Source organism: Nocardioides sp. (assembly GCF_041393715.1).
GTDB lineage: Bacteria > Actinomycetota > Actinomycetes > Propionibacteriales > Nocardioidaceae > Nocardioides.
On sequence record NZ_JAWKJQ010000001.1, the window covers coordinates 55,038 to 109,752 of the forward strand.

Sequence of the window (54,715 nt, forward strand, 5' to 3'; positions counted from 1 at the left end):
GGTCGGCGACGCCGACCTCCTCCTGGTGGGCGGAGAACGCTCCCGCCTGGTGGAGCATCGCGTCGACCAGCGTGGTCTTGCCGTGGTCGACGTGGGCCACGATGGCGACGTTGCGCAGGTCGGTGCGGGTCGTGGGCATGGGTGTCCTTGCTCGTGCGGAGGTGACGCCGGGTGCGCGGCGTACGACGGGTGGTGGCGCGCCGCGGGGATCGCTCCGCGCCGCGGCGGCTCGAGTCTATCCGCGCGGGGTGTCGCCGCCCGAATCCGCCGGGAGCGGGAGAAACTCGCCGGCGTCGGGCAACCAAAGGCTCGGGGGCTGCGTGTCAGGGGACATGGAGAAGCACACGGGGGCGAGCGCCGGCGGAGCTGCGCTGGCCGCGGTCGACCCGCTGGTCGACTTCGAGGCCTACGTGCGGGCCAGCGAGCGCAAGCACCAGCGGCTGGCGTTCCTGCTGACCGGCGACCTGGCAGCGGCCGAGGACCTGGTGCAGTCGGCGTACGCGAGGCTCTATCCGCGCTGGGACAAGGTCCGGACCTACGACGCCCCTGACGCCTACCTGCGCAAGGTGATGGTCTCGGTGCGCACCTCCTGGTGGCGGCGGCACAAGAACCGGGAGTGGGCGACCGACGAGCTCCCCGAGCTCAGCGGCGCGGCCGACCACGGGGCGGACGTGGTGGAGAGCCAGGCGTTGCTCGGGGCCTTGCGGTCGCTGCCCGACCGGCAGCGGGCAGCGGTGGTGCTGCGGCACTGGTGTGACCTGTCCGAAGCGGAGACGGCGTCGATCATGGGCTGTTCGCTCGGGACGGTGAAGAGCAACACGAGCAAGGGCCTCGCCCACCTGCGCGCCGCGCTGGGGCAGGCCGAAGGGGAGGCGTCATGAGTGGCGCGGATCGCGACCCGATCTTCGAGGGCCTGGACCGGCTGGCCGGACTCGCCGACCGCGAGGTCGCCGGCGACCGGATGCCCGACATCCGGCGGCGGGTGCGGGTGGCCCGGCAGCGCCGCGTGGCCGCCATCGGCGTGGCGGCCGTGGCGGCGGTGGCCGTCGGCCTCGGCGTGTGGCGGGTGCTGCCCGTCGACGACAAGCCACAGCCGGCGCCCCAGCCTCCGGCAGGGATCTCGCAGACGGTCCATCCGCAGGTGACCTCGGTGGCGCCCGGGGTGCTCGACATCCGAGTCACCATCACCGGCAGGTCGTCGGCCTACACCGACGCCTCCGGGCGCCCGGTCGCGGCGGGCCCCGCGGTGGTCCGCCTCAGCGTGGACGGCCAGGAGGTCGCGGGGATCCCGGCCTCGAAGGACGCCTCCTGCGAACCGGGCGGAGAGGTGTCGACGTACGTAGCGCGCTTCCCCACTGGCAGTGCCTCGTCGGTCTTCGCGGTTCCGGTGGAGGGTGCCGGGGAGCACCGCGTGGAGGTGCGGGCGTCCTACTGTGCCGACGGCGAGGTGTTCGAGTCGGTGGCCACGGTGCTGGCCACGACCGACACGGCCTTCGACGTCGTCGACGAGACCCGGGCCGACCTCGACGGTGACGGGGCGGACGAGTCGATCCAGCTGCTGATGCCGCCGGCGGGGACCGACGCCGACCAGCAGGTGCGCGTCACCTGGGCCGACGGGGTGGCGCAGGACGAGCCGCTGCCGAACACCATGCTGAATGGGGCCTCGAGCCGCGGTCCGCGACCTCGACGGCGACGGGCGCGGAGGTCGTCGTGTCGAAGGGAGCGGCGGTGAGACGGCGCTGTCGAGTCTATCGCGTACGCGCCGAGGGCACACGCCGCTGCCGGACCCAGAACGGCTCAGTCGGGGCCGACGAGCCACTGGCTCGCGGCCAGCGAGGCCTGCCGACGAGAGGCGCATCGCTCTGGTCGACGGTCAGGGCTTCGTGTCGTACCGGACGCTCGAGCCGTTCCCGTCCCCGTCCACCCTCGAGGTGCGGCTCTGGGTGATCGACGGCTCGGACCTGGTGCTGCAGGACGCCAGACCGAGCCCGGCTGCTGGCAGGACCTCTCCGATCACGCTCGGCCCCTGCTGACCCTCCCGCTCCGCGACATGCCGAAATGGTCGCCCGACCGATGGTCGCCCGACGTGTCGGGAGACATGGTCGCCCGAGGTGTCGGGAATGGTCGCGCGAGATGCGGGAACTGGTCGGCCGACATGTCGGGAATGGTCGCCCGAGATGCGGGAACGGGCCGGCCGACGTGTCGGAAGTGCCGTTTCGGCTGGCAGCACTGCCGTCTCGCGGGACACCGGCGCCGTTTCGGGGAGCACCGGTTCGGGGTGCTGGGCGTCTCATGCTTCGGCGCGGCGCCAGGCTTCGAGGTGGTCGTGCGCGACAATTGGAACGATCAAATTCTTCGGAGGGAGTGCCGATGATCAAGCAGCAGAGCAAGGCCGGGAACGCCGATGTGACCTTCGTCCTGTCCGATGCCGAGCCCGCGGGCAGGGTGTCGGTCGTGGGCGACTTCAACGACTGGACGCCGGGCGTCCACACGCTGGTACGCCGCAGCAACGGCACCCGCAGCGTGAAGGTCGCGCTGCCCGCGGGAGGGGCCTTCCGGTTCCGCTACCTGGGCGAGGGTGGCGCATGGTTCGACGACCCGCAGGTCGAGCATCACGACTGGCAGGACGGCCTGATCCTCACCTGAGCATTTCCCGCATCTCGGGGAGCCGTTTCCGGCATGTCGGCGGGCCATTTCCGGCATGTCGCGCTCGGGGCGGCGAGGCGCGCGGCGTCGCATGGGGTGGCGCCGCGCGCCATGATGGCCGCATGACCCCTGCCGAGAGCATGAGGACCGTCCGTGACCAGGTGGTGAGCCTGCGCGAGGACTACCCGCGGGCGATGACCGAGTTCGGGTGGCCGGACGTGGGCGACGCCTTCAACTTCGCCCACGACTGGTTCGACACCTGGGCGCGCGGCAACGACGCACCCGGGCTGGTGATCGTCGAGGAGGGCGGTGACCGGGCGTCGTACACCTTCGGCGAGCTGGTCGACCGTTCCGACCAGGTCGCCCGCTGGCTCGGCGTCAACGGAGTGACGCGGGGCGACAGCGTCATCGTGATGCTGGGCAACCAGGTCGAGCTGTGGGTCTCGATGCTGGCGCTGCTCAAGCTCGGCGCGGTGATCATGCCGACCACGACCGCGGTCGGCACCACCGAGCTGCTCGACCGGATGGAGCGCGGCGAGGCCCGCGCGGTGATCGCCAACCCGGCCGACACCGAGAAGTTCGCCGGGGTGCCCGGTGACTACCTCAAGGTGAGCGTCGGGGAGGCCGACGGCTGGCTCGACCTCGCGGCGGCCTACGACGCCGAGCCGGCGCCGGTCCCGCACCCGGGCAATGCCAGCACCGACCGGCTGCTGCTCTACTTCACCTCCGGCACGACCAGCCGACCCAAGCTGGTCGAGCACACCCACCGGTCCTACCCCGTCGGGCACCTGTCGACGGTCTACTGGCTGGGGCTGCAACCCGGCGACGTCCACCTCAACATCTCCTCGCCAGGCTGGGCCAAGCACGCGTGGTCCAACTTCTTCGCGCCCTGGCTGGCCGAGGCCACGGTGTTCGTCTACAACTACTCGCGGTTCGATGCCGCCGCCCTGCTGGGTCAGCTGCACGACGAGCACGTCACCACGTTCTGCGCTCCTCCGACGGTGTGGCGGATGCTGATCAACGCCGACCTCTCGGCCGGGCGCGGCAGCCTGCGCGAGGCGATCGCCGCGGGCGAGCCGCTCAACCCCGAGGTGATCAGCCAGGTCGAGAAGCACTGGGGGCTGACGATCCGTGACGGCTTCGGCCAGACCGAGACCACCGCCTCCATCGCCAACCCGCCCGGCCAGACCGTCAAGGCCGGCTCGATGGGCCGGCCGCTGCCGGGGGTCCCCGTCGTGTTGGTCGACCCGGTCTCCGGCGAGCTCGTCGACGGCGTCGGAGAGGGCGAGATCTGCCTCGACCTGGCCGCCGAGCCGTTGACGCTGATGACCGGCTACCAGGGCGACGACGCGCGCAACGCCGACGCGATGGCCGGCGGCTTCTACCACACGGGCGACATCGCCAGCCGCGACGCCGACGGCTACATCACCTACGTCGGCCGCACCGACGACGTCTTCAAGGCCTCCGACTACAAGGTGAGCCCGTTCGAGCTCGAGAGCGTGCTGATCGAGCATCCGGCCGTGGCCGAGGCCGCGGTGGTGCCGGCCCCCGACCCGGTCCGCCTCGCGGTCCCCAAGGCCTACGTCGTGCTCGCGCCCGGCCACGAGCCGACCGCCGAGACGGCCCGCGACATCCTGGGCTACGCCCGGGAGCACCTGCCGCCGTACCTCCGGGTCCGCCGGCTGGAGTTCGCCGAGCTGCCGAAGACGATCTCGGGCAAGATCCGCCGGGTCGAGCTCCGCGGCCGCGAGGACACAGCCTCCGGTCGGATCGCCGGCGAGTGGCGCGACGAGGACTTCCCGGAGATCAAGGGATGACCGGTTGGCGGCAGTCGGTCCAGGCGTACGCCGACGCTGCGGCGTGGTTCCTGGAGACGGCCGGCGAGGTCGGCGACCGCTGGGAGCAGCCGGGGCTCGGGGAGTGGGACATCCGGGCGCTGGTCGGTCACACCAGCCGGTCGTTCGTGACCGTGGAGTCCTACCTGGCGCAGACGCCCGACCGGGTGGAGATCGACAGCGCCGCCAGCTACTACCTGGTGGCCCGCGAGGTCGCCGGCCCGAGCGTGGCCCATCGCGGCATCGAGGCGGGGCGGGCGCTCGGCGACGACCCGGTCGCGGCGCTGCACGAGATGGCCGACCGGGTGCTGACGCTGGTGGACGGGTGCAGCGGCGAGGAGCTGCTGACCAGCATCGTGGGTGGGATGCGGCTGGCCGACTATCTGCCGACGCGGACCTTCGAGATCGCCGTGCACACCACCGACCTGGCCGCGGCGCTGGGATGCCCGGCCGAGGTTCCCGCGTCCGCGGCGGCCGAGACGCTGGCCGTCCTCGGCCAGGTGGCCGCCGCCGACGGCACGGCCGGCGACGTCCTGCTCGCCCTCACCGGGAGACGGCCGTTGCCCGACCGCTTCTCGCTGCTCTGACTCAGCGTGCCCACTCGAGCATCGCGGGCTCCGGCGACACCGCTCGACGGCGACCTTGACGAAGCGCTGGTCGAGGGCCACGGTGGGCCACATGGGCGACGACGCCTGGGTGGCGGGCGACCGCTACGACCCCTACATGGGCCGCTGGAGCAGGGCGGTGGCCCCCCTGTTCGTCGCGTGGCTCGACCTTCCGGCCGGGCTGCGCTGGGTCGACATCGGCTGCGGCACCGGCGCCCTCGCCTCCACGATCCTCGGCACCGCCGCGCCCGCGTCGGTGCGGGGTGTCGACCCTGCTGAGGGGTTCGTCGGCTGGGCCACCGCCCAGGTCACGGACCCGCGGGCGAGCTTCGAGGTGGGCGACGCGGGCGGACTGGAGCAGGGCTGTGCCGACGCCGTGGTGTCGGGCCTGGTGGTGAACTTCCTCCCCGACCCCGTCCCGGCGGTGGCGGCGATGGCCCGGGCAGCGGCGGGCGGAACCGTGGCGGCGTACGTCTGGGACTACGCCGGCGGCATGGGACTGCTGCACCACTTCTGGACCGCGGCCGTCGCCGTCGACGCGCCGGCGGCCGGGCGCGACGAGGCTCTCCGCTTCCCGGACGCGGCGGCTGGACCGCTCGCCGAGCTGTGGCGGTCGGCGGGGCTGACCCGGGTCGAGACGAGCGAGCTCGTCGCCGAGCAGACGTACGCCGACTTCGACGAGCTGTGGACGCCGTTCCTCGGCGGCACCGGCCCGGCTCCGGGCTATCTGGCCGGACTCGCGTCCGAGGTGCGCGACGCGCTGCGCGAACGGCTCCGCGCTGACCTGCCGGCCGACCCCGACGGCTCGATCACGCTGAGCGCGCGGGCGCACGCGGTGCGGGGCGACGGCTGATTGCGCCGTCGGGCGAAACCACGGTGCGGGCGGTGCCGCGATCGTGCTGCAATGACGCGATGGAGCGACTCCGAGCGGTGCGACCGGGCGACCGGGTTGCGGTGCTGTCGCCGTCGTGGCCGGCGCCGGCGTACTTCCCGGACGTGCACGAGCGCGCCCTGGAGCGGATCCGCGACGAGCTCGGGCTGGTGCCCGTGGAGTACGCCACCACCCGGCGCGACGCGACCCCGGAGGATCGCGCCGCTGACCTGCACCGCGCGTTCGGCGACCCATCGATCCGGGCGGTCTTCGCGACCATCGGGGGCGACGACCAGATCACCGTGCTGCGCCACCTCGATCCGGCGGTGATGACCGCCGACCCCAAGCCGTTCTTCGGCTACAGCGACAACACCAACCTGCTCACCTGGCTGTCGTTCCACGGGGTCGAGGCGGTGCACGGGGGCTCGACGCAGGTGCACCTCGGACCTGGCCCGGCGGTGGACCACGAGCAGATGACCTCGTTGCGGGCGGCGCTCTTCGGCGGCGACGTGGAGCTGGCGCCGGTGGCCGGCACCTGGGACAACGGGGTCCCCTGGGACAGTCCGGAGGTGTTCACCGCCCGGCCCGCCGTCGAGCCCGCCGAGCCGTGGACCTGGGCAGGGCCGTCGCGGGTCGTGACCGGCCCGACCTGGGGCGGCAACATCGAGATCCTGCAGTGGACGCTGTCGGTCTCGCGCTACGTCCGCCCCGTCGAGGAGTACGCCGGCCACGTGCTGCTGCTCGAGGCGAGCGAGGAGCGGCCGTCTGCCGCCGAGGTGTTCTACATCCTCCGAAGCCTGGGGGAGCGCGGCATCCTCGCGGAGTGCCCGGCGCTGCTCTGGGCGCGCCCGCACGCCGGCGACCGCGAGCCGCGCCCGTCCGCGGCCGACGCCGCAAGGGTCCGCGCCGAGCAGCGCGAGGCGGTGCTGCGTGCCGTGTCGGCGTACCACCCGGAGATGGTGGTGGTCCTCGACGTGGACTTCGGGCACACCTGCCCCCAGTGGCTGCTGCCCTACGGCGGCCGGGTCACCGTCGACGCCGTCGACCGGCGGATCGTGGCCCACTTCGACCGGGGGTGAGGGGTCGGAGGTTCACCATGTTCAGTGGGTGAACACTCACTTCCCACGGTGAGCTCACCGTGGGAAGTGACAACTCACCTGCTTCACATGATGAACCTCCACCACGACAAGCCCCACCCTCACCCATGGTGGAGCGTCGGCCCCGGGTGGTAGACCAGCAGCCATGGGTCTCGGAGAGCACACACGCTGTCAGTTCGTCCCGCCGTTCGTGCTGCGGCAGATCGCCGACGCGGGTCAGGCCAGCAGGGGCGGCGGCGCCGCGGCGGCGGCCGCCGCGGAGTCGCTGGCTCTCGACGAGGGGATCCGCACCGGACGGGCCGCCCCGGACGACGCGCCCCACGTCGAGGCGGTCGACGGAGCCTGGACGGTCTACACCGCCGACCAGGGCACCACGCTGCCCGGCCTCCGGGTGCGCGGAGCGGGCGAGCCGGCCACCGGCGACGCCGCGGTGGACGAGGCGGCGGTCGGCGGCGCCGGCGCTCTCGCGCTGTTCGCCGAGGTCTACGGGCGCGAGTCCTTCGACGGCGAGGGCGCCGAGGTCGTGATGACCGTGCACTACGGCCGCAACTACGACAACGCCTTCTGGAACGGCACCCAGCTCGTCTTCGGCGACGGTGACGGTCAGGTCTTCGACCGGTTCACCAAGCCGGTCGACGTGCTCGGCCACGAGCTGACCCACGCGGTCACCGAGCACACCGCCGGCCTCGTCTATCGCGACCAGCCGGGCGCCCTCAACGAGTCGATGTCCGACGTCTTCGCCTGCTGCGCCAAGCAGCGGATGCTCGGCCAGGACGTCACCCAGGCCGACTGGCTGATCGGCGCCGGCCTGTTCCTCCCCGGCATCCGGGCGCGCGCGCTGCGCGACATGGCCAACCCCGGCACCGCCTACGACGACCCGATGCTCGGCCGGGACCCGCAGGTCGGGCACCTGGACGACTACGTCCAGACCACCGACGACAACGGCGGGGTGCACCTCAACTCCGGCATCCCCAACCGAGCCTTCCACCTCGCCGCGACCGGCATCGGCGGCACGTCCTGGGACGGCGCCGGGGCGATCTGGTACGCCGCCCTCACCGGACCCGACGTCGGGCCGACCACCGACTTCGCCGGCTTCGCCGCGGCCACCGTCGCCGCCGCCGGCGAGCATGCCGAGGCAGTGAGGGCCGCCTGGACGGCCGTCGGGGTCGCCGTCGATGCGCAGGACGCGCCCGCGGACAGCCGAGGGTCCTCCGCCGCGGCGACGCAGGTCGCCGTCCGCCGCACCGGCGGCTTCGCCGGCCTCACGAGGTCGGGCTCCGTCGACCTGGCGGTGCCCTCGCCGCGCACCGCGCGGGTACGCGAGCTGGTCGACCGGGTGGACCTGGCCTCGGTGGGGGGCGGGGAGCCGCAGCCCGACCGCTACTCCTACACCTTCTGCCTGCCCGGCTGCGCCGACGTGGACGTCCCCGAGCAGCACCTCACCCCCGACCTGCGCGAGCTGGCCGACCTGGTGCTGGAGTCGGACGAGGGCTGACGTCGACGCTCAGGCGAGCGCGCGGTCCAGGGCCGCCTCAACGTGGAGGGTGGTGCAGGGGAACACCGGCAGCTCGACGTCGGCCTGCCTGATCAGCAGCTCGATCTCGGTGCACCCGAGCAGGAGTCCCTTGGCGCCGCGGTCCCACAGCTCCTCGGAGAGGCCCACGACCCGGCGCCGGGTGGCGTCCTCGACCCGGCCGTGCACGAGCTCGTCGTAGATCGCGCTGTTGACCCACTCGTGCTCGGCGTCGGGGGGCACGATCGTCTCTACGCCGTGGCGGGCGAGCCGGTCGCTGAAGAACGGGTCCGACATGGCGACGGTGGTGCCGATCAGGCCCACCCTGGTGACGCCCTGCTCGACGCACGCCTGGGCGACGACGTCGCCGAGGTGGAGCAGAGGGATCGACACCGCGTCCTGTACCTGGTCGGCGACCTTGTGGAACGTCGTGGTGCACAGCAGCAGGAAGTCGGCGCCGGCCCGCTCGACGCCTCGTCCGGCGTCGGCCAGCAGCTCGCCGATCTGGTCCCAGCGCTGGTCGTCCTCGAGGTGGGTGAGCTCGGCGAAGTCGACGGTGCTCAGCACCACCTTGGGCGAGGAGAGCCCGCCCAGCCGCTGCTGTACGCCGAGGTTGAGGTCGCGGTAGTAGACCGCGCTGCTCTCCCAGCTCATCCCGCCCACGAGTCCGATGGTCTGCACAGGGGCAGTCTGGCAGACTCGGCGGGGACCCCACGCCGCCCGGCCGGCCGTCGTACTCGTCAGGAGCAGGATGATCTCGCGCACGCCCGCCTGCCTCTCCGGCATCCTCGGCGGCGCCTGCTGGGTGGCTCGCTTCGCGCTCGACGACGCCGGGGTGGTGGCCGCCGACGGTCAGATCGGTACGGCGCTGCGCTGGGCGGGGCTGACCTGGCTGGCGCTCGCGCTGTTCGCGGCCGGCGTCGGCCTGACCGCGCGCTCGATGCTGGCGCTGCGGCTGGTGGTCGGCGTGTGTGTCGCCCTGCTCGGCTACACCGCGCTGTCCCTGCTCTACCCCGCGACCGGTGAGTCGCTCGGCGACGCGCTGTTCGGCGGCGTCACGATCCTGGTCTCGCTGGTGGTGTGGTGGCGCGGCCGGCGCCGCGACCACCATCCGCACGGCAGCCACGCCGCCGATGGGTGAGCCGCCGCGTGGGAATCACCGGGCCGCCGCCACGGTTGGCACTCACGAGCGGTCTCGACGGGAGGAGTGACACGTGGGCTCCACGCTGCGGCGTCTCGCGATGATCAGCATGCACACCTCCCCGCTGGACCAGCCCGGCACGGGCGACGCGGGCGGGATGAACGTCTATGTCATCGAGCTCGCCCGGCGGCTGGCTGCTCGCGGCCTCGAGGTCGACGTCTTCACCCGGGCCACCTCCTCGGCGCAGCCGGCGGTGGTGGAGGCGGCTCCCGGGGTGCTGGTCAAACAGGTCGTCGCCGGCCCCTTCGAAGGGCTTCCGAAGGGGGAGCTGCCCGGTCAGATGTGCACCTTCGCGCGGGCGGTGCTGCGCGCGGAGGCGGCGCAGCCGGCGGGGCACTACGACGCCGTGCACTCGCACTACTGGCTCTCGGGGCAGGTCGGGGCGCTGGCCCGCGACCGCTGGGGGGTGCCGCTGATCCACTCGATGCACACGATGGCGAAGGTCAAGAACGCCTTCCTCGCCGACGGTGACACCCCCGACCCGATGATCCGGGAGATCGGGGAGGACCAGGTGGTGGCTGCCGCCGACATGCTGATCGCCAATACCGACCTGGAGGCCAAGCAGCTCATCGAGCTCTACGACGCGCCGGCCGGTCGTGTCGAGGTCGTGCACCCCGGTGTCGACCTGAACGTCTTCTCGCCGATGCCGACGGAGCTGGCGCGAGCCGCGCTGCGCGTGCCGCTCGACGCGCGGGTGCTCCTGTTCGCCGGCCGGATCCAGCCCCTCAAGGCGCCCGACGTGCTGCTGCGCGCCGCGGCGGTGCTGCTGCGCCGTGACCCGTCCCTGAGCGAGCGTCTGGTGCTCGCCGTCGTGGGCGGGCCGTCCGGCACCGGCCTCGAGCACCCCGAGTCCCTGGCCCAGCTGGCGGGGGAGCTCGGTCTCGCCGACGTCGTCCGCTTCGTCCCGCCGGTGGCGCAGGCCGACCTGGTTCGGTGGTACTCCGCCGCCGACGTGGTCGCCGTACCCTCCTACAACGAGTCGTTCGGGCTGGTCGCCGTCGAGGCGCAGGCCAGCGGCACCCCGGTCGTCGCGGCGGCGGTCGGCGGGCTGACCACGGCGGTGCGCGACGGCGTCAGCGGCCTGCTGGTCGACGGGCACGGCGCGGAGGCGTGGGCCGACGCGCTGGACCGGGTGCTGCGCGACCCGGCGTACGCCGCCCGGCTCGGCCGGGGCGCCCTGGAGCAGGCCGCCCTCTTCTCCTGGGACCGGACCGCCGAGGCCACCCTGGCGGTCTACGAGCAGGCCCGCGAGCTGATGTCGGCGGAGCTGGTGTGACGCAGGCGAACGGGGCCGCCGCTGCGGCCGCGATCCGGCGCTACCTGGGCGCCCAGGAGCTGGAGTTCGAGGAGCCCGACGACGGGGTGTTCTTCTTCGGGCTGCCTGGCACCACCAAGCTGTCGACGCCGGTGCGCCTGCAGGTCGGCCACCATCACCTGTCGGTGCAGGCCTTCGTCTGCCGCAACCCCGACGAGGGTCACGAGCGGGTCTATCGCTGGCTGCTCGAACGCAACCTGCGCGGCTACGGCACCGCCTACGCCGTCGACCGGCTCGGCGACATCTACCTCACCGGTCGGCTGCCCCTCTCGGTGGTCACCGAGGACGAGCTCGACCGGCTGCTCGGCGCGCTGCTGACCAACGCCGACGAGTCGTTCAACACGCTGCTCGAGCTGGGATTCGAGTCGTCGATCAGGGCGGAGTGGAAGTGGCGGCGCGACCGCGGCGAGTCGACCGCCAACCTGGAGGCGTTCCGCGGCTGGTTGGAGGCCGGGGAGGACTGAGCGTCGATCAGTCGGCCAGCAGGACCGCGACCAGCGCGAGCACCGCCGGCAGCGCCTGGACGAGCAGGATCCTCCTGTTGACCGTCGCAGCGCCGTAGCCACCCGCCACGACCACGCAGAGCAGGAAGAACACCAGGGTCGCAGTGTCGCCGCGGACCAGGCCCCAGACCAGTCCGGCGGCGAGGAAGCCGTTGTAGAGACCCTGGTTGGCGGCCAGCGTCCTGGTCTGCTCGGCGAAGTCGCGCTCCAGGCCGAACGTACGACGGCCGGTGGGCGTGGTCCAGAGGAACATCTCCAGCACGAGGAACCACGCGTGCAGCAGCGCGACCAGTCCCACCAGCACCTGCGCCACGACCGTCACGAGCCTGCCTCCTTCGGGCGGCGCCGGGCCACTCCGACGCCCACGAGCGCCAGGATGCCGCCCAGGTAGGCCAGCGTGGGTGGCGCCTCGCCGAGGAACACCAGGCCCATCACGATGGTCAGGGGCGGCACGAGGTAGGTCGTCACGCCGAGCCGGCTCGCGCCCATGTGGCGCAGCGCGAAGGCGAAGGTGGTGAACGCGATGGCCGTGGGGAACACGCCGAGATAGACCACCCAGGCGACCGAGGAGGCCGACGCGGCGCGCATGTCGCGCACCAGGTCGCCGAGGAAGGGCAGGCAGACGACGGCCCCGACGGTGCAGGCGAGCCAGGTCACCTGGAGCGCGGGGACCCGCCCCACCACCGGCTTCTGGGCCACCAGCGCGACGGAGTAGGCCAACGCCGAGACCAGGCACAGCGCCACCCCGACCACGTCGTGCTCGCCGCTCCGGCTGCTGCCGAGCGCGATGATCGCCACCCCGGCGAACGCGAGCACCAACCCCACGCCGAGGAAGAGGGTGAACCGCTCACCCAGGAACACCGCCGCCAGCAGCGCGATCAGCAGGGGCGACACCTGGATCAGCATCACGGCGGTGCCGGCGTCGACCCGTTGCTCGCCGGCGTTGAGGGCCACGTTGTAGATGCCGAACCAGAGGACGCCCCCGGCGATCACGGCCGCCCAGTCGCGACCGCTCATCCGGGTCCGCGGCCTGGTCATCGCGACCGCGCCGAGCGCCGCCGACCCGATCAGCAGCCGTCCCAGCGAGAGCGACCCGGGCGAGAAGTCATCCTTGAGGTAGCGGATCGCGACGAACGCCGACGCCCAGAGCGTGAGCGTCAGCGCCACCGCGGCCACGGGCAGCCAGGCGGGTGTGTCGTCGTGGGACGGTGGGCTGGGCGCGAGGGCCGGCTCCCGGGGGGACGTGGTCACCGCACGAACCTAGGGCAAGCCACCGACACCGGTCTCGCGGGTTTCGGACCTGCTCATGGGTCGACGATTGTGCAGAAACTGCAGGCTTGGGGCCGGAATTTGCGACGTTTGGGGCCAAACGTCAACACCACGACGACCCCGGCGGCGAATTCACGACAGAGGTGGTTCAGGCGTCCAGCTTGTAGCCCAGCCCGCGCACGGTGACCAGCAGCGCGGGGGAGGATGGGTCCTCCTCGAGCTTGGCGCGCAGCCGCTTCACGTGGACGTCGAGGGTCTTGGTGTCGCCGACGTAGTTGGAGCCCCAGACCCGGTCGATCAGCTGCCCGCGGGTGAGCACCCGGCCCGGGTTGCGGAGGAACATCTCCAGCAGCTCGAACTCCTTCAGCGGCAGCCGCTGCTCGGCACCGCGGACGGTGACGACGTGCCGCTCGACGTCCATCCGCACCGGACCGACCTCGAGCACGTCGGCGAGCAGGTCGGGCTCGCCTCCGCCGCGGCGCAGCACCGCGCGGATGCGGGCCACCAGCTCGCGTGGCGAGTAGGGCTTGGTGACGTAGTCGTCGGCGCCGAGCTCGAGCCCGACCACCTTGTCGACCTCGTCGTCCTTGGCGCTCACCATGATCACCGGGACGCTCGACACGGCCCTGATCTGCCGACACACCTCGGTGCCCGGCAGGCCGGGCAGCATCAGGTCCAGCAGCACGATGTCGGGACCGAAGCGGTCGAACTCCGTCAGCCCGTCGGGTCCGGTCGCGGCGATCGCGACGTCGTACCCCTCCTTGCGCAGCAGGTAGCCGAGGGCGTCGCTGTAGCTCTCCTCGTCCTCGACGACCAGTACTCGCGTCACGACTGCTCCTCCTCGTTGCGGGTGGGAAAGGTCAGGGTGAACGTCGACCCCTGACCCTCCACGGACCAGACCGAGACCTCGCCGCCGTGGATCGCGGCGACATGCTTGACGATCGACAGGCCCAGACCGGTGCCGCCGGTCGAGCGGTGCCGGGCCGGGTCGACCCGGTAGAACCGCTCGAAGATCCGGTCCAGGTCGCCGGCGGGGATGCCGATGCCCTGGTCGATGACGCTGATCTCCACGGCGTCGGGCACGGCCTTGGCCGACACCACGACCGTGGTCCCCTCGCCGGAGTAGGCCACCGCGTTGGCCACCAGGTTGGCGACGGCCGTGCGGATCTGCTCCTGGTTGCCGGGGATCGTCAGGCCGGCCTCGCCGGTCACGACGACGTCGATCCGACGAGACTCGGCGTCGGTGCTGCTGGTGTCGACGGCGTGCGCGATGACCTTGTCGACGGAGATCGAGACCGGCGACTCCAGCGGATCGTCGTCCTGGAGCCGCGACAGGTCGATGATCTGCTGCACGAGCCGGGTGAGCCGTTCGCTCTCGGTCAGCATCCGGCCGCTGAACCGGGTCACCGCCTCCGGGTCGTCGGCGGCGTCCTGGACCGCCTCGGCCAACAGCCGGATCGCACCGACGGGCGTCTTCAGCTCGTGGCTCACGTTGGCGACGAAGTCGCGGCGCATGCGTTCGAGCTGGCGGTCGCGCGTGCGGTCCTCCACGAGGACCAGCACCTGCCGGGCGCCGAGCGGCGCCACCCGGGCGCTGACGTGGCGCGGCGCCCCCGTCGGCGCGGCGATGACCAGCTCGGTCTGCTCGATCTGGCCGGTACGCCGCACCTCGGCCACGATCTGGGCCAGCTCGGCCTGCGCGAGCTCGCTGCCGCTGACCAGACCCAGGGCGTAGGCCGGGGCCGATGCCTTCAGCACCGTGTCGTCGGCGTCGACGACGACCGCGCTGCTGCGCAGCACGGACAGGACGGTGGCGATGCCGGCCGGCACGGCCGGCTCGACGGGCGCACTCATCGTCCTCAGCTGGCGCTCCGAGACGTACCACGCCAGGAAGGCGCCGGCTGTGACCAGGGCGCCGACGAGCGCGGCCACGGCGGCCTGGGTCGTCGGGCTCACATGTTCGATGGTACGCAGCAGCAGGCCCCGAGACCTCGCTCCCGCCGCGCCCGGCGCCGACTGTTCACGCCGCGTTCACCGCGTGACGCCGTCGGTTCACCTGCACCGCCTAGCATGTGGGTCATGCGTGAGGCGTTCCATGAGCAGCTCGAAGACCTCTTCTCCGACCTGGCGGCGATCTCCCGAGAGGTGGAGAACGCCGTCCACTACGCGACCAACGCGTTGCTGAGCGGCGATGCCGCCACCGCCGAGCAGGTGATCAGCGCCGACAGCCAGATCGACATGGCGGCCGAGAAGGTCGAGAACGACGCGATCACCATGCTGTCCCTGCAGCAGCCGGTGGCGGGCGACCTGCGCAAGCTGGTCGCGGCGCTGCGGATGGTGAGCGAGCTGGAGCGGATGGGCGACCTCTCGGTCCACGTCGCCAAGATCGCTCGGCTGCGGGTGCCCGAGGTGGCGGTGCCGGAGTCCGAGCGCCCGATCCTCGCCGAGATGGGCCGGATCGCGAAGGAGATGGTCGGCGCGGTGACCCGGGTGATCGACACCCGCGACGTCGAGCAGTGCAAGGAGCTCGAGTCGATGGACGACGACATGGACCGGCTCCGGCGCCAGACCTTCACCGAGGTGCTGAGCGGCAGCTGGACCCACGGCGTCGAGCCCGCCGTCGACATCGCCCTGCTGGGGCGCTACTACGAGCGGATCGCCGACCACGCCGTGACCGTGGCCAACCGCGTCGTCTTCATCGTCACCGGCGAGCAACCCGAGAGCTGAGCGCCGCCGCAGCGCTCGCTCGGCCGCCGGCTCGCCACCCCACGGCGGGCCGGCGGTTTTGTTGTGCTGGTCTCCTCAGCGACCCTGGCTGGCGACCGCCGCGGCCGCGGCGGCGGCGGCCTCGGGGTCGAGGTACTCGCCCCCGGCGACCGTCGGCGAGAGCGACTCGTCGAGCCGGTAGACCAACGGCATGCCGGTCGGGATGTTGAGGCCCGCGATGTCGGCATCGCTGATCCCGTCGAGGTGCTTCACCACGGCGCGCAGGCTGTTGCCGTGGGCCGCGACCAGCACCGTCTTGCCGGCTCGGAGGTCGGGCACGATGCCGGACTCCCAGTAGGGCAGCATGCGGGCGATGACGTCCTTGAGGCACTCGCTGCGGGGGAGCTCCTCGCCGAGGTCGGCGTACTGCGGGTCGTGGGCCTGGGAGAACTCGTCGTCGTCGTCGAGCGGCGGAGGCGGCACGTCGAAGCTGCGGCGCCAGAGCATGAACTGCTCCTCGCCGTAGGTCTCCAGGGTCTGCTTCTTGTCCTTGCCCTGCAGGGCGCCGTAGTGGCGCTCGTTGAGCCGCCACGACCGGCGGACCGGGATCCAGTGCCGGTCGGCGGCGTCGAGCGCCAGGCAGGCGGTGTTGATCGCGCGACGCTGGAGCGAGGTGTGGACGACATCGGGCAGGATGCCGGCCGCCTTGAGCTGCTCGCCCCCGCTCACGGCCTCGGCGCGGCCCTTGTCGGTGAGGGCCACGTCGACCCAGCCGGTGAAGAGGTTCTTGGCGTTCCAGTCGCTCTCGCCGTGGCGGAGCAGCACCAGCGTGTAGGTCATCGCGTCCTCCGGTCGGGTGTGCGTCGCGGGTCAGGACTCGCCCGAGGTGTCGAGCCCCTGGAACTCGTTGTCGAACTGCTCGTCGTCGGGCACGACGGGCACCTTCATGTCGACGGTCTCACCGGTCCCGAGGGTGATCTGCATGGCGAGGAAGTCGCCGGCCTCGAAGTCGCCCGAGACGGGGATCCCGGCCTTGCCCTCGCCCGCCAGGTTGTCCATGCCGCGGGCGGGCACCGTGATCGGGGCGAAGTCTCCGACGGTCAGGTCGGTGCCGCCGGCCGCGGAGCCGATGCCGGTGACCGTGGCGTCCTCGGTCGTGTCGTTGTTGACGAAGGTGGCCAGGAAGGTGCCGGAGCCCTTCTGGGCGGACACCACCACGGCGCCGAGCACGTCGACCGAGGCGTCGCGGTCGTTGGCCCCGGCGGCCGGGGTGTAGTCGCGGTTGGTCGCGGCGTCGAGGCCGCTCATGCCACACGAGGCGGTCACCGGGACGGCGAGCAGGAGCATGCCTGCCAGCATCGCCGTCGAGCGTCGCACCTGCATGTCGTCCTCACCTTCGTCGGGTGGCCCGGCGGTGTGCCCGGGCGTCGGCCTTAGCCTAGCGGCCGGCCACCCGGGCGTCGGGCGCGGTCCTGCTCGGCCGGCGTACTGCACAAGAACCCCGGTCTGTCAAGCCCCGATACCGCCTCTGACCTGCGCAAACGCTTTCCGGCGCGGTGTGGGGACGTGTTAGACTGGTCACCAGGAAGGGGTACTTGACATATGACATTTACCGTCGGCGAAACGGTTGTTTACCCGAACCACGGCGCTGCCGTCATCGAAGACATCGAGATGAGGAAGATCAAGGGTGAGGACCGCCAGTACCTCGTCCTCCGGATCGTCGCTCAGCAGGACCTGGTCGTGCGCGTGCCCGCGTGCAACCTGGACCTGGTCGGTGTCCGCGACGTCGTGGACAAGGAGGGCCTCGACCGCGTGTTCGACGTGCTCCGCGCCGCGCACGTGGAGGAGCCCACGAACTGGTCGCGCCGCTACAAGGCCAACCTCGAGAAGCTGCACAGCGGCGACGTGATGAAGGTGGCCGAGGTCGTCCGCGACCTGTGGCGTCGTGAGCGTGACCGTGGCCTGTCCGCCGGAGAGAAGCGGATGCTGGCCAAGGCACGGCAGATCCTGGTCTCCGAGCTGGCGCTCGCTGAGCACACCAACGAGGACAAGGCCGAGGCGATCCTCGACGAGGTGCTGGCCTCCTGACCGGACCGTTCGACGAAGCCCCGGGTCTCACCCGGGGGCTTCGCCATCTGTGGACGTCGGTCGGTACTTCCTTGGCGGCGACGGCGACTGGCCCCCGCCAGGAGAGGTCGTGGTGGTGCTCACCGCCTCCGAGGGCGCGGGCGATGCCGGGGGCCGTTCAGTCGTCGGCTCAGCCGTCGGCGGGGTGCTCTCGCAGCAGCGTCGGGTCGGCGGGGCAGTCGTGGTGGCGAGCCCCGTGACCGATACGGTCAAGCAGGTCACCGAAGGTCTCGTCGTCTCCACCTTCGACCGGGAGCGGCTGGTCCGGTTGCGACCGCCCGTTGTCCTGCCGGCAGAGGTCGCGCAGACGCTCCCGGCCCCGACCGCCGCCGAGTTCTGCAGCTGGGTCGCGCAGCTGTCTCAGCGGACTCGGGTCACGTGGATGGATGCTGCGCTCGCGGAAGATCCGCCGCCACGGTGATCTTGCTGTTCGTGCTGGACCCCGTGACCGCGGCGATGCGCAGGTGGTCGACGAACCTCTCGATGCAGGCGGCTGTGTCGGTGCCCTCGAATCCATGACGCTTGGCCTCGGTGTAGGCCGTCAACAGCGCGCCGGCCCGGAACGCCTGAGGCGTCTGGACCGCGACCAGTCCGGTCGGCAGCGCGGAGCCGTCCTTCGAGACGACGCAGTCGAGGTCCACGACGGGGAGCGCTCCGCCGTGCTCGGCGGCCGACAGGATCACCCGCGAGAACAGTTCCGGCTCCACCCAGGGTCGAGCGGCATCATGGATGGCAATGATCCGGACCAGCTCGGCGCGGATCTCCGCGGCGAGAGCGGCGAGCGCCAGACGCTCGGACTCATGCCTGGTCGAGCCGCCGTCGACATAGCCGACCCGCTCGTCGTCGATGGCCGCCTTGGCCAGCGCGTCGGCGACGAACGGCTGCTCGCCGGGTCGGACCACCACGACCACCCGGCGTACGCCCGCCGTGGCGAGGGCTGCGCGCACCGACCAGGTCACGACGGCGGCTCCGTTGAGCGGCAACAGGATCTTGTTGCGGTCGCCTCCCATGCGGGTCCCGGACCCGGCGGCGAGGATCACCACAGCGGCATCACCCATCGCGCACCTCGGTGGCCCGAGCGACGAGTGCGGTGGCGATCGCAGCGACGCCCTCGCCGCGGCCGGTCAGGCCGAGACCGTCGGTGGTGGTGGCCGACACGGAGACGGGTGCCCCGGCGGCGGCGCTCAGCGCCGCCTCTGCCTCGGCGCGGCGGGGCGCGAGCTTGGGCACGTTGCCGATCACCTGGACCGCGACGTTCCCGATCGTGAACCCCGCGTCGTGCACCCGACGGGCGGTCTCGGCGAGCAGCCGGGCCCCCGAGGCGCCGGCCCACTCGGGCTCCGCGGTGCCGAACTGGGAGCCCAGGTCGCCCAGACCGGCCGCGGAGAGGAGCGCGTCGCAGGCGGCGTGGGCGGCGACGTCGCCGTCCGAGTGGCCGGCGAGCCCGCGCGGCTCGTCGGGCCAGGAGAGCCCCGCCACCCACAGGGGTACGCCGGCCGCGAGCGCGTGCACGTCGGTGCCGATGCCGATCCGGGACGTAAGGGCTTCGTCATTCACAGCCCGATCATGCCCGAGGCAGAATCCTGTGGTGACCCGATCGCGTCTCCCGTGGCTGCTCGCCGGCCTGGTGGCCGGCCTCAGCGGCCTGGCGACCAGCGCCGCGGTGGCGGCGATGCTGTCGATCCGCGCCAGCCCGGTGATCGCCGTGGCCGAGCTGGTGATCCGGCACACCCCCGGGCAGGTGGCCGAGCAGGCGATCGCGACCCTGCAGTTCTATGACAAGCCGTTCCTCATCGGGTCGATCCTGGCGCTGCTGCTCGCGGGGTTCGCGCTGGCGGGCATCCTCGGTCAGCGGCGCCCGTGGCTGGCGACCGCGGTCTTCACCGTGCTGGCGGGGGTGGGCGCGTTCGCGGTGCTGAGCGCGAAGGGCGCCACGCCGACCAGGCTGCTGCCGGTCCTGGTCGGCTACCTCACCTGGCAGCTGGTGTTCGCGTGGTTGGCGGCGGCCCTGGCCGCCGGTCCCCGTCGTGCGGACGACGGGTCGGAGGATCCGGCCCGGGCCGGGGCCGGCCGGCGTACCTTCCTGGTGCGGCTGGCGGCGGTGGGCGCCGGCACGGTCGTCGCCGTCGTCGTCGGCCGCTGGCTGGGCCGGGAGCGGGAGCGGGTGGAGGCGGCGCGCGACCTGGTCCGCCTCGACGGCGTCACGATGCCGAAGGTGCCGCGGGGCGCCAGCGTCGACATCGACGGCGTGGCGCCCTGGCGCACCGATGTCGCCGACTTCTACACCATCCACACGGTCATCTTCCCGCCCGCCGTGGACCCGAGCACCTGGCAGCTGCGGATCCACGGGATGGTCGACCGGGAGGTCGTGGTGACCTACCAGGACTTGCTCGACCGCCAGCTGACCGAGTCGTGGATCACGCTCAACTGCGTCTCGAACCCGGTCGGTGGCGACCTGGTCGGCAACGCCTGGTGGAGCGGGGTCAGAGTCGCCGACCTGCTCGCCGAGGCGGGCGTCAAGCCCGGGGCCGACGCGGTCCTGCAGACCTCGCAGGACGGCTGGAACTGCGGCACTCCGCTGACCGCACTGACCGACGGTCGCGCGGCGATGCTGGCGGTCGCGATGAACGGGCGCGCGCTGCCGATCGAGCACGGCTTCCCGGCCCGGACCATCGTCCCGGGGCTCTACGGCTTCGTCTCGGCCTGCAAGTGGGTGGTCGACATGGAGGTGACCAGGTTCGCCGACTTCACGGCGTACTGGACCGACCGCGGCTGGGCGGAGCGTGGCCCGGTCAAGATGGCCTCGCGGATCGACGTGCCGAGCTCGGGAGCCAAGGTGCCCTCAGGCACGTTCAGGGCGGGCGGCGCCGCCTGGGTGCAGCACACCGGCATCCGCGCCGTCGAGGTGCAGCTCGACGGCGGCGCGTGGCAGCAGGCCGAGCTGGCCACCGCGCCCAACGACGACACCTGGGTCCAGTGGGCGGCGACGCTGACGCTGGCGCCCGGCGACCACGAGCTCCGTGTGCGCGCGATCGACAAGCGCGGCGAGGTGCAGACGGGGGTCCGCGTCGACGTGGTGCCCGACGGCGCGACCGGCTGGCACTCCGTCGACTTCGTCGCCGAGTCCTGACCGGAGGCCCGGGGCCCTAAACTCGGGCCTTGTGACGCTCAGCCTCTTTGACACCGCCACCCGCGAGGTCCGCGACTTCGTCCCCCTCGAGGAGGGCAGGGCGGGCATCTACGTCTGCGGGCTGACCGTCCAGTCCGAGCCGCACGTCGGCCACGTGCGGTCGGCGGTCAACTTCGACGTGCTGCGCCGGTGGCTGACCGCGCAGGGGTACGACGTCACGTTCATCCGCAACGTCACCGACATCGACGACAAGATCCTGGTCAAGTCGGCGGAGCAGGGGCGGCCGTGGTTCAACCTGGCCTACGTCATGCACCGGGAGCTCGACCGGGCGCTGGCCGCGATCAACGTGCTGCCGCCGACCTACGAGCCGGCGGCCACCGGGCACATCCCGGAGATCGTCGAGCTGATCTCCGAGCTGGTCGCGCGCGGCCATGCCTACCCGGCCGAGGACGGGTCGGGCGACGTCTACTTCGACGTCCACTCGTGGCCGGCGTACGGCTCGCTGACCCGGCAGGGCCTGGGCGACATGGAGCCGGCCGAGGACGCCGACCCGCGCGGCAAGCGCGACCCGCGCGACTTCGCGCTGTGGAAGGGCTGGAAGAAGGAGTCCGAGCCGGAGACCGCGTCGTGGCCGTCGCCCTGGGGGCCCGGGCGGCCCGGCTGGCACATCGAGTGCTCGGCGATGGCGGGGAAGTACCTCGGCCCGGCGTTCGACATCCACGGCGGCGGGGTCGACCTGCGGTTCCCGCACCACGAGAACGAGATGGCCCAGTCCCAGGCGGCGGGCCGCCCGTTCGCGGCGTACTGGCTCCACAACGCGTGGATCACCACGGCCGGCGAGAAAATGTCGAAGTCGCTCGGCAACTCGCTGCTGATCCCCGAGGTGCTGAAGCGGGTGCGCGGGATCGAGCTGCGGTTCTACATCGTCGCCGCGCACTATCGCTCGCACGTCGAGTTCTCCTTCGACGCGCTGGAGGAGGCCGCCGCCGGGTTCCGACGGATCGAGGGTTTCCTCGAGCGCGCCGGAGGCTCGTCGGTCGCGTCCACGCTGCCCGAGGCCTTCGTGGCGGCCATGGACGACGATCTCGGGACGCCGGCCGCGGTCGCCGTCGTCTACGACACGGTCCGGCAGGGCAACTCGGCGCTCGCCGCGGGCGACGCCGCTGCCGCCGAACTGGCCGCCTCGGTGCGCGCCATGCTGGGCGTGCTCGGCCTCGACCCCGCCGACCCGGCCTGGGGCCCGGCAGGCTCCGGCGACGACGGGCTGGCGAGTGTGGTCGACCACCTGGTGGCGGGCCTGCTGGAGGAGCGCGCGGACGCGCGCGCGGCGCGGGACTTCGCGCGGGCCGATGCGATCCGCGACCGCCTGGGCGCCGCCGGGGTCGTCATCGAGGACACGCCGACGGGGCCGAAGTGGTCCGTGGGTGGGGTGTCCTGATGGCCGGCAACTCCTCGCGCAAGGGCGCGGTGCGCAAGACCTCGAAGAAGCCCGCGGCCGGGTCCGGTGGGCGGGTCCGTCGTGGGCTCGAGGGCAAGGGGCCGACGCCGAAGGCCGTCGACCGGCCCTATCACAAGGCCCACAAGGCGAAGACGCGCTCGGAGCGTGAGGCCGGGAAGCGGCCGGCGCGGCGATCGCCCAAGTCGTCGGACGCCGAGTGGCTGGCCGGCCGCAACTCGCTGGTCGAGGCGCTGCGCGAGGGCGTGCCGGTGACGACGATCTACGTCGCCGAGGGGGCCGAGCGCGACGGGCGGCTCCGCGAGGTCTTCCGGGTGGCCTCCGACCGTGGGCTGGCCCTGCTGGAGGTCCCGCGCGGTGAGCTCGACCGGATGACCGGGGGCGCGGTCCACCAGGGCGTGGCCGCCCGGCTGCCGGCGTACGAGTATGCGCATCCGGACGACCTGCTCGCCCGCGCGGCCGAGGCCGGCGAGCCGCCGCTGATCGGGGCGCTCGACTCGATCACCGACCCCCGCAACCTCGGTGCCGTGATCCGGTCTGCCTCCGGTTTCGGCGCGCACGGCGTGCTGATCCCGGAGCGGCGGGCGGCCGGCATGACGGCGGCCGCCTGGAAGACCTCGGCGGGTGCCGCCGCGCGGGTGCCGGTCGCCCAGGCGGTCAACCTGGTGCGGCAGCTGAAGGCCTACCAGGACGCCGGCTGCATGGTGGTGGGCCTCGCCGCCGAGGGTGAGGTGTCGCTGCCCGACCTCGAGCTCGGCGACGGCCCCCTGGTGCTGGTCGTCGGCTCCGAGGGCGACGGGCTGTCCCGGCTGGTCGCCGAGACCTGCGACCAGCTGGTGTCGATCCCGATGTCGTCGTCCCTGGAGTCCCTCAACGCCGGCGTCGCCGCGGGCATCGCCCTCTACGCCGTCGCCCGCTCCCGCGCCTGACCGCGAGATGCCGGGAATGGTCCCGCGAGATGCCGGAAATGGTCCCGCGAGATGCGGGACATGGCCACGCGAGATGCGGGACATGGCCACGCGAGATGCGGGAAAGGGTCCTGCGAGATGCCGGAAGTGGCGCGTCGAGCAGCGGTGGATCGGTCACCGCGCCGTTGGTCAGCCCGCGAAGCGTGAGTAGCGCCTCCGAGCCACCGGTGCGCGATCCTCGAGAACTCGTCGGAGCTCGGCCAACCGGCTGTCGAGGCGTCCGGCCACGAGATCTTCCTTCCTGAGCACGAGAACCCGCCAGCCGGCCTCGCGAAGAGCCTCCCGCCGGGCGGCATCGCGCCTGCGGTGCTCCGGGAGCGAGTGGAAGGCCTCGCCGTCGAACTCGACGGCCACCCGCAGATGCGGATAGGCGAGGTCCAGGCGAACGACGCCGTAGCCCGTAACGTCGACGACGACCTGAGGAGACGGTGGCGGCAGGCCAGCGTCGTGGATGGCCAGCCGCACCCAGGACTCAGCGGCCGACTCCGCCAGTGGCGAGGCGAGCGACACAAGCTCCCGGAGCTGGATGCAGCCCCGCCGACCTTTGAAGCGGGGCAGGGCAAGCGCCAGATCCGACTGTGTCAGGCCGTGGTGGCGCATGAACCCGTCGAGTGCCGCGATGGCCGCCCAACGTCCACGAAGCCGTGCGCAGTCGCAGGCGGTGCGGAGCGGAGTGGTGATCCGCACCCCGCCGATGGTGGTGATCTCCTCCGGCTGTAGGTCGCGGCGCCCGCCAAGCAGGCCGGATCGTCGGCTCGGCTCGTGGCCCGCAGACACCATGTCGAGCGGAGGCGGCAGGTCGAGCCAGCCGGCCGGCCAGCAGTCGACGCCGTACAGCCACGCCGCGGTGCGATCCACGACGACGCAGTGGGCGGGCACGACCAGCGCCGCCGCGCTCGCTCGCGTCTCCGGCGTGTCGTTCAGGGACGTCAGGGCATAGACGCCGTGGAGCACGCGTCGGATCTGGCCGTGGGCGACGGCGGAGCGCAGCGCAGATCGGGTGATCCCCAGGGCCGCCGCCTCGGACGTGGTGAAGGGGTGTGAGGGCATCAGCATCTCCGCATGGTCGCCCCGCGGCGGCGGAGCTGCCTCCGGCAACGGGGGAGTCTGTGGAGAAGGTGGTCGCGGTGGGCGGTTGTGCACACTGTCGGGCGCGTCGCGCCGGTGGAGTGTCCCCGGTCCGCATGTCGTGGCGCCATTTCCCGCATCTCGGGGGACCAAGACCGGCACGTCGCGCGGCCATTTCCCGCATCTCGGGGTGGAGGGGGGTGGTATGCAGGGGAGATGCCGGTGCGGAGGCCCACACGCGGGACGGTGGTGCACGCCGTCGTACTCGGTCTCGTCTGGCTGCTGGTGACCGCGGTGGCGTCGCTGGTGATCTTCCTCGGCTCCAGCCGGACGGTGGTGGTGGCCAGCCACGAGACGATCGTCCGGCCGACCCTGAGCCGGCAGATCGAGCTGCACACCGGGCCGCTGCTGCCCGACCTCCGGGTGCCGTCCGGGTCGATGGTCGGCGCCGACCTCACCCTCGGGAAGACCCAGGCCCGGACCCTCGACGAGCTGGTCCAGCGCTACGGCTTCATCGCCGCGCAGCCGCGTGGTCAGCTCGCGGTGGTGCAGTCCGCGGTCGTCGAGATGCTCGTCGACGCCCTGCTGCTCGGGGCCCTGGTCGGTGCCGCGCCGGTGGCCGTCTGGCTGCTGGTGGGCCGAGCGCGCCGGCGTGAGCTCGCTGCCGCCGCCCGTCGCCCGCTCGGCCTGGTCGGCGTCGTCGCGCTGGCCTGCGCCGTGGTCGTGGGGGCGGTGCCCTGGCTGACCTCACGCGGCGACAGCGGGCCGCCGGGGGAGTGGACCTCCCTGCAGACCTACGTCGGCTCCGGGCTGACCCTGCCCACCGAGCTCGACGAGGTCCAGGTCCGCACCGACCTGACCAGCGCCGAGTCGCAACGCCTGATCGCCAGCGCCGTCTCGACCTACCGCGCCAGCAAGACGTGGTACGCCGCCGCCGAGACCGCCGCCGCCGACCTGGTGCTGCACCAGCCGGCACCGGAGGAGACCGTGGCGATCCTGGTCTCCGACCGCCACGACAACATCGGCATGGACCAGGTGGCCCGCGCGGTCGGCGACGCGGGCGGTGCCAGCTGGGTGTTCGACGCCGGCGACGACACCTCGGCCGGCGAGGAGTGGGAGGCGTTCAGCCTCGACTCGCTCGACTCGGCCTTCGACGGCTACGACAAGGTCGCGATCTCCGGCAACCACGACCATGGCAGCTTCGTCGGCGACTACCTCGCCGACCTCGGCTGGACCCGCGCCGACGGCACGGCCGTCGACGGTCCCGACGGCTCGGTCATCTGGGGACTCGACGACCCGCGCTCGAGCGGGCTCGGCAACTGGCGTGACGAGCCGGGCCTGTCGTTCGCCGACACGGTGACGCTGGTGGCCGACGAGGTGTGCGCCTCCGAGGAGCGCGTCAACACGCTGCTGGTCCACGACGCCGCCATGGGGGCGGAGGCGCTCCGGCGGGGCTGTGTCGACCTGGTGGTGGGTGGACATCTGCACGTCCAGGTCGGCCCGACCAGGGAGGCGGGCGAGAACGGCTTCGACGGATGGCGCTACACCAACGGCACCACCGGCGGAGCGGCCTATGCCATCGCCGTCGGGAGCAAGCTGCGTCGGCAGGCGGAGGTCACGCTGATCACCTACCGCGACGGGCGGCCCGTGGGCCTGCAGCCCGTGGTGTTGCAGACCGACGGGCGCTTCATCGTCAAGCCCTACGTCGACCTGACCTACACGCAGCCGCCCGGGGTGGCGCCCACGCCCGCGGCCAGCCCCACGCAGAGCCCCACGCAGAGCCCGACCGACGGCACCGCCGGCAGTCCCACCGAGCCGGCCACACCCTAGGATCGAACGATGTCGACGACTGTGGACCGGCTGCTGCCCACCGAGGAGGCGGAAGCCCTCCTCGAGCTCACCCGCGAGCTCGCCGCGAAGGAGCTCGAGCCGCACGTCCACGACGCGGAGGAGGCGGGCGACTTCCCCGCCGAGGCCTACCGGCTGCTCGGCCGCTCGGGGCTGCTGTCGCTCCCCTTCGCCGAGGAGTACGGCGGCGGCGCCCAGCCCTACGAGGTCTACCTCCAGGTCGTCGAGGAGATCGCCGCCGCCTGGCCCAGCGTCGGCGTCGGCCTGTCCGTCCACACCCTGACCGCGTCGGTCGTCGCCGCCCACGCCACCCCCGACCAGCTCGACGCCTGGCTGCCGAGGATGCTCTCGGGCGACTGGCTGGGCGCCTACTGCCTGTCCGAGCCGCAGGCCGGCTCCGACGTCAGCGCCATCCGCACCCGCGCCGTCCGCGACGGCGACGAGTACGCCGTCTCCGGCGCCAAGCAGTGGATCAGCAACGGGTCGTGCGCGGACTACTACATCCTGTTCGCGCGCACCTCCGACGACCCGCGCCAGGGGCTGTCCTGCTTCATCGTCCCGGCCGAGACCGACGGACTCTCGTTCGGACCGCCCGAGAAGAAGATGGGCCTGCACTGCGACGTCACCACGCCGGTGCTGCTCGAGGGTGCCCGGGTCCCCGCCGCCCAGCGGCTCGGCGACGAGGGTGCCGGGATGCGGATCGCCCTCGGTGCGCTGGACTCCGGTCGGCTCGGGATCGCCGCCGTCGCCACGGGCATCGCGCAGGCGGCACTGACCCACGCCGTGGCCTATGCCCGCGAGCGCGAGCAGTTCGGCAAGCCCATCGGCGACTTCCAGGGGCTGCAGTTCCTGCTCGCCGACATGGCCGCCGACGTCGAGCGGGCGCGGGCGGCGTACCTCCATGCCGCGCGGCGCAAGGACGCGGGCCGCCCGTTCACCCGCCAGGCGAGCATCGCCAAGGTCACCGCCACCGATGCGGCGATGCGGGTGACCACCGACGCCGTGCAGGTGCTGGGCGGCAACGGCTACACCCGCGACTACCCCGTCGAGCGGCTGTTCCGCGACGCGAAGGTCACCCAGATCTTCGAGGGCACCAACCAGATCCAGCGGATGGTGATCGCCCGCGACCTGCTGGCCTGAGGTCGCGCAGACCGAGGCCGAGGCTCACGAGGTCAGCGGCATCGCGAGCAGCCGCTCGCCGGCCGGGGCGTCGCCGGACCAGGCCAGCCCGGTGTCCTCGGCGGGGATCCGCTTCCACAGGTGCAGCATCAGGGTGACCGCCGGCGCGGTCAGCTCGGCGACCGGGTCGCCGGGTCCGATCACCCACCGGTCGCCCGTGTCGGAGGCGCGCAGCGAGACCGCGTGCGGCAGCGGTGCGAGGCGCCCGTGGCCGAGCCGCCGCGGGATGAACACGTCGAGGACCTCGGCGACCCCGTCGGCGGCGAGCGCGACCTCGACCGGCGCCGGCGGGCCGAGGGTCGCCTCGGCGTCCCAGCGGTGCACGACGTTCTCCATGGCCTGACGGCGCTGCCAGAAGCCGAGCGTCGCGGGCGGGTGGAAGGTCCACACGCCGTGCGCCGGGTCGCCGTCGAGCACGCTCAGCAGGTCGGCCGCCCCGTCCCGGAACCAGGTGGCCAGCGCTGCCGGCTCGGTGGGGGCGGCGGAGACCTCCGTCTCGCCGTGCCCCTCCCGCACCGCCCCGCACACCCAGCGGTGCACCTCGCCGAGGTGGTGGGCGAGGTCGAGCAGCGTCCAGCCGGGACAGCTCGGCACCGGCCTGGCGAGGAGCGACCCGTCGGCGGTGGCCGCGTCGAGCACCCCGGCGAAGGCGTCGGTGTCGCGGCGCACGTGTCCGAGGTAGGCCGTCGGCGTCAACAGCGTCATGACCCCCTCCTCACGCAGCCCCCGGACGGCCGGCTCGTCGGCCGCTCCGCCGCTCTCGCCGGTCCGTTCCGCACCGCTCGGGCAACCGGATTCGACATCTCGTGGCGCCATCTCCGACATGTCGTGCTCACTCGGCGATGGCCTCCTCGGGCTTCTGGGTGAGCACCGTGTCGATGTAGTCGCGTGCGGTGTCGAAGATGTCGACCTCCCGGCCGGCCTGCTCGGAGAGGTACCACCGGTGCACCAGGACCTCGTGGTAGAACTCGGCCGGCTCCAACCGGCCGCGGAGCTCGGCGGGGATCATCATCGTCACGGGCTCGTAGAACTCCGCCATCCAGCGCGCCGCGACCAGCGCGCGGTCCTCGCGCCCGAGGTCGGCGGAGGCGGTGAAGCCGGCGAGGTCGTTGAGCAGCCGGCGGGCCTGGTTGTCCTCGACGGTCATGCCGGTGAGGTCGCGCAGCTCGCGCTGGTGGTGCCCCAGCTCCACCACCCGGGGGCGGATCACCAGCCGGTCGCCGTCGAGGTCGGTCACGATGTCGAGCTCGTCGACGTCGAAGCCCAGCTCGTTGAGACGCTCGATGCGCTCCTCGATCCGCCACATCTCGTTGGCCGAGAACTGCTCCTCGTCGGTGAGCTCGGCCCACAGTGCCTGGTAGCGCCCCACCAGCAGGTCCACGATCTGGTGCGCCTCGACCTCGGCGTAGACCTCCTCGTCGGAGGCCTGGAGGTCGAGCAGCTCGGCGAAGATGTTCTCCGAGCCCACGGTGACGTCGTGCTCGCGCATCTCCGCCGACAGCGCCGGCCGCAGCTCGCCGGTCTCGGCGTCGACGAGATAGGCGGTGAACGCGCCGGCATCGCGGCGGAAGAGGACGTTGGAGAGCGACACGTCGCCCCAGAAGAACCCGGCGAGGTGCAGCCGCACCAGCAGCACCACCATCGCGTCGACCAGGGACGGCAGGTGCTCGACGCGCACGCCGTGACTGAACAGGCTGCGGTAGGGCAGCGAGAAGCGGAGGTGACGGGTCACCAGCGCGGAGGGCAGCGGCTCCTTGTCGGCGTCGACGCGTCCGGTCACCACCGCCTGCGGCACCACCGCGGGCAGCCCGATCCGCTGGAGGTCGCGGAGCAGGCGGTACTCCCGCCAGGCCATCTCCTCCTGCGTCTCCTTCACGGCATAGACCTGGTCGCGCAGCCGCACGATCCGCACCGTGTGCCGAGACAGGCCGCGGGGGAGCGGCACGAGCAGCTGCTCGTCCCAGTCCTCCAGCGGCGTCGACCAGGGCAGGGTGACGATGGCCGGGTCCGGCCGGCTCGCCGCGATGCGCAGGGCCATGCCGCAGAGCCTACGCACTCCGGCGACCCCCTCCGGCGGCGCGTCGTACGCCGGAGCGCGCGGCGCGGGCCGACAATGACCGACACCGGCGAGCGTCATGGCGACGCTCTCGACGTCAGGGGGACACGTGTCGGAGCTGGTCATCGAGACCCGGGGGCTGCTCAAGGAGTTCCGGAGTCTCCGCAAGGGCAACAAGGTCGCCGTGAAGGACCTCGACCTGCGTGTGCCGGCGGGGGGCGTGCACGGCTTCCTCGGCCCCAACGGGTCGGGCAAGACCACCACGATCCGGATGCTGCTGGGCCTGGCCTCGGCCACCGGGGGCGAGATGCGGCTCTTCGACGAACCGGTGCCGCGGCACCTGCCGAAGGTCATCGACAAGGTCGGAGCCGTCGTCGAGATGCCCAAGTTCCTGCCCAACTTCACCGGGCGGCAGAACCTCCGCATGCTCGCCGACACGATCGGCGCGCCGGCCGCCGTGATCGACGCGGCCCTGGAGACGGTCGGCCTCACCGGTCGCGACCAGGACCGCTACAAGGGCTACAGCCTCGGCATGAAACAGAGGCTCGCGATCGCGGCCACCCTGCTGAAGCAGCCCAGCCTGCTGATCCTCGACGAGCCCACCAACGGCCTCGACCCCGCCGGGATCAGGGAGATCCGCGAGATGATCCGGTCGCTCGGCGACTCCGGGGTCACGGTGCTGCTGAGCTCACACATCCTGGCCGAGGTGCAGCAGGTGTGCACCTCGGCGACGATCATCGGCAACGGGCGGATGCTGGCCTCGGGCACGGTCGACGAGCTGCTTGAGGGTCCCGGGGGCGTCCGGATCGTCGTCGACCCGGCCCAGCTCGAGGCCGCGCGCACCGCCCTGACCGCCGCGGGCGTCGAGGTCGAGACGAGCGAGGGCGCCCTTCTCGCGACCGGCGACCGGCCACCGCAGGAGCTCAACCGGCTGCTCGGCGAGTCCGGTGTCTGGGCCTCCGAGATCGGGATCGAGCGCCAGAACCTCGAGTCGTTCTTCCTCCGGCTCACCGAAGGCGACGCGATGGGCTCCGCGGCGCCGGCGACTCCGGGGCCGGGTGAGCGGTGATGGGGGACCTGCTCAGGCTGACGCGCACCGAGCTGCGGCGGCTGCGGTGGCGGCGCGCGGTGCTGCTGCTGGTCGCTGCCGCGATCGTGATCCCGGGGCTGGTCTGGGCGACGTCGGTGTGGAGCACCAGGCCCTACTCCGACGCCGAGATCCAGCGGGCCCGCGAGCAGGCGCTGAGCCAGCCGGGGTTCGAGCGCGACGTGGCCCGCTGTGAGCGCCATCCGCACCGCTACGGCGCCGACTCGGCGGCCGACTGCGAGGAGCAGATGGTCACCAGCTGGTCCGGGCTCTACCGCCAGCGCCTGTCGGTCGCGCGTGAGGTCCGCGGCAACGGACCGGGCGTCGTGGTCACGGTGGCCGTGCTGATGCTGCTGGCCGGGGCCACGTTCGCCGGAGCCGACTGGGCGAGCGGCTCGATGAGCAACCAGCTCCTCTTCGACCCGCGCCGGACCGCCGTCTGGGTGGCCAAGGCCGTCGCGGTGGGCCTCGGCGCCACCGTGGTGGCGCTGGTGTCGCAGCTGCTCTACTGGGCCGGCATCTATCTCGTCGCCGCCCAGCGGGGCATCGACCCGCCCGCCGCGCTCCGCGACGACGTCGCCTGGCTGATCGCGCGTGGCAGCTTCGTCGTGGCCCTCGCCGCCGTGGGCGGGTTCGCCCTGACGATGCTCTTCCGCAGCACGGTCGCCACGTTGGGGCTGCTCTTCGCCGTGGCCGTGGCGGGCACCTTCGCCGTCGCCGTGCTCCCGCTGGGCGGCAACAACGAGCGCTACATGGTCCATGCCAACGTCAACGCGGTCGTCTCCGGTCAGCACGTCTACTGGAGGGAGCCGCCGGAGGAGTGCTTCGACCGTCGTACGGGCGGGCCGGTCCGGCTGGACGGTGAGTCCGCCCGGGCCTTCGACGAACGCTGCAGCGGGCGGCAGGTGCTGTCCGTCTGGGGAGGGCTGGGCTACCTCGCGGTGCCGACACTGCTCGGGCTGGGCCTCAGCATCGGGTCGTTCCGGCGTCGCGACGTGCCCTAGGTGCTACGGCCGCAGCCGGGCGGCCAGGCTGCGGGCGCGCTCGTTGTCGGGCAGGTCCTCCAGCAGCACCGGGGCGCCGTCGGGCCCGGTCAGCGGGATGCACCAGTTGGGGTACTCGCGGTGGGTCCCCGGCTGGTTCTGGGTACGCCGGTCGCCGACGAGGTCGGGTACCGCCACGCCGAGCAGGCGTGAGGGGGCGAGGGTCAGCAGCTCGTGGAGCGCCTCGACCGTCCGCTGCTCGCCGGCGCCCTCGGGCAGCAGGCCGCGATCACGCGCCATCGCGAGGAACGCCCCTTGCTCCTGCTCCGCCACCGCGAGCTCCTCCTCGACGGAGCGGGTGAGCAGGCCCAGCCGCTCGCGGAGGCCGACGTGCTCCTGGGCGAGGTAGCCGGCGGTCGGGGGCAGGTCGTGGGTGGTGACCGAGGCCAGGCAGAGCTCGCGGTAGGTCTCCGGTGCCTTGGGCGCGCCGTCCTCCCACTCGAACCAGAGGATGGAGGTGCCGAGCACGCCGCGCTCGCGGAGGTAGTCGCGGACGAACGGCTCGACCACGCCCAGGTCCTCGCCGACGACGAAGGCGCCGGCGCGCTGCGCCTCGAGCAGCAGGATCGACACCATCGCCTCGTGGTCGTAGCGCAGATAGGCGCCCTGGCTGGGTGGGTTGCCGGCCGGGATGCACCACAGCCGGAACAGCCCCATCACGTGGTCGATGCGCAGCCCGCCGGCGTGCCGGAAGGCGGTGCGCAACATGTCGCGGTACGGCGCGTAGCCGAGCTCGGCGAGCCGGTCGGGGCGCCACGGGGGCTGCGACCAGTCCTGGCCGATCTGGTTGAACGCGTCGGGCGGCGCGCCGACGGTGACGCCGGTGGCCAGGGCGTCGCCGAGGGTCCAGGTCTCCGCGCCGGAGGGATGCACGCCGACGGCGAGGTCGGTGACCAGCCCGACCGACATCCCCGCCGCGCGGGCCCGCGCCTGCGCCGCGCGGAGCTGGTCGTCGGCCACCCACTGCAGCCACGAGAAGAAGTCGACCCGGTCGGCCAGGTCCTCGGCGAGCTCGGCCACCGCGGGCGAGCCCGGGTCGCGTGCCCATGCCGGCCAGGGAACTCCCGGTCCGTCCGCCTCGGTGAACAGCTCCGACAGCGCGCACCACAGCGCGAACTGCCGCAGCGGCTCGCCCTGCTCGGCCACGAACGCGTCGAGCCGCTCCTGGCGGGCGGCGCTGCGGGGAGCGGCATGCACCAGCTCGAGAGCGTCGAGCTTGGCCCGCCAGGCGGCGTCACGGTCAATGAGGCCCTCGGCGCCGGCGGCGCGGGCGTCCTCCGCCAGCCGCTCGACGATCACCTGGGGTGTGGTGGCCAGGCTCTTGGCCTCCGGGACCTCCTCCACCCGGACGTAGAGGGGGTTGAGGAAGCGCCGCGAGGTGGGGAGGTAGGGCGACGGCTCCAACGGCGGCACCGGCTCGCCCGCGTGCAGCGGGTTGACCAGGACGAACTCCGCCCCGAGGGAGGCGCCCCAGTCGGCCAGCGTGGCCAGGTCGGCGAAGTCGCCGACCCCCCAGGAGGCCCGCGAGCGGGCGGCGTACAGCTGGGCCATCAGGCCCCAGACCTGCCGGTCGAGCGCGGGCGGAAGCTCGAGACGGGCGGGCGCGACCACCAGCAGGGCGTCACTCTCGGCACCTCCCTCGGCGACCAGCCGGTGGTAGCCGGCGGGCAGGTCGGCCGGGAGCTCGAATCGCGCCTGTCCGACGAGCCCGCCGTCGAGGTCGCGGGGCGCCACGTTGTGCTCGGCCTGGGCGGCGTCGACGAGGGACCCGTCCTCGGTGCGCACCCGCAGCCGCACCGGAGAGCCGTGCGGCACGTGGACCAGCACCGAGCCGGGGGCGCCCTCGGTCATCACCACGACCGGGGGCAGGGTCTGTCGCCAGGGCCGCTCGTCGATCTCGCGGAGCGCGGCCGCCACGCCGTCCGCGGAGGAGGCGTCGACCCCGAACGCCGCGAGCACCGCCTGCACCGTCGCGACGCTCACGGTGGTGTGCTGACCCTGCCAGTCCCAGTAGTCCGTGCCCACGCCGTAGCGCTGGGCGAGCTCCTGCAGTGCCGGCCACGAGCTCACGTCGGCGGCGGCGCCGTCTCCGGGATGGTCCATGCGGGCCAGTCTCTCGCGAGAGGCGGGTGCAGGGCACGTCCGGGCCCGATCAGCGCTGCGGGCGCCGTTCGCGGTGGCGCGTCGGCGCCTCCTCCGAGCTGGCCGGCTCCGCTCCCCGGGGCGTCTCCGAGGGACGGCGCTGCGCCGGCACCTCCGGTGGCGAGTCCTCGCGCGAGGACCGTCGGGCGCGCTGTCGTGGCGTGAGCCCGGCTCCCACCAGGGAGGCCAGGGCGAGCGGGATCTTCATGAGGTGTCTCCCTTCCGGGCCGACCCCTGCGGTCGACCGGGACACCACCAGACCCGGAGCACCTCAGCGTGGCGTCAGAACGGCGCCCCTGCGCCCGGCAGATCGCGTCGCCGCTGCGCCACCCGGGCGCCGCGCGGCTACCATGGGTCGCCGCTCGTGGGCGCCGTCGCGGCGCGCGGGCGCAGGCCGCGTTAGCTCAGTGGTAGAGCACCCGCCTTGTAAGCGGACGGTCGTCAGTTCGATCCTGACACGCGGCTCGGCTCGTCGTCGGGGTCGTCGTCGGTCCGCTCGTCCGGCTCGACCGGCAGCCGCAGCACGGCGTCCTGATGGGCGTAGACCAGGGCGAGGGCGTACCACGGGGCGATCAGCGCGGCCACCACGCCCGGGATCGCGTTGACCAGCACGAACGGGAGCTGGAACAGCGCCAGCAGCAGCACCCCGACGAACCCGCCGACCACCGAGCCGATCAGCCCACCGAACGCCAGCAGCGCGATGTTCTTCATCTTCTGGGTGTTGACCAGGCGGGCGCTGCGGCGCAGCGCCGCGGCGCCCGAGAGGTCCTCGAGGACCACGACCGGCACGAACAGCGAGACCGCGACCAGCAGGACCAGGGCCAGCGGTGCGAGGATCAACGTGAAGACCAGGACCACCCCGAGCGACATCGCCAGCAGGCCGGTCCACAGGGCGACGGGGTACTTCGAGGCGGCGGCGCGGTAGGTCGAGGCCGCCGTCACCGTGCGCCCCTCGGCACGGTCGACCATGGTCTGCACACAGGCGGTCGTCGCCAACAGTGCGACGGCGCCCTGGAGCACCGGCGCCAGCAGCGCGACCGCCGCGGACCAGCCGGTGGCCGGCGGTGGGGTGCTGCTGGTGAGGGCACCGCCGCCGATCGCCTGCTGGAGCAGGGAGAGCGCGAGCGCCACGGTGGCGCCGAGCGCCCCGATGCCGAGATAGAGCAGCAGCCGGGAGCGGTAGGCCTCCCAGGCGTCGGACAGGATCTGGCCGAAGGTGCGCTGCCGGGCGAGCGGGAACGCCCGCGTGGAGCCCCACGACGTACGCCGGACCAGCCACAGCACCAGCCCCAGCAGCACGACCAGCACCGCGAGCACCGGCACGGGGTTGTTGGAGAAGCGCAGGAAGATCACCGACCCGCGCTCCACGACCGAGCAGAACGCGTCGGTGGTCTTGACGCCGTAGACCTCGCCGGCCGGGACCTGATAGCTGATCTCGTTGCGCCGCTCGGTGGCCGTGAACGGCTCGGTCCAGCGCTCCTTGGCGCTGGGGCCGCTGGGACCGGAGTAGAACGCCGGCGACAGCCTCTCGCCCCACTGCCCCTGGTAGGCGATCCAGGGGAACTCCCGCTCGGCCTGGACGGGGTCGCTCGGGATGACGACGACCTCGGGACTCACGCCGGGCGCCGCGTCCAACGTGGAGTCGCAGCCCAGCCCCTGGCTGCTCGAGCGCAGCAGGAACAGCCCCGAGTCGTAGTGGTTGGAGTGCGATCCGGCGGAGGCGAAGACCTCGGGGTGGGTCCGTCGTCGAGCTTGAGCTTGGGGTCGTCCCAGGCCGCCTCCTCGCCGGCCTCGTGCTGGCTGTAGAGCACGGTCACCGGCTCGGTCTCCAGCGCCTCGGCGACGGTGCCCACGTCCCACTCGAGCTGGACGGTCTCCCAGTCGCTCTCGTGCTTGTTGTTGAAGTCGTTGAAGGGGTAGTAGAGCCAGTACTCCAGTGCCAGCTGGTCCGGCCTGCCCTCCTCGGTCGCCACGTGGGCGTAGACCGTCGTGGGCTGGTCGCCCCAGACCCGGTCGAACCACTCCTCGTAGCCGCAGCCGGGGTCCAGCGGCGTGCCCGGGAGGTCGAGCGCGTAGCCGTCGAGGCTGGTCGAGAGGTCGTCGGCGCTCGGGCCCACCTCGACCAGGTTGTCCTGTGCCCACGGTCCGCGCAGCGCCACGCCCGGGTTGTCGAACAGCGGGTCGACCGACACCGGGCGGTAGGGCTCGCCGGGTCCACACGCCTCGGCCTGCGGCACCAGGCGGACCATCGGCGCATAGCGCTCGGCCAGGGTCTGCTCGTCGGTGTCGGCGGCGTGCGCAGGGGTCGGCACGAGTGAGAGCACACCGGCCACGACGGCCAGGGCCGCGGCGACCCGAACGATCCGGCTGGCCGGGCGGGCGGGGCGACGGACGGAGGCTGAGGGTGCGGTCACGGGGTCCTTCCGAGGCGGCGGGCGCGATCAGGCTAGCCGGGTCGGCCGGTGGCTGGGGAGACGTGCCCGTCAGCGGACCCGGCGGACCTCGAACTCGCAGGCGGGGTCGGCGATGGCGTCCTGCGCCGCGACCAGGCGCAGCTCCCGCTCGCCGCTGGCCAGGGTGGCTGCGAGGACGGCGTAGACCGAGGACATGGTGCGGGCCAGCGCGTCCGCCGGCGAGCCGGACTCGTGCAGGTGGGCGGTGAACAGCGCCGCGGTGAGGTCGCCGGAGCCGTTGGCCTTCATCGGCAGCAGCGGGCTCTGCGCGATCCAGGCGCCGTCGTCGGTCACCGCCAGCATCTCGATGGTGTCGGCAGGCCGGTCGGGACGGGCGACCGAGGTGACCAGGATGGTCCGCGGCCCACGCTCACGGAGCAGGTCGGCGGCGGCCAGCACCTCGTCGAGGGTCTCCGGCTCGGTGTCGGTGAGGAAGCCCAGCTCGAACTGGTTGGGGGTGACCACGTCGGCCGCCGGGATCACCCGCTCGCGGATCACCGGCGGGATCGCGGGGTCGACGAAGCAGCCCGAGGTCGCGTTGCCCATCACCGGGTCGCAGGTGTACGTCGCCTCCGGGTTGGCCGCCTTGACCCGGGCGACGGCGTCGAGGATGACGTCGGCGATCGCCGGACCGCCCTGGTAGCCCGACAGCACCGCGTCGCAGGTCGCCAGCACGCCGCGGTCCTCGATCCCGGCCACGACCGCCCGCACGTCGCCGGGCGCGATCAGCGGCCCCTGCCAGGCGCCGTAGCCGGTGTGGTTGGAGAAGTTGACCGTGAGCACCGGCCAGACCTCGTGACCCAGGCGCTGGAGGGGGAAGACCGCGGCGGAGTTGCCGACATGACCGTAGGCGACGTGGGACTGGATGGAGAGGACGCGCACCGGGCCATCCTGGCAGGGGCCGTGCCCCAGACCTCAGGGGAGCGGGTCGGCGGTGCCGAGCACCCACAGGGCTACCCCGTGGACCCGGAGGTCGCGGGCCACGGCGAGGCGGCGTCGGTAGGACCGCGCGTCGGACCACCACATCACGGTCCCGTCGGAGAGCTCGGTGCTCCACTCGCCGATCTTCGGGTGCCACACCGCGGTGGCGCCGTCGGCCTCCACCATCGCTCGGGCCCGTCGGGGGCTGACGGTGTGGCCGGTGCCGGAGGTCGGCCAGGTGTAGCCGTAGCCGGCGATGCCCAGGTCGACGCGCGCCCGGGGGACCCGGCCGAGGAGCACCTTCATCGTGCGCCGCTGCCAGGGGATCGCACCGATCGGACCGGGGCCGCTCCACCCCGGGCCGTGCTGGTCGTAGGTCATCAGCACCATCCGGTCGACGTGCCGGGCCAGCCGGCGCAGGTCGAACCCGGCGTCGCGGTACTGCCGGATGCTGGTGCGCGCCCCGAGGTCCATGGACAGCTCGACCCGGCGCGGCAGCGCGGCCCGCAGCTCGCGCACGAACGCCACCAGGCCGTCGCGGTCGCGGCGTCGCATCGCCTCCAGGTCGACGGTGACGCCGTCCCACTTCTCCCGGCGAACGGTCCTCACCAGCCGGCGTACGGCGGCCCCGCGATGCGCCTTGCTGCCGAGCAGCCTGCTCACCCGGACCGGGTCGAAGTCGCCCAGGCTGCCGGCGTAGTTGTTGACGAGCAGCTCGGCCCGCAGGCCGCGGCGGTGGGCCAGTCGCTTCAGCCGGCGCAGCGCGGCGTTGGACGAGGTGACTCCGGACCCGTCTGCCTTCACCGACAGCCCGTCGGCGCCGACGATGTCGAGCGCATGTCGGTCGCGGCGCAGCACGCTCGCCTTCAGGCCGGGCAGGGCATAGCCGGTGACCACCAGCGGGTGCTTGGCGCGCGCCCGGGCCGGGGGTCCGGCGGCGGCCGGGGCACTGAGCAGCCCGAGGGCGACCAGGGCGGCGAGCAGGACGGCGCAGGCACGACGCATGCGCCCATCATGCCGGGTCGCCGGTGGGCGGCCCGAGGCGATGGATCGGTCAGGCCACCTGGAGCGACCGCTTGGAGAGGCCCATCCAGAACCCGTCGACGACCTGGACCCCCGGCTCGTCGGGCGTGGTGGCCGCGCCCAGGGTCACGAACAGCGGGCTGTAGTGCTCGACGGTGGGGTGGGCGTAGGGCATGCCCGGAGCCTTGGAGCGGTAGGCGGCCAGGGTGTCGATGTCACCGCGGGAGAGCGCGTCGGCCGCCCAGGCGTCGAAGTCGGCCGACCAGCCCGGCACGGCCGCGTCGATCTTCCACTCGGTGAGGAACGGCAGCCCGTGGGTGAGGAAGCCGGACCCGATGATCAGCACGCCCTCGTCGCGGAGCGGGCGCAGCCGCTCGCCGATCGCCATCAGCCGCTGCGGGTCGTGGGTGGGCATCGACATCTGCAGCACGGGGATGTCGGCGCCGGGGTACATCAGCTTCAGGGGCACCCAGGCCCCGTGGTCGAGACCGCGGCTCGTGTGCTGGTGCACCGGCTCGGTGTCGGGCATCAGGCTCGCCACCCGCCGCGCCAGGGCGGTGGCGTCGGGGGTGTCGTAGCGCATCTGGTAGTACCTCGGCGCGAAGCCGCCGAAGTCGTAGACCAGCTCGACGCCCTGCGCGCTCAGCGACAGCGGGGCCGACTCCCAGTGGGCGCTGACGATCAGGATGGCCTTCGGGCGGGGCAGCTCGCCCGCCCAGGCGGCCAGCTGGCCCGACCAGATCGGGTCGTCCAGCAGCGGGGGCGCGCCGTGGCCGATGTAGAGCGCGGGCATCCGGGTCGTGGTGTCCATGGTCATCAGAATAGTTTCACTTTCAACTTTATTCCATCGTGCTCGGCCTCCGGGGCCGCGGGTGGGGCGGCGGCAGTGCGCCGTACGCCGCGGCAGTCAGGCCGGCAGCGACCAGTCAAGCGGCTCGCCTCCCTGGTCGACCAGCAGCTGGTTGACCCGGGAGAACGGGCGGGAGCCGAAGAAGCCACGCGAGGCGGACAGCGGCGAGGGGTGGGCGGACTGCACGCTGGGCACCGCGCCCAGCATCGGGACCAATGACTGCGCGTCGCGGCCCCACAGGATCGCGGCCAGCGGGCCGCCGCGGGCGACCAGCGCCTCGATCGCGCACTGGGTGACGTCCTCCCAGCCTTGGCCGCGGTGCGAGGCCGGAGTGCCGGGGCGCACCGTGAGCACCCTGTTGAGCAGCATCACGCCGCGGTCCGCCCACCCCGTGAGGTCACCGTGCGCGGGCGGCTCGACGTCGAGGTCGTCGTGGAGCTCGCGATAGATGTTGCGCAGCGACCCGGGGAGCGGGCGTACGTCGGGAGCGACGGCGAAGCTGAGCCCGATCGGGTGTCCGGGGGTGGGGTAGGGGTCCTGGCCGACGACCAGCACCCGGACCTCGGCGAGCGGCCGCTGGAAGGCGCGCAGGATCCGGTCGCCGGCGGGCAGGTAGTCCCGGCCGGCGGCCAGCTCCTCGCGCAGGAACACGCCCATCGCGGAGATCCGCTCGTCGACGGGCGCCAGCGCCGCCGCCCAGTCGGATGCGACCAGGCCCTTGTCGGCCAGGCCTGCCAGCGCGCTCACGCGGCGCCGCCCGGTCGCGCGGGTCGGGCCAGCCGGTCCAGGAAGGCCACCAGCAGCGCCTCGCGCATCGCCGGCGAGGCGACGTCGAGCATCGCGTTGACCTCGGCCATCCGCTCCGGCAGCGCGAGCCCGGGGGTGTCGGAGCCGACCAGCCCCGACGCGACGAGCAGCCCGTCGAAGTCGTCGTCGCTCAGCGCGGCGGGGTCGAGGGCCTCGATGAAGGCGACCACCTCGGGGTCGACGGCCACCGGCCCCGCGGCCACCGCGGCGGCCACGGCCTCCCGGAGCGACGCGAGCAGCTCGTCGAGGGGGGCCAGGGTCGCGGCGCTGACGGTGAGGTGCAGGTTGGCTGGGGAGCCGGCGTACGACAGCTGTGGTTGGAGGTACCACCCGCGCAGCTTCATCTCGTCGGCCACCGTGAACGGGTCGCAGGAGCCGTCGGTCACGACGGTGACCAGCGTCGAGTCGGGTGCCGCCAGCACCTCGAGGCCGTCGAGGGCGGCAACCCCGGCCACGATCGCGTCGGTCGCCTCGAACGCCTGGCGAGCCAGGTCGAGGTAGCCCGCCTCGCCCAGCGACTGGACGACCGTCCACGCGCCGGCGAGCGGCCCGCCGGACTTGGTCGACTGCATGGTCGAGTTGATCATCGTGTAGCCCGGCCAGTCGGCGGAGGCGAAGTACTGCGGTCGGCGCAGCGCCGAGGTGCGGTGCAGCAGCAGCGAGGTGCCCTTGGGGGCATAGGCGTACTTGTGCGTGTCGACGGAGATCGACGTGACGCCCTCGACGGCGAAGGTCCACGGCGGGACCTGGCGCCCGAGGCGGGTGGCGAACGGCAGCACCCAGCCGCCGATGCACGCGTCGACGTGGCAGCGGATGCCGCGCGCGGCGGCGACCGCGGCGATCTCGGTCACCGGGTCGACCACGCCGTGGGCGTACGACGGCGCGGAGGCCACCACGAGCACCGTGTCGTCGTCGAGGGCCGCCTCCATCGCGTCGGCGTCGGCGCGGAAGTCGTCGCCGACGGCCACGCTGCGCAGCTCCACGCCGAAGTAGTGCGCCGCCTTGCGGAAGGCCGCGTGGCCGGTGCTCGGCAGCACGATGTTGGGGCGGGTCACCTCGGGGGCGCCGTCGCGGGCCGCCTGGACGGCCAGCAGGCACGACTCGGTGCCCCCGGAGGTGACCGTGCCGACCGCCCCGGGAGGCGCGTCGACCAGCCCGCAGGCGAAGCCGACCAGCTCGTTCTCCATGGAGAGCAGGCTGGGGAAGGCGGTCGGGTCGAGCCCGTTGGCGCCGGCGTACGCCGCGACGGCGTCGCGCGCGAGCGCGTCCAGCTCGGGAAGCCCGGCGTCGTAGACATAGGCCAGCGTCCGCCCGCCGTGGACGGGCAGGTCGCCGGCGCGGAGCTCCTCGAGGCGTGCGGTCACGTCGGTCATGGGCTCACCCTGCCAGGGAGTCGTCGGCGCGGGCGTCGACGGTGCGAGCGTCGAGGGAGTAGCGGCGCAGCCACCACAGGCTGCCCAGCGTGAGCAGGGCTGGGAGCAGCGAGAAGCCGAGCACGATGGCGGTGAGCGCGGAGTCGGGCTGCGCGACGTCGCCGGTGGTGGAGGAGCGGTAGCCCCCGAGCGCCAGCACCACGGCGTACAGCGCCGGCCCGAGGGCGAGGCCGAGGGTCTCGCCGGCCGTCCAGACGCCGGTGTAGACGCCGGCGCGGTTGGCGCCGGTACGCCGGGCGTCGACCGCCGCCGCGTCGGGCAGCATCGCGAGCGGGAAGACCTGGACGCCGGCGTAGCCCACCCCGACCAGGGCCGTCGCCGCGAAGACCACCGCCGGTGGCGCGACCCGCGCCGTGGTGAGCAGCAGCGCCCCAGCGGCGAGGACCAGGCTGGCCAGGACGTAGCCGCGCTTCTTGTCCAGCCGCTCCCCGGCGCGCGCCCACAGCGGCGTCAGCACCAGGGCCGGCCCGACGAAGCAGAGGAACAGGATGGTGCTCGCGCCCTTGTCCTGCAGCACCTGACGGGCGAGGTAGTCGACGCCCGCGAGCATGCTGCCGGTCGCGAGGGCCTGGATCACGAACGTCGTCAGCAGGTGCCGGAAGTCCCGCGCGGTCGCCACGATCCGCAGCTGGTCGCGCAGGCTGCCCGGGCCGGGCTCGACGGCGCCGACGGGTGCGCTGCGGGTGCCGCGGTAGGCCGAGACCACCCCGACCAGGATCAGCGCGGCCATGGCCACGCCCATCGCCCGGTAGCCGGCCCGCCCGCCGACCGCGTCGCGGATCAGCGGCGCCGTCGCGCCGGCCAGCATGATCGTCAGCGCCAGCAGCGCGACCCGCCAGGTCATCAGCCGGGTGCGCTCGTCGTAGGAGTCGGTGATCTCGGCAGGCATCGCGACGAAGGGCACCTGGAAGAAGGCGTACGCCGTCGCGGCGGCGAGGAAGAACACCAGCACCCAGGCGGCGTCGGCTCCCTGGGAGCCCGTGGCCGGGCCGGCGAAGATCAGCGCGAACGCGACGGCGAGGCCGAGGCCGGCCCGCAGCAGCCACGGTCGCCGCGGTCCACGCGGGTCGATGGTGCGGTCGCTGATCCGGCCCGCGATCGGGTTGAGGATCACGTCCCAGCCCTTGGGCAGGAACACGATCAGCCCCGCCGCGAGCGACGCGATCCCGAGGCTGTCGGTGAGGAACGGCAGCAGCATCAGGCCCGGCACCGTCCCGAACGCCCCGGTCGCCACCGACCCCGACCCGTAGCCGATCCGCACCCTCCGCGGCAGCGCGCCCTCTCCCGCCATGGCCGCAGGCTATCGACGAGATGCCGGGAATGGTGGTGCGAGATGTCGGGAATGGTCGCGCGAGATGCGGGGAATGGTGGTGCGAGATGTCGGGAATGGTGGCGGGGGGCTTCCCGTGGGGCGATGTCTACTGGTGCGTACGACGCAGTAGGTGCGTCGTACGCACCAGTAGACATCGCTGGGGCGGCGCGCTGCTCCCGGACGTCATCCCACTCGGTCGTCGGAGCGCGCGATCCGGATGACGCTGCTCAGCCGGACAGCGAGCGGGACGACGCGGAGCCGTAGCGGCGGCGCGGGTTGGCGCCGATCGCCGGGGCGTCGGCGGCGGGGGCCTTCTTCGCGGTCGAGGTCCGCTTCGTCGGCGTGCGCGTGCTCTTTGCGGTGGCCTTCTTGGGCGTCGCGGTCTTCGCTGCCGCCTTGGTCGCGGTCTTCTTCGCCGCTGCCTTCTTGCCGGCGGTCTTCTTCGCCGCTGCCTTCTTGCCGGCGGTCTTCCTCGACGCTGCCTTCTTGCCGGCGGTCTTCTTCGCCGCTGCCTTCTTGCCGGCTGCCTTCGCGGTCGGGCGCGTCGACGCCGCCGGGGCCTTGGCCGCGGGCTCGAGCCTGCTCGCCCACTCCCGCACCCACGCGTCGAGCACCGCCCAGGTGCCGGTGCGGGCCGCGCGCCCGGTCAGCATGCCCAGATGACCGCCCGGCACGATCTCGAAGCGCACCTCCCGTGCCGACGCCAACAGGGGTACGACGGCCCGCACCGACGCCACGGGCGCGATGCCGTCGGTGGCGCCGGCGAAGACCAGCACCGGCGCGCTCAGGTCGGCCAGGTCGATGCTGCGGTCACCCAGCCGGAAGGAGCCGCCGGCGAGGGCGTTGCGCTTCACGAACCGGTGGTAGAGCTGGCCGAACGTCCGGCCCGGATAGGCGATCATCTGCGACCGGAACCGGTCGACCGCCTCGAGCTGCGCGAGGTAGTCGGCGTCGTCGAGGTGGGTCGCGATGGCCAGCGGCTTGGTCACGAGCTTCTGCACCGACGCCAGGTTGAAGGCCCACCCGACGACCGGCTTGGGCGCGCCGCCGAGCAGGCGGTACGCCGCGGTGACGGCACCCCAGCCCTCCGGCAGTCCGTCGGAGAGGGTCAGCAGCGGCCGCAGCGGCGCCACGATCGGCACCTCGCTGACGTCGAACGGCGCACCTAGCGAGACGACCGAGGCCAGGGGGAGATCGGGCCGGTCCGCGGCCGTCAGCAGCGCGAAGATCCCGCCCAGCGACCAGCCGACCACGTGGACCGGTCGTCCGCCGGCATGGTCGGAGACCTCCTGGATCGCGGTGGGCACCACCGTGTCGACCCAGTGCTCGATGCCGAGGTTGCGGTCCTTGAACGACACCTCGCCGTACTCCACGACGTACGTCGGGTGCCCGGCGCGCACCAGGTGCTCGACCAGCGAGCAGCCACGCCGCAGGTCGAAGCAGATCGGCGGGGCGGCGAGCGGGGTCACCAGCAGGATCGGGTCCCCGTCGGGGACGGTGCCCGGGGTGGGTCGGTAGTGGTAGACGTCGCGCCTGGGCCCCTCGGCGATCAGCGACCGCGGCATCGGGCGGAGGTCGGCCAGGCCGCCGTACAACGCCTGGTGGGTGAGGTTCTGTGCGGCCGCGATGACCTGACCGGGCTTCGGGACCAGATCCATGCTCCGAATCTAGCGAGGACGCCAGGACGGGGCGGCCCGGGTGCCCTCGGAGCCCCGTCTGCGACGCGTCGGAGCCCCGTCTGCGACGCCTCGCCAACCCGTCTGCGACGCCTCGCGCTCAGAACCGGACGGGCGGGCGCAGGCTCGGGTCGTGCTCGCCGTCGTAGAGCAGCTCCTCGAGGAAGGCGTCGGCCCAGCGCTTGACGTCGTTCTCCATCACCTGACGACGCATCGCGCGCATCCGCCGGTGCTTCTCGCGCGGGCGTGCGGTGGCGGCCTCGACCAGGGTGTCCTTCATCCCGTTGAGGTCGTAGGGGTTGACCAGCCAGGCCTGCCGCAGCTCGTCGGCCGCCCCGGCGAACTCCGACAGCACCAGCGCGCCGTCCTCCTCGAGGCGGCACGCGACGTACTCCTTCGCGACCAGGTTCATGCCGTCGCGGTACGGCGTCACCACCATCACGTCGGCGGCGCGGTAGAGGGCGGCCATCTCCTCGCGGGGGTAGGAGGAGTGCAGGTAGGAGATGGCCGGGTGGCCCAGGCGCCCGTGGTCGCCGTTGATCCGGCCGACCAGGCGGTCGGTCTCGTCGCGGAGCTGGCGGTACTGCTCGACCCGCTCCCGCGACGGGGTCGCGACCTGCACGAACGTCGCGTCCTCGACGTCGAGGCGCTCGTCGCGCAGCAGCTCGCCGAAGGCCCGGAGCCGGGCGTAGATGCCCTTGGTGTAGTCGAGCCGGTCGATGCCGAGGAACACCGTCTTGGGGTCCCCCAGCTGGGTCCGGATCTCGCGGGCCCGGGCCTCGACCGCCGGCGTCCGGGCCAGCTCCTCGAACCCGCGGGCGTCGATCGAGATGGGGAACGGGGCGGCGCGCACGACCCGGCCGTCGGGCAGGTGGACGGTGTCCCGGTGGGTCTTGTGACCGACGCGCTGCCGGACCAGGCGGACGAAGTTGGCCGCTCCGCCGCCGAGCTGGAAGCCGATCAGGTCCGCGCCCAGCAGACCCTCGAGGATCTGCCGGCGCCAGGGGAGCTGCTGGAAGAGCTCGGCCGGCGGGAACGGGATGTGCAGGTAGAAGCCGATCCGCAGGTCGGGCCGCAGCTCGCGGAGCATCTGCGGCACCAGCTGCAGCTGGTAGTCCTGCACCCACACCGCGGCGCCCTCGGCGGCCACCTCCGCGGCCCGCCGCGCGAACCGCTCGTTGACGGCGACGTAGGCGTCCCACCACTCGCGGTGGAACTCGGGCTTGGCGACCAGGTCGTGGTAGAGCGGCCACAGGGTGCCATTGGCGAAGCCCTCGTAGAAGTCCTCGACCTCCTCGGCGCTCAGCGAGATCGGCACCAGCGTCATGCCGTCCTCGACGAACGGCTCGGGGCTCTCCTCGTCGGTGCCGCCGGGCCAGCCGATCCAGGCGCCGTCGTGCGCGCGCATCACCGGTTCCAGCGCCGTCACCAGGCCGCCCGGCGAGCGCCGCCAGCCGATGGAGCCGTCGGTTTCGACGATGCGGTCGACCGGCAGCCGGTTGGCGACGACGACCAGGTCGGCGGTCGTGGGGGCGCTCACGGGGCCACCCTACGGGGGCCGGATCCGCGACTCGCCGGGGCCGAACGGCCGAGCGAATGACAGGGTTGTGATTCGTCGCCTACAGTGGGGGTCGACGTACCCATCATCGCACCACGGGGAGCCCGCCACCATGGACGCCGCGAACGCCCTCACCGGCCCAGCCGTTGACCAGCCGAGCCTGAGCGACCGCGATCGCGACATCCTCGAGTTCGAGCGGCAGTGGTGGAAGTACGCCGGCGCGAAGGAGACCGCGGTCCGCGAGCAGTTCGACATGAGCGCGACCCGCTACTACCAGGTGCTCAACGCCCTGATCGACCGCCCGGAGGCGCTCGAGGCCGACCCGCTGCTGGTCCGGCGGCTCCGGCGGCTGCGGGCCACCCGGCAGCGGCAGCGCTCCGCGCGCCGCCTCGGCTTCGAGATCTGAGCCGCAGCTCGACGGAGGGGGTGGACGTGGCGCCGCAGCGGGGGCGCGGCCTGGCGGCGTTTCCGTCGCCGGTCGTCATGATCAGCATCCTCGCCGTCGCGATGGCGGCGATCGCGTTCGTCGCCACCCGTGGCCAGGGGCCCGGCGAGCGGGAGGTCGCGCTGCCCACCGGCACCGCCCCCTCGGTGACGACGGCCCCGACCATCAAGCCCGACCCGACGAAGCAGCCCACCCTCGACCGCAGCAAGGTGCTCGTCGAGGTCTACAACAACTCCGGCGAGCAGGGGTTGGCCGCGGAGGTCGGCGACCGGGCCGGCGGTCTGGGCTGGCAGGTGGTGTTCGGCACCGACGGCTGGTACGGCACAGTCCCCGCCTCCACGGTCTACTTCCCGGCGCGGCTGCGTGTCCAGGCGCGCCAGCTGGCGCTCGACCTCGGCATCAAGCGGGTGCTGCCCGCCGTCGACCCGATGCGCGGCGACCGGCTGACCGTCATCCTCACCGGCCCCCTGGGCTAGGCCTCCCGCGATAGTCCGCGACGTTCGGCACCGGTCGAGCGGTCTCCGGTGGTGCCGAACGTGGCGGACTATCGGGAGGCGCGGATGTCGGCGGTGAGCCGGCGCAGGAGCTCCAGGACGCCGTCGGGCCCGGGGACCACCTCGTCGGCCAGGTCGCGCAGCGCGCTCTCCTCGTCGGAGGCCGAGCACACGAGGTAGGCCGCCAGTCCCCGTTCCCCGAGGTCGCGGACCGCGGTGAAGGCCTCGAGGTCGCCGAGGTCGTCGCCGGCGAACAGGAAGCCACCGGCGTCGAGCTCCTCGGCGAGCCGGTGCACGGCCACGCCCTTGTCGATACCCGGCGTGCGCACCTCCACGACGTGCCGGCCCGGCTCGGTGATCAGCCCGTGGGCCTCGGCCGACCGGCGTACCGGCTCCAGCAGCCGGGCCTGGGCCGCTCCCGGGTCGGGCAGCCGGCGGGTGTGGATCGCCACGCCGAGCCCCTTCTCCTCCACATGGGCGTCCAGCGCGTCCGCCTGACGCAGCAGCCGGGGCAGGTCGCGCAGGAACGTCGAGAGCCCGTGTGGCGGACGCGGGGTGATCACCCGGCGCTCGGAGGAGGTCCAGCGCTCGTGGCCGTACTGCCCGAGCACGAACAGCTCGCGTCCGTGCCCGCCGATCTCGTCGCCGACCTCGTCGAGCCCACCGAGCGCCAGCGCCTGGCGGGCGGGGCGGCCGGTGATGATCGCCACCGCGCGCACCACCTCGGCCAGGTCGACGAGGACGTCGGGTGCCTCGGGGTGGATGTGGGCGAGCTCGGGGTCCTCGACGATCGGCGACAGGGTGCCGTCCATGTCGAGGCCGACGACGAGCCGGTCGGCGGCCGCCACCAGCGCGTCGTACGCCGTCCGCGAGGGGGCCGCGGTTCCGCGGCCGGATCGGGTGTCCGGTGAGCCGTCCACGCCCTCCATCCCACCACGAGCGGGCGCCGAGGTTCGACCGGGTGCCGGTGTCCACATCGTGGATGGTCGATTCGCATCCTGAGACACGGGGGACGTAGGCTGAGCGCAGCTCATCACGAGGGACTGAGGGAACGGCCCGACGACGTCCCGGCAACCGCCACGAACCTCCCACCGGAAGCCTCCGGCTGGACGTGGAGACGGTGCCAAATCCGGCCCACGACGAAGTCCGCCGTGGGAGAGATGAGGAGGAGGTCTCCCCATGAGCGCATCCCTGGCCGAGCGGCCTGTCTGTCCCGACGTGCTCGACGCCGACGTCACCGCCCCCGCTCCCGGCGCGCTGCGGCCCGGCGCCTTCGGCAACGCGGTGGGGCTGTCCTGCCGCGAGTGCGGCCACCTCGAGCAGCTCGGGCCCCACTACGCCTGCCCCGAGTGCTTCGGCCCGCTGGAGGTCGCCTACGAGTTCCCGGCGATCACCCGTGAGCAGATCGAGGCCGGCCCCCGCAACATCTGGCGCTACCAGGCGCTGCTGCCGGTGCCGACCGACATCACCGAGAGCCCCAACACCGAGCCCGGCTTCACCCGGCTGCTCCGGGCCGACAACCTCGCGGCGGCGCTCGGCCTGGCCAGGCTCTGGGTCAAGGACGACTCGACCAACCCGACCCACTCCTTCAAGGACCGCGTGGTCGCCTGCGCGCTGTCGGCCGCCCGCGAGCTCGGCGCCACGACGTTCGCCTGCCCCTCGACCGGCAACCTCGCCAACGCCGTCGCCGCCGCGGGTGCCCGGGCCGGGATCAAGACCGTGGTCTTCATCCCGAGCAACCTCGAGCACCCCAAGCAGGTCAACTCCGCGGTCTACACCGAGCAGCTGGTCGCCGTGAACGGCACCTACGACGACGTCAACCGGCTCGCTTCGGAGATCGCCGGTGAGGAGGAGGGCTGGGCGTTCGTCAACGTCAACGTGCGGCCGTTCTATGCCGAGGGGTCCAAGACGCTGGGCTACGAGATCGCCGAGCAGCTCGGTTGGCGGCTGCCCGACCAGGTGGTCATCCCGGTCGCCTCGGGCTCGCAGCTGACCAAGGTCGACAAGGCCTTCCAGGAGCTGATCGCCCTCGGGCTGGTCGAGGCCAAGCCCTACCGGATCTTCGGTGCCCAGGCGACCGGCTGCAGCCCGGTCTCGGCGGCCTTCAAGGACGGCCACGACGTGGTCCGCCCGGTCAAGCCCGACACCATCGCCAAGTCGCTGGCGATCGGCAACCCGGCCGACGGCCCCTACGTCCTCGACATCTGCCGCCGCACCGGCGGGGCGGTCGAGGACATCACCGACGAGGAGGTCCGCGAGGGGATCATCCTGCTGGCCCGCACCGAGGGCATCTTCACCGAGACCGCCGGCGGCACCACCGTGGGCGTGCTGAAGAAGCTCGTGGAGACCGGCCAGCTCGACACCGAGCTGGAGACCGTGGTGATCAACACCGGCATGGGTCTGAAGACGCTCGACGCGGTGTCCGACCGGGTCGGTCCGGCGGCGGTCATCGAGCCGTCGTACGCCGCGTTCGCGGCAACCGGCATCTCCTGAGAGGCTGGCCGGCATGAGCGTGAGCGTGCGCGTCCCGACCATCCTGCGGACCTACACCGGCGGCGAGTCCGAGGTCTCGGCCGAGGGCGGGACCCTGCTCGAGGTGCTCGACCACCTCGACGGTGCCTACCCCGGCATCAAGGCGCGCGTCGTCGACGAGGCGGGCGCGCTGCGCCGATTCGTCAACGTCTACGTCGGCAACGACGACGTCCGCTTCCTCGACGACCTGGCGACCCCCACCCCCGAGGGCGTCCAGATCTCCGTCATCCCGGCCGTCGCCGGCGGCTGACGCTCAGGCTCAGCGGCTGCGTACGTCGACCAGGGCGGCGTGGCCGCGGCCGTCGATGCGCACGACCGCCACGGCCTGACCGGAGCCGACCAGCTCGTCGAACGACGCCGCCTGGTCCTGCGGCAGGAAGTAGCTCTCGATGCCGCAGCGCAGCCGCCAGGAGTGGTGGTCGCAGGTGAGGTAGGGCCCGTCGTCGGGGCGCTCGGTGACTGCGCCGTCGGACACCCACACGCCGTCCTTCTCGCGCAGCACGAGATAGACGGTGGTGCCGTCGGCCTCGAGGTCACCCTCGTCGGGCACGTTGAGGGCCAGGTCGGGGTAGGACAGGTCGACGTAGGCGCCCCGGAACGGGTCGATCGGGTCGTAGGGCTGCACCCGCAGGAGGTACTCCTCGCCGGTGGTGCGGGCCGACACCTGCGGCGCCACTCCCACTGCGACCAGCCCAAGCTGCACGACCAGCACCGCCGCGACCTTCATCCAGGCGGTCATCACGACGCTCCTTCCTGAGTGGCGAGCTCGTCGGCGAGCTCATGGGCGAGCCGGCGACGGGCCCGGTCGAAGCCGAACCCCGTGGCCAGGAACACCAGGCCGAGCGCGATGAACAGCCAGGCACCCGAGAGGATCGCGGCGAAGACGGCGAAGCTCTGGAACGTCGCGAACAGCACCAGCGCGCCGGTGGCCAGCGCGGTGAGCCGCCACGAGTCGCGCAGCACCCCGAGGACCGCGACGCCGGCGGCCGCCGCGACGTAGACCACGATCGCGGTCGCCGCGTGTGCCCAGTCGGCGAGGTCGACGTGAGCGGTGTCGGAGCCGGTGTCCCACCAGACCAGCAGCAGGGCCACGGCGGCCACGGCTGCGGCGCCGATGACCTCCAGGCGTCGCCAGCCGGGCACGAGGACGGCGGCCGCAGCGGCCAGCAGCGCCGCGACGACCGTGCCGACGAGCAGCACCGGGGACCACGCGAAGTCGCTGGTGGTGACGGCCGGGATCGCCGCGGCGAAGAGCGCGGCCAGCGCCAGGGCGGTGCCGAGCTCACGCCACGGAACGCCGAACGACGGCTCCCACCGGTCGTGCAGCGAGCCGACGGCCACGGCCGCAACGGCCGCCATGGCCAGCCCCAGGACGACGGTCAGGCCGCTGGCCTGGTCCCACAGGATGGCCCAGAGGAACCACACGACGCCGGTGCTCAGCCCGACCGCCAGCGGACCCCGACCGCGGACCGCGTACGCGTAGAGGAGCGCGCCTGCGGCCCACAGGCCCACGAGCTTCGGCTCGTACGCCGTCACCTGGAGGCTCTGCGCCGCCTGGAAGACGACCGCGCCGAAGGCGAGCGAGGCGAGCGTCCGCACGGCCCCCACCACCGGCGAGGGGACCGCGCCGCCGTGCTCGCGGCGGCCGGCCAGCGCCTCGGCGGCGACGGTGATCGCGACCCACAGGGCGGCGATGAACAGGAAGCGGGCGGTCGGCGCGAGCTGGTCGAGGTTGGCGGCCACCAACCAGATCAGGCCGACGCCGACGAACGCCGCGCCGAGGGTGAGCACCAGCGTGGCCAGGCTGAAGCGGCGGGAGGCCTGGTAGCGGCCGAGGATCTGGTCGGCCTGCGTGTCCGAGACCAGGCCCTCGCGTCGCCACGCGGCCACCTCGCCGGTGAGCCACTCCAGGCTGCGCGGCGTGAGCGGAACGCGGTCGGCGATCCCGGCCGGAGGCGGGGACGCCGTCGGAGACGTCAGGGAGGTCGTCATACCTCCAGCGTGCTCCCGTGCGGGCATTCGCACATCCGCACGGATGCTCAATCGAGGAGTGAGCCCGGCGACAGTCGCCGGGTGGTCCGGGTGGGCTACCCGGGCGGGGTGTCGAGCGCGGCGCGCCGGCCACGCAGGTGGGTGGCCTCGGCCTCGTTGTCGCACCGCGCCAGGGCGTCGTCGTACGCCGACCGGGCCTCGGCCACCCGGCCGGCCCGGGCCAGCAGCTCGGCGCGGGTGGCCGGCAGCCGGTGCCCCGGCAGGTCGAGGTCGGCGAGCAACGCGAGTCCAGCCAGCGGGCCGTCGGCCTCTGCGACGGCGACGGCTCGGTTGAGCCGCACCACGGGCGAGCCGGTGAGCGCCTCGAGCTCGGCGTAGCGGTCGGCGATCCGGGTCCACGCCGTGAGCTCCGGACTCGGGGCGATCGCGTGCTCGGCGGCGATCAGTGCCTGCAGCAGGTAGGGCGTGGCCTCGGTGGCGGTGAGCGGCCGGAGCAGGGCCAGCGCCTCGTCGATCTCCTCGGCCCGCCATCGGGTGCGGTCCTGGTCGGGGAGCAGCACCAGCCGGCCGAAGGCGACGCGGGCGTCACGCCGTGAGTGCTGCAGCAGCATCAGCGCGAGCAGCGCGTCGAGGTCGGCATGCCCGGGCAGCAGGCCGCGCACGACACGCACCAGCCGGATCGCCTCGCCGGCGAGGTCGGCGCGCACCACCTCGGTGCCGGTGGCCGGCGCATAGCCGGCGGTGAAGGTCAGGTAGGCGACCTCCGCGACCAGGCCGACCCGCTCCGCGAGGTCGGGGCCGGTCGGCAGGTCGAAGCGGGCCCCGGACAGCCGCTTGCGGGCCCGGGTCAGCCGGGCGGCCATGGTGGGCGTGCTGACCAGGAACAGCCGGCCGATGTCGGGGGTGGGCACGCCGAGCACCAGCCGCAGTGTCAACGCCGCGGCCGCCTCCCGGGACAGCGACGGGTGCGCGCACAGCAGCACCAGGCGCAGCCGCTCGTCGGGCAGGCCGCCGTCGGCGGCCGTCGACGTGGCGGGATCGGCTCTCACGCGACGTACCTCCTCGGCGAGCTCGACCTCGACGGCGAGCTCGGGCAGCCGGCGGGCGGCGACCGCCTCGGTGCGGAGCCGGTCGATCGCGCGCCGCCGGGCCGTGGTCAGCAGCCAGGCGGGCGGGTTGGTCGGGGGTCCGGTCTCGGGCCAGGTGCGGGCGGCGGCCTCGAACGCGTCGCCGAGGGCATCCTCGGCGATCTCGAGGCGGCGGTACTGCGCGACGAGCAGCGCCAGCAGGCGGCCCCAGTCCTCACGCAGCGCCGTCTCGAGCGCGGCCGCCGCGGTCAGGGGCCGACCTCTTCGGGCCGTGCCCTCAGCAGCAGGAACCTCATGCCTGGCCGACCGAGTGGTCGACGCAGGCGCGCACCTCGAGCGGACCCTCGCCGCCGGCCAGGAACGCCACGCACTCGAGCAGGTCGTCGAGGTCGTCGGTGCGCACCGTGTAGAAGCCGGTGAGCTGCTCGGTCGTCTCGGCATAGGGGCCGTCGGTGACCAGGGCGGCGTCGCCGTCGAGGCGCACCAGCCGCGACGTCGAGGAGTGGGTCAGCTCGGCGCCGCCGGTGATGGTGTGGCCGCGCTCGGCGAGCATCGCGGCGAAGGCGTTGTGGCGGTCGTACATCGCCCGCTTGTCGGCGTCGCTGGCCGCGGCCCAGCGGGCCTCGTCGCCGGGGATCAGGATGGCGTACTCCGTCATGGGTTCCTCCAGGGCTCGGGTGGAGTCTGTCATCGCGATGACGGACGGGGAACGCCCCGATCGACAGCCCGGTCCGGACCGGCCCGATGCTGTTTGCACTCTCACCAGGCGAGTGCTAAACATGACGTTGGCACTCTCCGCGTGAGAGTGACAAAACCAACGGACCGGCGAGCTGAGGCCCCGGGCGCCGGCGGGAAGGGTCCGTCGGGTCAGCGGGGGTCGTCCGTCGCGGGCAGCGGCCGGGTCCGTCCACACACGTGTCGAAGCGAAGGATCGCGCACAACATGGCGAAGCTGATTGCTTTCAACGAGGAGGCCCGTCGCGGCCTGGAGCGTGGCATGAACACGCTCGCCGACGCCGTCAAGGTGACGCTCGGCCCCAAGGGCCGCAACGTCGTCCTGGAGAAGAAGTGGGGCGCTCCCACGATCACCAACGACGGTGTCTCGATCGCCAAGGAGATCGAGCTGGAGGACCCCTACGAGAAGATCGGCGCCGAGCTGGTCAAGGAGGTCGCCAAGAAGACCGACGACGTCGCGGGTGACGGCACCACCACCGCCACCGTGCTCGCGCAGGCGATGGTCCGTGAGGGCCTGCGCAACGTCGCCGCCGGCGCCAACCCGATGGGCCTCAAGCGCGGCATCGAGAAGGCCGTCGAGGCGGTCTCCGAGCAGCTGCTCGGGATGGCCAAGGACGTCGAGACCAAGGAGCAGATCGCGTCGACCGCGTCGATCTCCGCCGCCGACGAGACCGTCGGCGAGATCATCGCCGAGGCGATGGACAAGGTCGGCAAGGAAGGCGTCATCACCGTCGAGGAGTCCAACACCTTCGGGCTCGACCTCGAGCTGACCGAGGGCATGCGCTTCGACAAGGGCTACATCTCGGCCTACTTCGTGACCGACCCGGAGCGGATGGAGACGGTCCTCGAGGACCCCTACATCCTCATCGCCAACCAGAAGATCAGCTCGGTCAAGGACCTGCTGCCGCTGCTGGAGAAGGTCATGCAGTCCGGCAAGCCGCTGCTGATCCTGGCCGAGGACGTCGACGGCGAGGCGCTGTCCACCCTGGTCGTCAACAAGATCCGCGGCACCTTCAAGTCCGTCGCCGTCAAGGCCCCGGGCTTCGGTGACCGTCGCAAGGCCATGCTGCAGGACATCGCGATCCTCACCGGCGGTCAGGTCATCTCCGAGGAGGTCGGCCTCAAGCTCGAGTCGACCGGCATCGACATGCTCGGCTCGGCGCGCAAGGTCGTGATCACCAAGGACGAGACCACCATCGTGGAGGGTTCCGGTGACGGCGACCAGATCGCCGGTCGCGTCAACCAGATCCGCGCGGAGATCGAGAAGTCCGACTCCGACTACGACCGCGAGAAGCTGCAGGAGCGGCTGGCCAAGCTGGCCGGCGGCGTCGCGGTGATCAAGGTCGGCGCGGCCACCGAGGTCGAGCTCAAGGAGCGCAAGCACCGCATCGAGGACGCCGTGCGCAACGCGAAGGCCGCCGTCGAGGAGGGCATCGTCGCCGGTGGTGGCGTGGCCCTGCTGCAGGCTGCCGACTCGGCGTTCGAGAAGCTCGAGCTGTCCGGTGACGAGGCCGTGGGCGCGCAGATCGTGCGCAAGGCGACCGAGGCCCCGCTGAAGCAGATCGCGGTCAACGCCGGTCTCGAGGGTGGCGTCATCGCGGAGAAGGTGCGCGGCCTGGAGGCCGGCCACGGTCTCAACGCGGCCACCGGCGACTACGTCGACATGATCGGCGAGGGCATCATCGACCCGGCCAAGGTGACCCGCTCGGCGCTGCAGAACGCCGCGTCGATC

Annotated in this window: 56 protein-coding genes, 1 tRNA gene and 1 riboswitch (2 of these 58 only partly in view); of the genes, 27 read left to right on the top strand and 30 right to left on the bottom strand. The window is 72.8% G+C overall.

Annotated features, from left to right (window positions below):
* Positions 1 to 139, bottom strand: partial view of a translational GTPase TypA gene (gene typA, locus R2740_RS00290; protein ID WP_371300664.1) — the beginning only. 1,760 nt of this gene lie to the left of the window's left edge; only the first 139 of its 1,899 coding nucleotides appear in the window; the start codon lies at positions 137 to 139; its stop codon lies off the left edge, out of view.
* 193 nt (positions 140 to 332) lie between these two features.
* On the opposite strand from typA, the gene R2740_RS00295 reads away from it, so the two are divergent.
* From R2740_RS00295 to R2740_RS00330, 8 genes are all read left to right on the top strand, one after another.
* Positions 333 to 881, top strand: coding sequence for a SigE family RNA polymerase sigma factor (locus R2740_RS00295; RefSeq protein WP_371300665.1), 549 nt, complete (start codon positions 333 to 335; stop codon positions 879 to 881).
* A complete protein-coding gene (locus R2740_RS00300) occupies positions 878 to 1,732 on the top strand; it encodes a hypothetical protein (protein ID WP_371300666.1) in 855 nt (284 codons plus the stop codon). Before R2740_RS00295 ends, R2740_RS00300 begins: the two co-directional genes overlap by 4 nt.
* A gap of 638 nt (positions 1,733 to 2,370) precedes the next feature.
* Positions 2,371 to 2,646, top strand: a complete 276-nt coding sequence (locus R2740_RS00305) for an isoamylase early set domain-containing protein (RefSeq protein WP_371300667.1) — start codon at positions 2,371 to 2,373, stop codon at positions 2,644 to 2,646.
* Positions 2,647 to 2,768: 122 nt separating this feature from the next.
* Entirely contained in the window at positions 2,769 to 4,463 is a 1,695-nt protein-coding gene (locus R2740_RS00310; RefSeq protein WP_371300668.1) for an AMP-binding protein, read from the top strand.
* A complete protein-coding gene (locus R2740_RS00315) occupies positions 4,460 to 5,068 on the top strand; it encodes a maleylpyruvate isomerase N-terminal domain-containing protein (RefSeq protein ID WP_371300669.1) in 609 nt (202 codons plus the stop codon). Before R2740_RS00310 ends, R2740_RS00315 begins: the two co-directional genes overlap by 4 nt.
* Positions 5,069 to 5,159: 91 nt before the next feature.
* Positions 5,160 to 5,939 carry a class I SAM-dependent methyltransferase gene (locus R2740_RS00320; RefSeq protein ID WP_371300670.1) on the top strand — a complete coding sequence of 260 codons (780 nt, stop codon included), beginning with the start codon at positions 5,160 to 5,162 and terminating at the stop codon, positions 5,937 to 5,939.
* A gap of 59 nt (positions 5,940 to 5,998) precedes the next feature.
* Positions 5,999 to 7,036 (top strand): LD-carboxypeptidase, encoded by a 1,038-nt coding sequence (locus tag R2740_RS00325; RefSeq protein WP_371300671.1) that lies wholly within the window; start codon positions 5,999 to 6,001, stop codon positions 7,034 to 7,036.
* A gap of 163 nt (positions 7,037 to 7,199) precedes the next feature.
* Complete coding sequence (locus R2740_RS00330) at positions 7,200 to 8,549, top strand: protealysin inhibitor emfourin (RefSeq protein ID WP_371300672.1); 1,350 nt, start codon at positions 7,200 to 7,202, stop codon at positions 8,547 to 8,549.
* A 9-nt stretch (positions 8,550 to 8,558) separates the two neighbouring features.
* Here the strand turns inward: R2740_RS00330 and R2740_RS00335 are convergent, their stop codons facing one another.
* Positions 8,559 to 9,248, bottom strand: a complete 690-nt coding sequence (locus tag R2740_RS00335; RefSeq protein ID WP_371300673.1) for an aspartate/glutamate racemase family protein — start codon at positions 9,246 to 9,248, stop codon at positions 8,559 to 8,561.
* A 70-nt stretch (positions 9,249 to 9,318) separates the two neighbouring features.
* Between R2740_RS00335 and R2740_RS00340 the strand changes: the two genes are divergently transcribed.
* From R2740_RS00340 to R2740_RS00350, 3 genes are all read left to right on the top strand, one after another.
* Positions 9,319 to 9,708 (top strand): hypothetical protein, encoded by a 390-nt coding sequence (locus tag R2740_RS00340; protein WP_371300674.1) that lies wholly within the window; start codon positions 9,319 to 9,321, stop codon positions 9,706 to 9,708.
* A 100-nt stretch (positions 9,709 to 9,808) separates the two neighbouring features.
* The gene (gene mshA / locus R2740_RS00345) at positions 9,809 to 11,044 is read left to right on the top strand and encodes a D-inositol-3-phosphate glycosyltransferase (RefSeq protein ID WP_371301162.1); all 1,236 of its coding nucleotides are present in this window, start codon (positions 9,809 to 9,811) and stop codon (positions 11,042 to 11,044) included.
* Positions 11,041 to 11,547 (top strand): YbjN domain-containing protein, encoded by a 507-nt coding sequence (locus tag R2740_RS00350; RefSeq protein WP_371300675.1) that lies wholly within the window; start codon positions 11,041 to 11,043, stop codon positions 11,545 to 11,547. Before mshA ends, R2740_RS00350 begins: the two co-directional genes overlap by 4 nt.
* A 7-nt stretch (positions 11,548 to 11,554) precedes the next feature.
* Here R2740_RS00350 and R2740_RS00355 read toward each other — a convergent pair whose 3' ends face one another.
* The 4 genes from R2740_RS00355 to R2740_RS00370 form a co-directional block, all read right to left on the bottom strand.
* A complete protein-coding gene (locus R2740_RS00355; RefSeq protein WP_371300677.1) occupies positions 11,555 to 11,908 on the bottom strand; it encodes a DUF1304 domain-containing protein in 354 nt (117 codons plus the stop codon).
* Entirely contained in the window at positions 11,905 to 12,837 is a 933-nt protein-coding gene (locus tag R2740_RS00360) for a DMT family transporter (protein ID WP_371300678.1), read from the bottom strand. Before R2740_RS00360 ends, R2740_RS00355 begins: the two co-directional genes overlap by 4 nt.
* A gap of 166 nt (positions 12,838 to 13,003) precedes the next feature.
* On the bottom strand, positions 13,004 to 13,684 hold the full coding sequence (locus tag R2740_RS00365; RefSeq protein WP_371300680.1) for a winged helix-turn-helix domain-containing protein: 681 nt from the start codon (positions 13,682 to 13,684) through the stop codon (positions 13,004 to 13,006).
* On the bottom strand, positions 13,681 to 14,811 hold the full coding sequence (locus R2740_RS00370) for a sensor histidine kinase (protein WP_371300681.1): 1,131 nt from the start codon (positions 14,809 to 14,811) through the stop codon (positions 13,681 to 13,683). Before R2740_RS00370 ends, R2740_RS00365 begins: the two co-directional genes overlap by 4 nt.
* Before the next feature lie 123 nt (positions 14,812 to 14,934).
* Here R2740_RS00370 and phoU point away from each other — a divergent pair, with 123 nt between their 5' ends.
* Positions 14,935 to 15,582: a phosphate signaling complex protein PhoU gene (phoU, locus tag R2740_RS00375; protein ID WP_371300682.1), complete on the top strand. Its 648-nt coding sequence runs from the start codon at positions 14,935 to 14,937 to the stop codon at positions 15,580 to 15,582.
* Between the two features lie 75 nt (positions 15,583 to 15,657).
* On the opposite strand, the gene R2740_RS00380 is transcribed toward phoU, so the two are convergent.
* Positions 15,658 to 16,401: a phosphoglyceromutase gene (locus R2740_RS00380; protein WP_371300683.1), complete on the bottom strand. Its 744-nt coding sequence runs from the start codon at positions 16,399 to 16,401 to the stop codon at positions 15,658 to 15,660.
* A gap of 30 nt (positions 16,402 to 16,431) precedes the next feature.
* A complete protein-coding gene (locus R2740_RS00385; RefSeq protein WP_371300684.1) occupies positions 16,432 to 16,944 on the bottom strand; it encodes a hypothetical protein in 513 nt (170 codons plus the stop codon).
* A 219-nt stretch (positions 16,945 to 17,163) separates the two neighbouring features.
* Here R2740_RS00385 and R2740_RS00390 point away from each other — a divergent pair, with 219 nt between their 5' ends.
* The gene (locus R2740_RS00390) at positions 17,164 to 17,649 is read left to right on the top strand and encodes a CarD family transcriptional regulator (protein WP_180934452.1); all 486 of its coding nucleotides are present in this window, start codon (positions 17,164 to 17,166) and stop codon (positions 17,647 to 17,649) included.
* A gap of 109 nt (positions 17,650 to 17,758) precedes the next feature.
* Positions 17,759 to 18,109 carry a hypothetical protein gene (locus R2740_RS00395; protein WP_371300685.1) on the top strand — a complete coding sequence of 117 codons (351 nt, stop codon included), beginning with the start codon at positions 17,759 to 17,761 and terminating at the stop codon, positions 18,107 to 18,109.
* Here the strand turns inward: R2740_RS00395 and R2740_RS00400 are convergent.
* Positions 18,063 to 18,746: a 2-C-methyl-D-erythritol 4-phosphate cytidylyltransferase gene (locus R2740_RS00400; RefSeq protein ID WP_371300686.1), complete on the bottom strand. Its 684-nt coding sequence runs from the start codon at positions 18,744 to 18,746 to the stop codon at positions 18,063 to 18,065. The two genes, R2740_RS00395 and R2740_RS00400, sit on opposite strands and share 47 nt — an antisense overlap.
* Entirely contained in the window at positions 18,739 to 19,245 is a 507-nt protein-coding gene (gene ispF, locus R2740_RS00405; protein WP_371300687.1) for a 2-C-methyl-D-erythritol 2,4-cyclodiphosphate synthase, read from the bottom strand. The genes R2740_RS00400 and ispF overlap by 8 nt, the downstream gene beginning before the upstream one ends.
* 31 nt (positions 19,246 to 19,276) lie before the next feature.
* Between ispF and R2740_RS00410 the strand changes: the two genes are divergently transcribed.
* Genes R2740_RS00410 through rlmB form a run of 3 tightly spaced genes read left to right on the top strand, consistent with a single transcriptional unit; the run spans position 19,277 to position 23,203 of the window.
* The gene (locus R2740_RS00410; protein WP_371300688.1) at positions 19,277 to 20,818 is read left to right on the top strand and encodes a molybdopterin-dependent oxidoreductase; all 1,542 of its coding nucleotides are present in this window, start codon (positions 19,277 to 19,279) and stop codon (positions 20,816 to 20,818) included.
* Between the two features lie 31 nt (positions 20,819 to 20,849).
* Positions 20,850 to 22,256 carry a cysteine--tRNA ligase gene (gene cysS, locus R2740_RS00415; RefSeq protein WP_371300689.1) on the top strand — a complete coding sequence of 469 codons (1,407 nt, stop codon included), beginning with the start codon at positions 20,850 to 20,852 and terminating at the stop codon, positions 22,254 to 22,256.
* The gene (gene rlmB / locus R2740_RS00420) at positions 22,256 to 23,203 is read left to right on the top strand and encodes a 23S rRNA (guanosine(2251)-2'-O)-methyltransferase RlmB (RefSeq protein WP_371300690.1); all 948 of its coding nucleotides are present in this window, start codon (positions 22,256 to 22,258) and stop codon (positions 23,201 to 23,203) included. The genes cysS and rlmB overlap by 1 nt, the downstream gene beginning before the upstream one ends.
* 168 nt (positions 23,204 to 23,371) lie before the next feature.
* Here rlmB and R2740_RS00425 read toward each other — a convergent pair whose 3' ends face one another.
* On the bottom strand, positions 23,372 to 24,298 hold the full coding sequence (locus tag R2740_RS00425; protein WP_371300691.1) for a type IV toxin-antitoxin system AbiEi family antitoxin domain-containing protein: 927 nt from the start codon (positions 24,296 to 24,298) through the stop codon (positions 23,372 to 23,374).
* Between the two features lie 234 nt (positions 24,299 to 24,532).
* Here R2740_RS00425 and R2740_RS00430 point away from each other — a divergent pair, with 234 nt between their 5' ends.
* Together R2740_RS00430 and R2740_RS00435 are read left to right on the top strand one after the other, a co-directional pair.
* Entirely contained in the window at positions 24,533 to 26,140 is a 1,608-nt protein-coding gene (locus tag R2740_RS00430; RefSeq protein WP_371300692.1) for a metallophosphoesterase, read from the top strand.
* Between the two features lie 9 nt (positions 26,141 to 26,149).
* Positions 26,150 to 27,298, top strand: coding sequence for an acyl-CoA dehydrogenase family protein (locus tag R2740_RS00435; RefSeq protein ID WP_371300693.1), 1,149 nt, complete (start codon positions 26,150 to 26,152; stop codon positions 27,296 to 27,298).
* Between the two features lie 24 nt (positions 27,299 to 27,322).
* Here the strand turns inward: R2740_RS00435 and R2740_RS00440 are convergent, their stop codons facing one another.
* A complete protein-coding gene (locus tag R2740_RS00440; protein ID WP_371300694.1) occupies positions 27,323 to 28,042 on the bottom strand; it encodes a maleylpyruvate isomerase family mycothiol-dependent enzyme in 720 nt (239 codons plus the stop codon).
* Positions 28,043 to 28,169: 127 nt separating this feature from the next.
* Complete coding sequence (locus tag R2740_RS00445; RefSeq protein ID WP_371300695.1) at positions 28,170 to 29,375, bottom strand: DUF4032 domain-containing protein; 1,206 nt, start codon at positions 29,373 to 29,375, stop codon at positions 28,170 to 28,172.
* 127 nt (positions 29,376 to 29,502) lie between these two features.
* Here R2740_RS00445 and R2740_RS00450 point away from each other — a divergent pair, with 127 nt between their 5' ends.
* Both R2740_RS00450 and R2740_RS00455 read left to right on the top strand, forming a co-directional pair.
* Positions 29,503 to 30,462 carry an ABC transporter ATP-binding protein gene (locus R2740_RS00450; protein ID WP_371300696.1) on the top strand — a complete coding sequence of 320 codons (960 nt, stop codon included), beginning with the start codon at positions 29,503 to 29,505 and terminating at the stop codon, positions 30,460 to 30,462.
* The gene (locus R2740_RS00455) at positions 30,462 to 31,484 is read left to right on the top strand and encodes a hypothetical protein (protein ID WP_371300697.1); all 1,023 of its coding nucleotides are present in this window, start codon (positions 30,462 to 30,464) and stop codon (positions 31,482 to 31,484) included. Before R2740_RS00450 ends, R2740_RS00455 begins: the two co-directional genes overlap by 1 nt.
* A gap of 3 nt (positions 31,485 to 31,487) precedes the next feature.
* On the opposite strand, the gene malQ is transcribed toward R2740_RS00455, so the two are convergent.
* Together malQ and R2740_RS00465 are read right to left on the bottom strand one after the other, a co-directional pair.
* Positions 31,488 to 33,626: a 4-alpha-glucanotransferase gene (malQ, locus tag R2740_RS00460; RefSeq protein WP_371300698.1), complete on the bottom strand. Its 2,139-nt coding sequence runs from the start codon at positions 33,624 to 33,626 to the stop codon at positions 31,488 to 31,490.
* A gap of 49 nt (positions 33,627 to 33,675) precedes the next feature.
* Positions 33,676 to 33,873: a hypothetical protein gene (locus tag R2740_RS00465; RefSeq protein WP_371300699.1), complete on the bottom strand. Its 198-nt coding sequence runs from the start codon at positions 33,871 to 33,873 to the stop codon at positions 33,676 to 33,678.
* 185 nt (positions 33,874 to 34,058) lie between these two features.
* On the opposite strand from R2740_RS00465, the gene R2740_RS00470 reads away from it, so the two are divergent.
* Positions 34,059 to 34,130, top strand: a tRNA-Thr gene (locus R2740_RS00470).
* On the opposite strand, the gene R2740_RS00475 is transcribed toward R2740_RS00470, so the two are convergent.
* The 10 genes from R2740_RS00475 to R2740_RS00520 form a co-directional block, all read right to left on the bottom strand.
* Positions 34,107 to 35,282, bottom strand: coding sequence for a hypothetical protein (locus tag R2740_RS00475; RefSeq protein ID WP_371300700.1), 1,176 nt, complete (start codon positions 35,280 to 35,282; stop codon positions 34,107 to 34,109). The genes R2740_RS00470 and R2740_RS00475 overlap by 24 nt on opposite strands.
* Positions 35,279 to 36,079 (bottom strand): hypothetical protein, encoded by an 801-nt coding sequence (locus R2740_RS00480; RefSeq protein WP_371300701.1) that lies wholly within the window; start codon positions 36,077 to 36,079, stop codon positions 35,279 to 35,281. Before R2740_RS00480 ends, R2740_RS00475 begins: the two co-directional genes overlap by 4 nt.
* Positions 36,080 to 36,148: 69 nt before the next feature.
* Entirely contained in the window at positions 36,149 to 37,000 is an 852-nt protein-coding gene (pdxY, locus tag R2740_RS00485) for a pyridoxal kinase PdxY (protein ID WP_371300702.1), read from the bottom strand.
* Between the two features lie 33 nt (positions 37,001 to 37,033).
* On the bottom strand, positions 37,034 to 38,044 hold the full coding sequence (locus R2740_RS00490) for a glycosyl hydrolase family 18 protein (RefSeq protein ID WP_371300703.1): 1,011 nt from the start codon (positions 38,042 to 38,044) through the stop codon (positions 37,034 to 37,036).
* Positions 38,045 to 38,093: 49 nt separating this feature from the next.
* Positions 38,094 to 38,873: a dioxygenase gene (locus R2740_RS00495; protein WP_371300704.1), complete on the bottom strand. Its 780-nt coding sequence runs from the start codon at positions 38,871 to 38,873 to the stop codon at positions 38,094 to 38,096.
* 96 nt (positions 38,874 to 38,969) lie between these two features.
* Entirely contained in the window at positions 38,970 to 39,659 is a 690-nt protein-coding gene (locus R2740_RS00500; protein ID WP_371300705.1) for a uracil-DNA glycosylase, read from the bottom strand.
* A complete protein-coding gene (locus R2740_RS00505; RefSeq protein WP_371300706.1) occupies positions 39,656 to 41,092 on the bottom strand; it encodes an aspartate aminotransferase family protein in 1,437 nt (478 codons plus the stop codon). The genes R2740_RS00500 and R2740_RS00505 overlap by 4 nt, the downstream gene beginning before the upstream one ends.
* A 4-nt stretch (positions 41,093 to 41,096) precedes the next feature.
* Entirely contained in the window at positions 41,097 to 42,443 is a 1,347-nt protein-coding gene (locus tag R2740_RS00510) for an MFS transporter (protein WP_371300707.1), read from the bottom strand.
* Between the two features lie 248 nt (positions 42,444 to 42,691).
* Positions 42,692 to 44,122 carry an alpha/beta fold hydrolase gene (locus R2740_RS00515; protein ID WP_371300708.1) on the bottom strand — a complete coding sequence of 477 codons (1,431 nt, stop codon included), beginning with the start codon at positions 44,120 to 44,122 and terminating at the stop codon, positions 42,692 to 42,694.
* Between the two features lie 118 nt (positions 44,123 to 44,240).
* On the bottom strand, positions 44,241 to 45,680 hold the full coding sequence (locus R2740_RS00520; protein ID WP_371300709.1) for a trehalose-6-phosphate synthase: 1,440 nt from the start codon (positions 45,678 to 45,680) through the stop codon (positions 44,241 to 44,243).
* Between the two features lie 130 nt (positions 45,681 to 45,810).
* Here R2740_RS00520 and R2740_RS00525 point away from each other — a divergent pair, with 130 nt between their 5' ends.
* Together R2740_RS00525 and R2740_RS00530 are read left to right on the top strand one after the other, a co-directional pair.
* Positions 45,811 to 46,104 carry a DUF3263 domain-containing protein gene (locus R2740_RS00525; RefSeq protein WP_371300710.1) on the top strand — a complete coding sequence of 98 codons (294 nt, stop codon included), beginning with the start codon at positions 45,811 to 45,813 and terminating at the stop codon, positions 46,102 to 46,104.
* Positions 46,105 to 46,130: 26 nt separating this feature from the next.
* On the top strand, positions 46,131 to 46,619 hold the full coding sequence (locus R2740_RS00530; protein WP_371300711.1) for a LytR C-terminal domain-containing protein: 489 nt from the start codon (positions 46,131 to 46,133) through the stop codon (positions 46,617 to 46,619).
* A gap of 68 nt (positions 46,620 to 46,687) precedes the next feature.
* On the opposite strand, the gene otsB is transcribed toward R2740_RS00530, so the two are convergent.
* Positions 46,688 to 47,557, bottom strand: a complete 870-nt coding sequence (gene otsB, locus R2740_RS00535) for a trehalose-phosphatase (protein ID WP_371300712.1) — start codon at positions 47,555 to 47,557, stop codon at positions 46,688 to 46,690.
* Positions 47,558 to 47,664: 107 nt separating this feature from the next.
* A riboswitch (SAM riboswitch) is annotated at positions 47,665 to 47,804 on the top strand.
* Positions 47,805 to 47,816: 12 nt separating this feature from the next.
* Here otsB and thrC point away from each other — a divergent pair.
* Positions 47,817 to 49,130, top strand: a complete 1,314-nt coding sequence (gene thrC, locus R2740_RS00540) for a threonine synthase (RefSeq protein ID WP_371300713.1) — start codon at positions 47,817 to 47,819, stop codon at positions 49,128 to 49,130.
* Positions 49,131 to 49,143: 13 nt separating this feature from the next.
* Positions 49,144 to 49,419, top strand: a complete 276-nt coding sequence (locus R2740_RS00545) for a MoaD/ThiS family protein (protein WP_371300714.1) — start codon at positions 49,144 to 49,146, stop codon at positions 49,417 to 49,419.
* Positions 49,420 to 49,428: 9 nt separating this feature from the next.
* Here the strand turns inward: R2740_RS00545 and R2740_RS00550 are convergent, their stop codons facing one another.
* The 4 genes from R2740_RS00550 to R2740_RS00565 all read right to left on the bottom strand — a co-directional run bounded on the left by R2740_RS00550 (position 49,429) and on the right by R2740_RS00565 (position 52,907).
* The gene (locus R2740_RS00550; protein ID WP_371300715.1) at positions 49,429 to 49,908 is read right to left on the bottom strand and encodes a GDYXXLXY domain-containing protein; all 480 of its coding nucleotides are present in this window, start codon (positions 49,906 to 49,908) and stop codon (positions 49,429 to 49,431) included.
* On the bottom strand, positions 49,908 to 51,161 hold the full coding sequence (locus R2740_RS00555; RefSeq protein ID WP_371300717.1) for a DUF2157 domain-containing protein: 1,254 nt from the start codon (positions 51,159 to 51,161) through the stop codon (positions 49,908 to 49,910). The genes R2740_RS00550 and R2740_RS00555 overlap by 1 nt, the downstream gene beginning before the upstream one ends.
* A gap of 95 nt (positions 51,162 to 51,256) precedes the next feature.
* Positions 51,257 to 52,501, bottom strand: a complete 1,245-nt coding sequence (locus R2740_RS00560; RefSeq protein WP_371301163.1) for an RNA polymerase sigma factor — start codon at positions 52,499 to 52,501, stop codon at positions 51,257 to 51,259.
* A gap of 40 nt (positions 52,502 to 52,541) precedes the next feature.
* Entirely contained in the window at positions 52,542 to 52,907 is a 366-nt protein-coding gene (locus R2740_RS00565; protein WP_371300718.1) for a YciI family protein, read from the bottom strand.
* Positions 52,908 to 53,191: 284 nt separating this feature from the next.
* Here R2740_RS00565 and groL point away from each other — a divergent pair, with 284 nt between their 5' ends.
* A protein-coding gene (groL, locus tag R2740_RS00570; RefSeq protein WP_371300719.1) for a chaperonin GroEL crosses the window boundary here: on the top strand, positions 53,192 to 54,715 show its 5' portion. Its footprint extends 102 nt past the window's final position; only the first 1,524 of its 1,626 coding nucleotides appear in the window; it begins with the start codon at positions 53,192 to 53,194; its stop codon lies beyond the right edge, outside the window.

What these genes read in the sequence shown, in the direction of transcription:
- R2740_RS00295 (WP_371300665.1), top strand. Translation starts at nt 333, where the DNA reads ATGGAGAAGCACACGGGGGCGAGCGCCGGCGGAGCTGCGCTGGCCGCG.
- R2740_RS00300 (WP_371300666.1), top strand. Translation starts at nt 878, where the DNA reads ATGAGTGGCGCGGATCGCGACCCGATCTTCGAGGGCCTGGACCGGCTG.
- R2740_RS00305 (WP_371300667.1), top strand. Translation starts at nt 2,371, where the DNA reads ATGATCAAGCAGCAGAGCAAGGCCGGGAACGCCGATGTGACCTTCGTC.
- R2740_RS00310 (WP_371300668.1), top strand. Translation starts at nt 2,769, where the DNA reads ATGACCCCTGCCGAGAGCATGAGGACCGTCCGTGACCAGGTGGTGAGC.
- R2740_RS00315 (WP_371300669.1), top strand. Translation starts at nt 4,460, where the DNA reads ATGACCGGTTGGCGGCAGTCGGTCCAGGCGTACGCCGACGCTGCGGCG.
- R2740_RS00320 (WP_371300670.1), top strand. Translation starts at nt 5,160, where the DNA reads ATGGGCGACGACGCCTGGGTGGCGGGCGACCGCTACGACCCCTACATG.
- R2740_RS00325 (WP_371300671.1), top strand. Translation starts at nt 5,999, where the DNA reads ATGGAGCGACTCCGAGCGGTGCGACCGGGCGACCGGGTTGCGGTGCTG.
- R2740_RS00330 (WP_371300672.1), top strand. Translation starts at nt 7,200, where the DNA reads ATGGGTCTCGGAGAGCACACACGCTGTCAGTTCGTCCCGCCGTTCGTG.
- R2740_RS00340 (WP_371300674.1), top strand. Translation starts at nt 9,319, where the DNA reads ATGATCTCGCGCACGCCCGCCTGCCTCTCCGGCATCCTCGGCGGCGCC.
- mshA (WP_371301162.1), top strand. Translation starts at nt 9,809, where the DNA reads ATGATCAGCATGCACACCTCCCCGCTGGACCAGCCCGGCACGGGCGAC.
- phoU (WP_371300682.1), top strand. Translation starts at nt 14,935, where the DNA reads ATGCGTGAGGCGTTCCATGAGCAGCTCGAAGACCTCTTCTCCGACCTG.
- R2740_RS00380 (WP_371300683.1), bottom strand. Translation starts at nt 16,401, where the DNA reads ATGACCTACACGCTGGTGCTGCTCCGCCACGGCGAGAGCGACTGGAAC.
- R2740_RS00385 (WP_371300684.1), bottom strand. Translation starts at nt 16,944, where the DNA reads ATGCAGGTGCGACGCTCGACGGCGATGCTGGCAGGCATGCTCCTGCTC.
- R2740_RS00390 (WP_180934452.1), top strand. Translation starts at nt 17,164, where the DNA reads ATGACATTTACCGTCGGCGAAACGGTTGTTTACCCGAACCACGGCGCT.
- R2740_RS00400 (WP_371300686.1), bottom strand. Translation starts at nt 18,746, where the DNA reads ATGGGTGATGCCGCTGTGGTGATCCTCGCCGCCGGGTCCGGGACCCGC.
- rlmB (WP_371300690.1), top strand. Translation starts at nt 22,256, where the DNA reads ATGGCCGGCAACTCCTCGCGCAAGGGCGCGGTGCGCAAGACCTCGAAG.
- R2740_RS00425 (WP_371300691.1), bottom strand. Translation starts at nt 24,298, where the DNA reads ATGCTGATGCCCTCACACCCCTTCACCACGTCCGAGGCGGCGGCCCTG.
- R2740_RS00435 (WP_371300693.1), top strand. Translation starts at nt 26,150, where the DNA reads ATGTCGACGACTGTGGACCGGCTGCTGCCCACCGAGGAGGCGGAAGCC.
- R2740_RS00440 (WP_371300694.1), bottom strand. Translation starts at nt 28,042, where the DNA reads ATGACGCTGTTGACGCCGACGGCCTACCTCGGACACGTGCGCCGCGAC.
- R2740_RS00445 (WP_371300695.1), bottom strand. Translation starts at nt 29,375, where the DNA reads ATGGCCCTGCGCATCGCGGCGAGCCGGCCGGACCCGGCCATCGTCACC.
- R2740_RS00455 (WP_371300697.1), top strand. Translation starts at nt 30,462, where the DNA reads ATGGGGGACCTGCTCAGGCTGACGCGCACCGAGCTGCGGCGGCTGCGG.
- malQ (WP_371300698.1), bottom strand. Translation starts at nt 33,626, where the DNA reads ATGGACCATCCCGGAGACGGCGCCGCCGCCGACGTGAGCTCGTGGCCG.
- R2740_RS00465 (WP_371300699.1), bottom strand. Translation starts at nt 33,873, where the DNA reads ATGAAGATCCCGCTCGCCCTGGCCTCCCTGGTGGGAGCCGGGCTCACG.
- R2740_RS00490 (WP_371300703.1), bottom strand. Translation starts at nt 38,044, where the DNA reads ATGCGTCGTGCCTGCGCCGTCCTGCTCGCCGCCCTGGTCGCCCTCGGG.
- R2740_RS00495 (WP_371300704.1), bottom strand. Translation starts at nt 38,873, where the DNA reads ATGGACACCACGACCCGGATGCCCGCGCTCTACATCGGCCACGGCGCG.
- R2740_RS00505 (WP_371300706.1), bottom strand. Translation starts at nt 41,092, where the DNA reads ATGACCGACGTGACCGCACGCCTCGAGGAGCTCCGCGCCGGCGACCTG.
- R2740_RS00510 (WP_371300707.1), bottom strand. Translation starts at nt 42,443, where the DNA reads ATGGCGGGAGAGGGCGCGCTGCCGCGGAGGGTGCGGATCGGCTACGGG.
- R2740_RS00515 (WP_371300708.1), bottom strand. Translation starts at nt 44,122, where the DNA reads ATGGATCTGGTCCCGAAGCCCGGTCAGGTCATCGCGGCCGCACAGAAC.
- R2740_RS00525 (WP_371300710.1), top strand. Translation starts at nt 45,811, where the DNA reads ATGGACGCCGCGAACGCCCTCACCGGCCCAGCCGTTGACCAGCCGAGC.
- thrC (WP_371300713.1), top strand. Translation starts at nt 47,817, where the DNA reads ATGAGCGCATCCCTGGCCGAGCGGCCTGTCTGTCCCGACGTGCTCGAC.
- R2740_RS00545 (WP_371300714.1), top strand. Translation starts at nt 49,144, where the DNA reads ATGAGCGTGAGCGTGCGCGTCCCGACCATCCTGCGGACCTACACCGGC.
- R2740_RS00550 (WP_371300715.1), bottom strand. Translation starts at nt 49,908, where the DNA reads ATGACCGCCTGGATGAAGGTCGCGGCGGTGCTGGTCGTGCAGCTTGGG.
- R2740_RS00555 (WP_371300717.1), bottom strand. Translation starts at nt 51,161, where the DNA reads ATGACGACCTCCCTGACGTCTCCGACGGCGTCCCCGCCTCCGGCCGGG.
- R2740_RS00565 (WP_371300718.1), bottom strand. Translation starts at nt 52,907, where the DNA reads ATGACGGAGTACGCCATCCTGATCCCCGGCGACGAGGCCCGCTGGGCC.